At 60.1% G+C, this 57,107-nt stretch carries 55 protein-coding genes, 1 tRNA gene and 1 pseudogene (1 of these 57 running past the window's edge); 23 read left to right on the top strand and 34 right to left on the bottom strand.

Annotated elements, in window-relative coordinates:
- The 3 genes from SOP95_RS17845 to arcD (SOP95_RS17855) all read right to left on the bottom strand — a co-directional run.
- The coding region (locus SOP95_RS17845) for a PAAR domain-containing protein (protein WP_323607796.1) at positions 1–276 on the bottom strand (276 nt) is incomplete at its 3' end.
- Positions 277–962: 686 nt separating this feature from the next.
- Positions 963–1,826, bottom strand: coding sequence for a DNA-3-methyladenine glycosylase family protein (locus tag SOP95_RS17850; protein WP_323607797.1), 864 nt, complete (start codon positions 1,824–1,826; stop codon positions 963–965).
- Positions 1,823–3,250 (bottom strand): arginine-ornithine antiporter, encoded by a 1,428-nt coding sequence (arcD, locus tag SOP95_RS17855; RefSeq protein WP_323607798.1) that lies wholly within the window; start codon positions 3,248–3,250, stop codon positions 1,823–1,825. Before arcD (SOP95_RS17855) ends, SOP95_RS17850 begins: the two co-directional genes overlap by 4 nt.
- 443 nt (positions 3,251–3,693) lie before the next feature.
- Here arcD (SOP95_RS17855) and arcD (SOP95_RS17860) point away from each other — a divergent pair, with 443 nt between their 5' ends.
- The 12 genes from arcD (SOP95_RS17860) (at position 3,694) to SOP95_RS17915 (ending at position 18,343) form a co-directional block, all read left to right on the top strand.
- On the top strand, positions 3,694–5,121 hold the full coding sequence (gene arcD, locus SOP95_RS17860; protein WP_274078119.1) for an arginine-ornithine antiporter: 1,428 nt from the start codon (positions 3,694–3,696) through the stop codon (positions 5,119–5,121).
- A 33-nt stretch (positions 5,122–5,154) separates the two neighbouring features.
- Complete coding sequence (arcA, locus tag SOP95_RS17865; RefSeq protein ID WP_323607799.1) at positions 5,155–6,411, top strand: arginine deiminase; 1,257 nt, start codon at positions 5,155–5,157, stop codon at positions 6,409–6,411.
- A 69-nt stretch (positions 6,412–6,480) separates the two neighbouring features.
- A complete protein-coding gene (locus tag SOP95_RS17870) occupies positions 6,481–7,491 on the top strand; it encodes an ornithine carbamoyltransferase (RefSeq protein WP_274078117.1) in 1,011 nt (336 codons plus the stop codon).
- A 187-nt stretch (positions 7,492–7,678) separates the two neighbouring features.
- Positions 7,679–8,608, top strand: a complete 930-nt coding sequence (arcC, locus tag SOP95_RS17875) for a carbamate kinase (RefSeq protein ID WP_323607800.1) — start codon at positions 7,679–7,681, stop codon at positions 8,606–8,608.
- Between the two features lie 12 nt (positions 8,609–8,620).
- Entirely contained in the window at positions 8,621–8,983 is a 363-nt protein-coding gene (locus tag SOP95_RS17880; RefSeq protein WP_274078115.1) for a DUF5064 family protein, read from the top strand.
- A 202-nt stretch (positions 8,984–9,185) separates the two neighbouring features.
- Complete coding sequence (locus tag SOP95_RS17885; protein ID WP_323607801.1) at positions 9,186–10,694, top strand: sigma-54-dependent transcriptional regulator; 1,509 nt, start codon at positions 9,186–9,188, stop codon at positions 10,692–10,694.
- A gap of 457 nt (positions 10,695–11,151) precedes the next feature.
- Complete coding sequence (gcvH, locus tag SOP95_RS17890) at positions 11,152–11,535, top strand: glycine cleavage system protein GcvH (RefSeq protein ID WP_180204325.1); 384 nt, start codon at positions 11,152–11,154, stop codon at positions 11,533–11,535.
- 10 nt (positions 11,536–11,545) lie between these two features.
- Positions 11,546–14,395, top strand: coding sequence for an aminomethyl-transferring glycine dehydrogenase (gcvP, locus tag SOP95_RS17895; protein ID WP_323607802.1), 2,850 nt, complete (start codon positions 11,546–11,548; stop codon positions 14,393–14,395).
- A 211-nt stretch (positions 14,396–14,606) separates the two neighbouring features.
- Positions 14,607–15,983 carry an L-serine ammonia-lyase gene (locus SOP95_RS17900; protein WP_323607803.1) on the top strand — a complete coding sequence of 459 codons (1,377 nt, stop codon included), beginning with the start codon at positions 14,607–14,609 and terminating at the stop codon, positions 15,981–15,983.
- A gap of 36 nt (positions 15,984–16,019) precedes the next feature.
- Entirely contained in the window at positions 16,020–17,144 is a 1,125-nt protein-coding gene (gene gcvT / locus SOP95_RS17905; RefSeq protein ID WP_274074372.1) for a glycine cleavage system aminomethyltransferase GcvT, read from the top strand.
- 402 nt (positions 17,145–17,546) lie between these two features.
- Positions 17,547–17,759 (top strand): cold-shock protein, encoded by a 213-nt coding sequence (locus SOP95_RS17910; RefSeq protein ID WP_003175786.1) that lies wholly within the window; start codon positions 17,547–17,549, stop codon positions 17,757–17,759.
- A 95-nt stretch (positions 17,760–17,854) separates the two neighbouring features.
- Positions 17,855–18,343, top strand: coding sequence for an RDD family protein (locus tag SOP95_RS17915; RefSeq protein ID WP_323607804.1), 489 nt, complete (start codon positions 17,855–17,857; stop codon positions 18,341–18,343).
- Positions 18,344–18,480: 137 nt separating this feature from the next.
- Here SOP95_RS17915 and nadA read toward each other — a convergent pair whose 3' ends face one another.
- The 19 genes from nadA to SOP95_RS18010 all read right to left on the bottom strand — a co-directional run bounded on the left by nadA (position 18,481) and on the right by SOP95_RS18010 (position 33,632).
- Complete coding sequence (nadA, locus tag SOP95_RS17920) at positions 18,481–19,539, bottom strand: quinolinate synthase NadA (protein ID WP_192410366.1); 1,059 nt, start codon at positions 19,537–19,539, stop codon at positions 18,481–18,483.
- Between the two features lie 264 nt (positions 19,540–19,803).
- A tRNA-Lys gene (locus SOP95_RS17925) sits at positions 19,804–19,879 on the bottom strand.
- Between the two features lie 63 nt (positions 19,880–19,942).
- On the bottom strand, positions 19,943–20,635 hold the full coding sequence (gene queC / locus SOP95_RS17930) for a 7-cyano-7-deazaguanine synthase QueC (protein WP_274074370.1): 693 nt from the start codon (positions 20,633–20,635) through the stop codon (positions 19,943–19,945).
- A gap of 1 nt (position 20,636) precedes the next feature.
- Positions 20,637–21,284, bottom strand: coding sequence for a 7-carboxy-7-deazaguanine synthase QueE (gene queE / locus SOP95_RS17935; RefSeq protein ID WP_056726033.1), 648 nt, complete (start codon positions 21,282–21,284; stop codon positions 20,637–20,639).
- Between the two features lie 167 nt (positions 21,285–21,451).
- A complete protein-coding gene (gene ybgF / locus SOP95_RS17940; protein WP_274074368.1) occupies positions 21,452–22,300 on the bottom strand; it encodes a tol-pal system protein YbgF in 849 nt (282 codons plus the stop codon).
- A gap of 6 nt (positions 22,301–22,306) precedes the next feature.
- The gene (gene pal, locus SOP95_RS17945; protein ID WP_003178634.1) at positions 22,307–22,804 is read right to left on the bottom strand and encodes a peptidoglycan-associated lipoprotein Pal; all 498 of its coding nucleotides are present in this window, start codon (positions 22,802–22,804) and stop codon (positions 22,307–22,309) included.
- Between the two features lie 52 nt (positions 22,805–22,856).
- Positions 22,857–24,137 (bottom strand): Tol-Pal system beta propeller repeat protein TolB, encoded by a 1,281-nt coding sequence (gene tolB, locus SOP95_RS17950; RefSeq protein WP_406592123.1) that lies wholly within the window; start codon positions 24,135–24,137, stop codon positions 22,857–22,859.
- A gap of 17 nt (positions 24,138–24,154) precedes the next feature.
- A complete protein-coding gene (gene tolA / locus SOP95_RS17955; protein WP_274074366.1) occupies positions 24,155–25,252 on the bottom strand; it encodes a cell envelope integrity protein TolA in 1,098 nt (365 codons plus the stop codon).
- Positions 25,252–25,704, bottom strand: a complete 453-nt coding sequence (gene tolR / locus SOP95_RS17960; protein ID WP_162279067.1) for a protein TolR — start codon at positions 25,702–25,704, stop codon at positions 25,252–25,254. The genes tolA and tolR overlap by 1 nt, the downstream gene beginning before the upstream one ends.
- A gap of 24 nt (positions 25,705–25,728) precedes the next feature.
- The gene (gene tolQ, locus SOP95_RS17965; RefSeq protein ID WP_007995636.1) at positions 25,729–26,424 is read right to left on the bottom strand and encodes a protein TolQ; all 696 of its coding nucleotides are present in this window, start codon (positions 26,422–26,424) and stop codon (positions 25,729–25,731) included.
- A complete protein-coding gene (gene ybgC, locus SOP95_RS17970; protein ID WP_274074365.1) occupies positions 26,414–26,881 on the bottom strand; it encodes a tol-pal system-associated acyl-CoA thioesterase in 468 nt (155 codons plus the stop codon). Before ybgC ends, tolQ begins: the two co-directional genes overlap by 11 nt.
- 127 nt (positions 26,882–27,008) lie before the next feature.
- Positions 27,009–28,070, bottom strand: coding sequence for a Holliday junction branch migration DNA helicase RuvB (ruvB, locus tag SOP95_RS17975; protein ID WP_046818807.1), 1,062 nt, complete (start codon positions 28,068–28,070; stop codon positions 27,009–27,011).
- Positions 28,071–28,679, bottom strand: coding sequence for a Holliday junction branch migration protein RuvA (gene ruvA / locus SOP95_RS17980; protein ID WP_046818808.1), 609 nt, complete (start codon positions 28,677–28,679; stop codon positions 28,071–28,073).
- Between the two features lie 114 nt (positions 28,680–28,793).
- Positions 28,794–29,318: a crossover junction endodeoxyribonuclease RuvC gene (gene ruvC / locus SOP95_RS17985; protein ID WP_008015799.1), complete on the bottom strand. Its 525-nt coding sequence runs from the start codon at positions 29,316–29,318 to the stop codon at positions 28,794–28,796.
- Positions 29,319–29,452: 134 nt separating this feature from the next.
- Complete coding sequence (locus SOP95_RS17990; RefSeq protein ID WP_323607805.1) at positions 29,453–30,199, bottom strand: YebC/PmpR family DNA-binding transcriptional regulator; 747 nt, start codon at positions 30,197–30,199, stop codon at positions 29,453–29,455.
- A gap of 125 nt (positions 30,200–30,324) precedes the next feature.
- Positions 30,325–32,100 carry an aspartate--tRNA ligase gene (gene aspS / locus SOP95_RS17995; protein ID WP_274074363.1) on the bottom strand — a complete coding sequence of 592 codons (1,776 nt, stop codon included), beginning with the start codon at positions 32,098–32,100 and terminating at the stop codon, positions 30,325–30,327.
- A 109-nt stretch (positions 32,101–32,209) separates the two neighbouring features.
- Positions 32,210–32,431: an FmdB family zinc ribbon protein gene (locus tag SOP95_RS18000; protein ID WP_007977333.1), complete on the bottom strand. Its 222-nt coding sequence runs from the start codon at positions 32,429–32,431 to the stop codon at positions 32,210–32,212.
- 136 nt (positions 32,432–32,567) lie between these two features.
- Complete coding sequence (locus tag SOP95_RS18005) at positions 32,568–32,906, bottom strand: ribbon-helix-helix domain-containing protein (protein WP_323607806.1); 339 nt, start codon at positions 32,904–32,906, stop codon at positions 32,568–32,570.
- A 255-nt stretch (positions 32,907–33,161) separates the two neighbouring features.
- Positions 33,162–33,632, bottom strand: a complete 471-nt coding sequence (locus SOP95_RS18010) for a Dps family protein (RefSeq protein WP_180205182.1) — start codon at positions 33,630–33,632, stop codon at positions 33,162–33,164.
- Positions 33,633–33,939: 307 nt separating this feature from the next.
- Here SOP95_RS18010 and SOP95_RS18015 point away from each other — a divergent pair, with 307 nt between their 5' ends.
- Positions 33,940–34,542: a cold-shock protein gene (locus SOP95_RS18015; RefSeq protein ID WP_274074361.1), complete on the top strand. Its 603-nt coding sequence runs from the start codon at positions 33,940–33,942 to the stop codon at positions 34,540–34,542.
- 77 nt (positions 34,543–34,619) lie between these two features.
- Here the strand turns inward: SOP95_RS18015 and SOP95_RS18020 are convergent, their stop codons facing one another.
- The 3 genes from SOP95_RS18020 to SOP95_RS18030 all read right to left on the bottom strand — a co-directional run bounded on the left by SOP95_RS18020 (position 34,620) and on the right by SOP95_RS18030 (position 35,710).
- Positions 34,620–34,826, bottom strand: coding sequence for a SlyX family protein (locus SOP95_RS18020; RefSeq protein WP_007977339.1), 207 nt, complete (start codon positions 34,824–34,826; stop codon positions 34,620–34,622).
- A 3-nt stretch (positions 34,827–34,829) separates the two neighbouring features.
- A complete protein-coding gene (locus tag SOP95_RS18025; RefSeq protein ID WP_323607807.1) occupies positions 34,830–35,255 on the bottom strand; it encodes an HIT domain-containing protein in 426 nt (141 codons plus the stop codon).
- Positions 35,256–35,395: 140 nt separating this feature from the next.
- Positions 35,396–35,710 (bottom strand): hypothetical protein, encoded by a 315-nt coding sequence (locus SOP95_RS18030; protein ID WP_323607808.1) that lies wholly within the window; start codon positions 35,708–35,710, stop codon positions 35,396–35,398.
- Positions 35,711–36,162: 452 nt separating this feature from the next.
- On the opposite strand from SOP95_RS18030, the gene SOP95_RS18035 reads away from it, so the two are divergent.
- Entirely contained in the window at positions 36,163–37,491 is a 1,329-nt protein-coding gene (locus SOP95_RS18035) for an OprD family porin (RefSeq protein ID WP_323607810.1), read from the top strand.
- 203 nt (positions 37,492–37,694) lie between these two features.
- Here SOP95_RS18035 and SOP95_RS18040 read toward each other — a convergent pair whose 3' ends face one another.
- On the bottom strand, positions 37,695–38,537 hold the full coding sequence (locus tag SOP95_RS18040) for a mechanosensitive ion channel family protein (protein ID WP_274074357.1): 843 nt from the start codon (positions 38,535–38,537) through the stop codon (positions 37,695–37,697).
- Positions 38,538–38,673: 136 nt separating this feature from the next.
- Positions 38,674–39,159, bottom strand: coding sequence for a YajQ family cyclic di-GMP-binding protein (locus SOP95_RS18045; RefSeq protein WP_007990750.1), 486 nt, complete (start codon positions 39,157–39,159; stop codon positions 38,674–38,676).
- A gap of 142 nt (positions 39,160–39,301) precedes the next feature.
- Here SOP95_RS18045 and SOP95_RS18050 point away from each other — a divergent pair, with 142 nt between their 5' ends.
- From SOP95_RS18050 to SOP95_RS18060, 3 genes are read left to right on the top strand one after another with little or no spacing between them, the layout of a single operon-like run.
- Positions 39,302–40,219, top strand: a complete 918-nt coding sequence (locus SOP95_RS18050; protein ID WP_323607811.1) for a putative 2-dehydropantoate 2-reductase — start codon at positions 39,302–39,304, stop codon at positions 40,217–40,219.
- A 45-nt stretch (positions 40,220–40,264) separates the two neighbouring features.
- Positions 40,265–42,301 (top strand): sensor histidine kinase, encoded by a 2,037-nt coding sequence (locus SOP95_RS18055; protein WP_274074355.1) that lies wholly within the window; start codon positions 40,265–40,267, stop codon positions 42,299–42,301.
- A gap of 2 nt (positions 42,302–42,303) precedes the next feature.
- Positions 42,304–42,885: a cob(I)yrinic acid a,c-diamide adenosyltransferase gene (locus SOP95_RS18060; protein WP_323607812.1), complete on the top strand. Its 582-nt coding sequence runs from the start codon at positions 42,304–42,306 to the stop codon at positions 42,883–42,885.
- A 117-nt stretch (positions 42,886–43,002) separates the two neighbouring features.
- Here the strand turns inward: SOP95_RS18060 and SOP95_RS18065 are convergent, their stop codons facing one another.
- The 4 genes from SOP95_RS18065 to secA all read right to left on the bottom strand — a co-directional run bounded on the left by SOP95_RS18065 (position 43,003) and on the right by secA (position 48,784).
- Positions 43,003–43,947: a Nudix family hydrolase gene (locus tag SOP95_RS18065; protein WP_323607813.1), complete on the bottom strand. Its 945-nt coding sequence runs from the start codon at positions 43,945–43,947 to the stop codon at positions 43,003–43,005.
- Entirely contained in the window at positions 43,944–44,576 is a 633-nt protein-coding gene (locus SOP95_RS18070) for a glutathione S-transferase family protein (RefSeq protein ID WP_323607814.1), read from the bottom strand. Before SOP95_RS18070 ends, SOP95_RS18065 begins: the two co-directional genes overlap by 4 nt.
- A 132-nt stretch (positions 44,577–44,708) precedes the next feature.
- Complete coding sequence (gene argJ / locus SOP95_RS18075; RefSeq protein WP_323607815.1) at positions 44,709–45,926, bottom strand: bifunctional glutamate N-acetyltransferase/amino-acid acetyltransferase ArgJ; 1,218 nt, start codon at positions 45,924–45,926, stop codon at positions 44,709–44,711.
- 122 nt (positions 45,927–46,048) lie between these two features.
- Complete coding sequence (gene secA / locus SOP95_RS18080; RefSeq protein ID WP_274074350.1) at positions 46,049–48,784, bottom strand: preprotein translocase subunit SecA; 2,736 nt, start codon at positions 48,782–48,784, stop codon at positions 46,049–46,051.
- A gap of 307 nt (positions 48,785–49,091) precedes the next feature.
- Here secA and SOP95_RS18085 point away from each other — a divergent pair, with 307 nt between their 5' ends.
- Complete coding sequence (locus SOP95_RS18085) at positions 49,092–49,547, top strand: DUF721 domain-containing protein (protein WP_274074349.1); 456 nt, start codon at positions 49,092–49,094, stop codon at positions 49,545–49,547.
- Between the two features lie 126 nt (positions 49,548–49,673).
- Here SOP95_RS18085 and SOP95_RS18090 read toward each other — a convergent pair whose 3' ends face one another.
- On the bottom strand, positions 49,674–51,161 hold the full coding sequence (locus SOP95_RS18090; RefSeq protein WP_323607816.1) for a helicase HerA-like domain-containing protein: 1,488 nt from the start codon (positions 51,159–51,161) through the stop codon (positions 49,674–49,676).
- 189 nt (positions 51,162–51,350) lie between these two features.
- Here SOP95_RS18090 and SOP95_RS32180 point away from each other — a divergent pair.
- From SOP95_RS32180 to SOP95_RS18110, 5 genes and pseudogenes are all read left to right on the top strand, one after another.
- Positions 51,351–52,382: pseudogene (locus SOP95_RS32180) on the top strand (cache domain-containing protein); the annotation flags it as partial.
- Positions 52,383–52,475: 93 nt separating this feature from the next.
- Positions 52,476–53,240 carry a methyl-accepting chemotaxis protein gene (locus tag SOP95_RS32185; protein WP_406592124.1) on the top strand — a complete coding sequence of 255 codons (765 nt, stop codon included), beginning with the start codon at positions 52,476–52,478 and terminating at the stop codon, positions 53,238–53,240.
- A gap of 187 nt (positions 53,241–53,427) precedes the next feature.
- Positions 53,428–54,549, top strand: coding sequence for a glycosyltransferase family 4 protein (locus SOP95_RS18100; RefSeq protein ID WP_323607818.1), 1,122 nt, complete (start codon positions 53,428–53,430; stop codon positions 54,547–54,549).
- Complete coding sequence (locus SOP95_RS18105) at positions 54,542–55,318, top strand: polysaccharide deacetylase family protein (protein WP_323607819.1); 777 nt, start codon at positions 54,542–54,544, stop codon at positions 55,316–55,318. Before SOP95_RS18100 ends, SOP95_RS18105 begins: the two co-directional genes overlap by 8 nt.
- Positions 55,315–56,310, top strand: coding sequence for a lysylphosphatidylglycerol synthase transmembrane domain-containing protein (locus tag SOP95_RS18110; protein ID WP_323607820.1), 996 nt, complete (start codon positions 55,315–55,317; stop codon positions 56,308–56,310). Before SOP95_RS18105 ends, SOP95_RS18110 begins: the two co-directional genes overlap by 4 nt.
- Positions 56,311–56,388: 78 nt before the next feature.
- Here the strand turns inward: SOP95_RS18110 and SOP95_RS18115 are convergent, their stop codons facing one another.
- Together SOP95_RS18115 and purU are read right to left on the bottom strand one after the other, a co-directional pair.
- Positions 56,389–56,565 (bottom strand): hypothetical protein, encoded by a 177-nt coding sequence (locus SOP95_RS18115; RefSeq protein ID WP_323607821.1) that lies wholly within the window; start codon positions 56,563–56,565, stop codon positions 56,389–56,391.
- Positions 56,566–56,651: 86 nt separating this feature from the next.
- Positions 56,652–57,107: the 3' portion of a formyltetrahydrofolate deformylase gene (purU, locus tag SOP95_RS18120; RefSeq protein WP_323607822.1), read on the bottom strand. It continues 393 nt past the right edge of the window; 456 of the gene's 849 nt are visible here — the last part of the coding sequence; its start codon lies off the right edge, out of view — the gene reads right to left on this strand; the stop codon is at positions 56,652–56,654.

The raw sequence follows: 57,107 nt of genomic DNA on the forward strand, positions 1-57,107 counted from the left end.
CGACTCATAAGTGGCAGTAAAAACCGACGGGATCAACCTGGCTCTGCACGGGCAGGTGCTGTAGCTGTCCAGCGAGCCCGCCACGATCCTGCCATGACTGTTGATGTAGGAGACGCCTCCCACGATCTTGTAGGTTTCGTCGTTTTTCCCGCAGGAAACACGGTCGCCTTCACGCGCATGGGCGATGCCAAACATCATGACGCGTGTGTCGGCTTCCAACACCTTGCCGCCGCAAGTGGTGTCGTCACCCAGGCGAATGAAATGTCCTTTGGCCATTTTTGATCTCCCTCTCTGCTGGCGCCCCAGTTATGAAAAGCGCACCACTGTTAACCATCGATAAGCCGACTCGGGATGAGTGGCTTAACGCAAAGTACGTGGACAGAGAGGAAACTCAAGATGGTCGAGAAAATCAGGAAAGATCCCACAAGCCGTGCAGAAAAAGCCGACGAAAATGGAGAAAGGACAAACACCAATTCGTGCTTGGTTCGTAAAAAAAATCAATAAAATAGACATTAGTAACTTATCGCCCTTCCATCATCTTCTCGCCACCAACGCATTACTCATCGAAGTCAGATAATTGGATACGGTAAGGGGGCTTACTCGGGATCGGGCTTGTTCGCCGGTGTCCGAGCGGGCGGGGAGCGAGGGCTGAGGCTTAGTGTTTGAGGCCTGTGGGGTGTGGGTGGCTTGCGAGGGTGGTAGCTGATTCAGCATTGATGTTGGCTGGGCTGGCGTTTTCGCGAGCAGGCTCGCTTGTATGTTTAGACTTGAAGGGGTGGGTGGGTTTGGGGGCAGCTTCAGCATTTTCGGTGGTCGGGCTGGCGCTATCGCCAGCAGGCTGGCTCCCACAGGGGTTTTGTGTGGTGGCCGGGATTTGGGACTGGCCTCGAGTTTTTCGGGGCTTTTTAGTATTTGGGCCTGGGAATGCCTTCGGTTTACAACGAAAAAAATGGACAGCTCGCTCAATCTGAACGACTCAGTGAGGTCCACAACAACTGCGCCGCATACCCCCGATACGGCCGCCACCCTTCAGCCCGCGCCAACAAATCCCGAGCCGTCACCGCCCCACCCTCCAATGCCGCCAGCGCATTGATCAACCCCACATCCCCATTCGGCAACCCATCCATCTCCCGTAACTGCCGCAGAGCGATGTACTGCGCCGTCCAGTCACCAACCCCATACAACGCCAGCACCCGCTTCACACCACCCTGCCGACCAGGCTCAAACAATAAAGGATCATCAAGCAACGCCTGAGCCACGCCCGACAACGTGCGGCCACGGCTTTTCGGCATTCCCAACGTCGCAAGGTCCGCCGCCGCCAACACCGTCGCCTCGGGAAACACATGGGTCAAGCTGCCATGCGCCGAGGTCAGTGGCGCGCCGTACTGCGCCACTAGTTTCCCAGCCAGCTTGATGGCCGCACCCACAGTAATCTGTTGCCCCAACACCGCACGAATCGCCAGTTCCAGGCCATCCCACGTCCCCGGCACGCGCAGCCCCGGATGGTGTGCAATCAGGCCTGCCAGCAGTGGATCGAGCGCCAGGTGCCGTTGCATGGTGATGAAGTCAGCATCCAGATCAAACATCCGCCGCAGCCGGGCGACGATCTCGGGTATGGCACTCGCATCGGGAAAGTCGAGGGTCAGTTCCAGTGAGTCTGCGGTCGCAGGCTTGATCGAGAGTGTGCCGTGAACCCCGTTCAAGCCGATGCTGCGCGAGTAAGTGCCGTCGACCACCTGTTCCATTCCGGCAATCGCCCGCGCCGACAGAAACCCCAGCATGGCCGGCCAGTCATAGGGCGGCTCGAACGCCAGCAGCAACTTCACAGCCGCAGCACCCCGCTGTACAGCCCATACGCCGCCAACCCGGCACCGCAGATGACGCAGGTAAAGATGCCCTTTTCGATGGTGGTGAACAAAGGCTTGCCCTGTTCATGCCTGGCCTTGGCGAACAGGATCACACCCGGCGCATAGAGCAACGCCGAGAGCAGCAGGTACTTCAAGCCGCCGGCATACAGCAGCCACACCGCGTAGCTCAGGGCGACGCCGCCGATCAGCAGGTCTTTGGTCCGTTCGGCGGAGGCGTGTTCGTAGGTTTCGCCGCGCCCGCTCAACAGCACCGCATAAGCCGCCGACCACAGGTAGGGCACCAGGATCATCGACGAGGCGAGGTAGATCAGGCTGGTGTAGGTGCCGGCGGAGAACAGGGTGATCAGCAAGAACAGCTGGATCATCACGTTGGTCATCCACAGCGCATTGACCGGCACATGGTTGGCGTTTTCCTTGGTCAGGAACGCCGGCATGGTCTTGTCCTTGGCCGTGGCGAAGAGGATTTCGGCGCACAGCAGCGCCCAGGACAGCAATGCGCCCAACAGTGAAATCCCCAGGCCGATGCTGATCAGCAACGCGCCCCACGGGCCGACGATATGCTCCAGCACCGCGGCCAGCGACGGGTTCTGCAAGGTGGCCAGTTCCGGCTGGCTCAGGATGCCCAGTGACAGCACGTTGACCAGCACCAGCAGCGCCAGCACCCCGAGAAAGCCGATGACCGTGGCCCGGCCCACGTCCGCACGTTTCTCGGCGCGCGCCGAGTAGACGCTGGCGCCCTCGATGCCGATGAACACGAACACCGTGACCAGCATCATGTTGCGTACCTGGTCCATCACGCCGCCGAAACTCGGGTTGCTGCGTCCCCAGATGTCGCGGGTAAAGACGTCCGCTTTAAAGGCTACGGCGGCGATCACGATGAACATGATCAGCGGCACGATCTTCGCCACGGTCGTCAGCAGGTTAATGAAGGCTGCTTCCTTGATCCCGCGCATCACCACGAAGTGCACCGTCCACAGCAGCACCGAGGCACAGGCGATGGCGACCGGGGTGTTGCCTTCGCCGAACACCGGAAAGAAAAAACCCAGGGTGCTGAACAGCAAAACGAAGTAACCGACGTTACCCAGCCAGGCGCTGATCCAGTAGCCCCAGGCCGAAGAAAAGCCCATGTAGTCGCCGAAACCGGCCTTGGCGTAGGCGTACACCCCCGAATCCACTTCCGGTTTGCGATTGGCCAGGGTCTGGAACACGAAGGCCAAGGTGAGCATGCCGACAGCAGTAATTCCCCAGCCGATCAATATCGCACCGGCGTCGGCCTTGGCCGCCATGTTCTGCGGCAGGGAAAAGATCCCGCCGCCAATCATCGACCCCACCACCAGCGCGATCAGTGCGCTAAGGCGTAGCTTTTGCGTCGATTGCGACATGCCTGTGTCTCCGTTTCCCAGGGGCGGCAGTCGCCGCGAAATCGTCACATATCCTGCGTTTACTGAATGGATGAAGCGTAATGACGTTTATTGGATAACGCCAACGAACATCCCTTCAACTGCGGAATATGACCGAAAAGGGTCCCATATAATTTTTCGCTTTATAAATACTTTTTAGTAAGGAAATTCAGTTCTAACAACCCATGACGAAAATTTGCGGATTGCAAAAAACGAACTAGCTTCATAAGTCGCAGGGAATGCGAAAAAGTTTCAACAAAAAATCAACGAGGCCTCTGGAACAAGCATTACAGGCTGTGGCCTTGTGCGAGCTAATCATTCAGTTATTAACAATGGAATGTAGACCTGTACTGATCTAAGTCAGCCCACCGTTCGGCTGGCGGACTTAGTCTGCTGTCTCACTTCTCCTGCAATGGAGTCACGGAATGTCTGAAGCTCCCGGAAAACTCAAACTCGGCGCGCTGGTTGCATTGGTCGTCGGTTCGATGATTGGTGGCGGCATCTTTTCCCTGCCGCAGAACATGGCGGCCAGTGCCGATGTCGGCGCCATTCTGATTGGCTGGGCGATCACCGCTGTCGGCATGCTCACCCTCGCCTTTGTGTTCCAGACCCTGGCCAACCGCAAACCCGACCTGGACGGCGGGGTCTACGCCTACGCCAAGGCCGGTTTCGGCGACTACATGGGTTTCTCTTCGGCCTGGGGTTACTGGATCAGTGCCTGGCTGGGCAACGTCGGTTACTTCGTGCTGCTGTTCAGCACCCTCGGTTACTTCTTCCCGGTATTTGGCGAGGGCAATACCGTCGCCGCCGTGATCGGCGCATCCGTGTTGCTGTGGGCCGTGCATTTGCTTGTATTGCGGGGGATCAAGGAAGCGGCGTTCATCAACCTGGTGACCACGGTCGCCAAGATCGTACCGCTGATCCTCTTTGTGCTGATCGCGATTTTCGCCTTCAAGCTGGACATTTTCACCGCCGACATCTGGGGCATGAAGAATCCGGACCTGGGCAGCGTGATGAACCAGGTGCGCAACATGATGCTGGTCACCGTGTGGGTGTTCATCGGCATTGAAGGCGCGAGCATTTTCTCGGCGCGCGCGGAAAAACGCAGCGATGTGGGTAAAGCCACGGTGATCGGCTTTATCACCGTGCTGCTGATCCTGGTGCTGGTGAACGTGCTGTCGCTGGGCATCCTGACCCAGCCGGAACTGGCCAAGCTGCAGAACCCGTCGATGGCCGCCGTGCTGGAACACGTGGTGGGCCAGTGGGGGGCGGTGCTGATCAGCGTCGGCCTGATCATCTCGTTGCTCGGTGCGTTGTTGTCCTGGGTGCTGCTGTGCGCGGAGATCATGTTCGCCGCCGCCAAGGACCACACCATGCCGGCGTTCCTGCGCAAGGAAAACGCCAACCAGGTACCGGTCAACGCCCTGTGGCTGACCAACGCCATGGTGCAGATCTTCCTGGTCATCACGCTGTTTTCCGCCAGTACCTACCTGTCGCTGATCTACCTCGCCACCTCGATGATCCTGGTGCCGTACCTGTGGTCGGCGGCGTACGCCCTGCTGTTGGCCGTGCGCGGCGAAACCTATGAAGGCGCGGCGGGTGAGCGCCAGAAGGACCTGATCATTGGTGCCGTGGCGCTGATCTACGCGGTCTGGCTGCTGTACGCCGGCGGCGTCAAATACCTGCTGCTCTCCGCCCTGCTCTATGCCCCCGGCGTGATCCTGTTCGCCAAGGCCAAGCTGGAACTGAAGAAACCGGTTTTCACCAATGTCGAGAAGCTGATTTTCGCCCTGGTGGTCGTCGGCGCCCTGGTGGCGGCCTACGGTCTCTACGACGGCTTCCTGACCCTGTAACACGACTGTCTTGCCATCTGGAGGTTCACTGAAATGACCACGGAAAAAGTTAAGTACGGCGTCCATTCCGAAGCCGGCAAACTGCGCAAAGTCATGGTTTGCTCACCCGGCCTGGCCCATCAGCGGCTGACCCCGAACAACTGCGACGAACTGCTGTTCGATGACGTGCTGTGGGTGGCCCAGGCCAAGCGCGACCATTTCGATTTCGTCACCAAGATGCGCGAGCGCGGTGTCGATGTGCTGGAAATGCACAACCTGCTGACCGACATCGTCGCCATCCCCGAAGCCCTGGACTGGATTCTTGAGCGCAAGATCACCGCCGACTCGGTGGGCCTGGGCCTGATCAATGAAACGAGTTCGTGGCTGCGCAGCCTGGAGCCGCGACATATCGCCGAGTTCTTGATTGGCGGTGTCTCTGCCGATGATCTGCCGGACAGTTTCGGCGGCAAGACCATCCAGATGTTCCGTGAATTCCTCGGCCACTCCAGCTTCATCCTGCCGCCACTGCCCAACACTCAATTCACCCGCGACACCACCTGCTGGATCTACGGTGGCGTCACGCTCAACCCGATGTACTGGCCGGCGCGTCGCCAGGAAACCCTGCTGACCACCGCCATCTACAAGTTCCATCCGCAGTTCACCAACGCCGAATTCGAAATCTGGTACGGCGACCCGGACAAGGACCACGGCAGCTCCACCCTGGAAGGCGGCGACGTGATGCCGATCGGCAACGGCGTGGTGTTGATCGGCATGGGCGAACGCTCATCGCGCCAGGCCATCGGCCAACTGGCGGTGGAGTTGTTCAAGAAAAAAGCCGTGGAGAAAGTCATAGTCGCCGGCCTGCCGAAATCCCGCGCGGCGATGCACCTGGACACCGTGTTCAGTTTCTGCGACCGCGATGTGGTGACCATCTTCCCGGAAGTGGTGAACCAGATCGTCGCCTTCACCCTGCGTCCCGATGAAAGCAAACCGGGTGGCATCGACATCCGCCGCGAAGAAACCAACTTCCTCGACACCGTGGCCCAGGCCCTCAACCTCAAGGCCCTGCGCGTCGTCGAAACCGGCGGCAACAGTTTCGCGGCCGAGCGCGAGCAGTGGGACGACGGCAACAACGTGGTGGCCGTGGAACCCGGGGTGGTCATCGGCTACGACCGCAACACCTACACCAACACCCTGCTGCGCAAGGCCGGGGTGGAGGTCATCACCATCAGCGCCGGCGAACTCGGTCGCGGTCGTGGCGGCGGTCACTGCATGACCTGCCCGATCATCCGCGATCCGATCGACTACTAACCCATCAGCCTTGGCCCGCACTGACCCAGTGCGGGCCAACGGGATACCCGACACCTTAGGAGATCCAAAATGGCGTTCAATATCCATAACCGCAATCTGCTGAGCCTGGAACACCACACGCCTCGCGAATTGCGTTACCTGCTCGACCTGTCCCGCGATCTCAAGCGCGCCAAGTACACCGGCACCGAACAGCAACACCTCAAGGGCAACAACATCGCGCTGATCTTCGAAAAAACCTCGACCCGCACCCGCTGTGCGTTCGAAGTCGCGGCCTATGACCAGGGTGCCAACGTCACCTACATCGACCCGAACTCCTCGCAGATCGGCCACAAGGAAAGCATGAAGGACACCGCCCGCGTGCTCGGGCGCATGTACGACGCCATCGAGTACCGTGGCTTCAAGCAGGAAATCGTCGAGGAGCTGGCCAAGTTTGCCGGCGTCCCGGTGTTCAACGGCCTGACCGACGAATATCACCCGACGCAAATGATCGCCGACGTGCTGACCATGCGTGAACACGCCGACAAGCCGATCCACGAGATCAGCTACGCCTACCTTGGCGATGCGCGTAACAACATGGGCAACTCGCTGCTGCTGATCGGCGCCAAGCTGGGCATGGACGTGCGCATCTGCGCGCCGAAAGCCCTGTGGCCTCTGGACGACCTGGTGGCCCGCTGCAAGAAGTACGGCGAAGAAAGCGGTGCGCGCATCACCCTCACCGAAGACCCGAAAGCGGCGGTCAAGGGCGTGGATTTCATCCACACCGACGTCTGGGTGTCGATGGGCGAGCCGGTGGAAGCCTGGGCCGAGCGCATCCAGCAACTGCTGCCGTATCAGGTGAATGCCGAACTGATGAAAGCCACCGGCAACCCGCGCACCAAGTTCATGCACTGCCTGCCGGCGTTCCACAACAGCGACACCAAGGTCGGCAAGCAGATTGCCGAGCAGTACCCGAACCTGAAGAACGGCATCGAAGTGACCGATGACGTTTTCGAGTCGCCGGCCTGCATCGCCTTCGAGCAAGCGGAGAATCGCATGCATACGATCAAGGCGATTCTGGTGTCGACCCTGGCTGACCTATAACGGCCCACTCGGCTCCCACTGAAGGACCTGGGTCAATGTGGGAGCTGGCCTGCCGGCGATGGCAGCGCCGCGGTGCATCTGACCGACCGCGGCGATCCCATCGCGAGCAGGCTCGCTCCCACAGGGATCAGGGTTCCATCGACAGACCGAGTCGCCCGCTTACTTCTCTTCTAGAAGGACATGCACCATGCGTATCGTCGTTGCTCTGGGCGGTAACGCCCTGCTCCGCCGGGGTGAACCCATGACCGCGGACAACCAGCGCGCCAATATCCGGATCGCCACCGAGCAGATCGCCAAGATCCATGCCGGCAACCAACTGGTCATCGCCCACGGCAATGGCCCGCAAGTCGGCCTGCTGTCGCTGCAGGCGGCGGCCTACACCTCGGTGTCGCCTTACCCGCTGGACGTGCTCGGCGCCGAAACCGAAGGCATGATCGGCTACATCATTGAACAGGAACTGGGCAACCTGCTGGACTTCGAAGTGCCCTTCGCCACCCTGCTTACCCAGGTCGAAGTCGATGCCAACGACCCGGCCTTCCAGAACCCGACCAAACCCATCGGCCCGGTCTACACCAAGGACGAAGCCGAAAAACTGGCCGCTGAAAAAGGCTGGGCCATTGCCCCCGATGGCGACAAATATCGCCGTGTGGTCGCCAGCCCCAAACCCAAGCGCATCTTCGAAATCCGCCCGATCAAGTGGCTGCTGGAAAAAAACAGCATCGTGATCTGCGCCGGCGGTGGCGGCATCCCCACCATGTACACCGCGCCCGGCAAGCTTGAAGGCGTCGAAGCGGTGATCGACAAGGACCTGTGCTCGGCGCTGCTGGCCGAACAGCTTGAGGCCGATCTGCTGGTGATCGCCACTGACGTCAACGCCGCGTTTGTCGACTTCGGCAAACCGACCCAGAAAAGCATCACCCAGGCGCACCCGGACGAAATGGAAAAACTCGGCTTCGCGGCCGGCTCCATGGGACCGAAAGTGCAGGCAGCCTGCGAATTCGCGCGCCATACTGGAAAGGTCGCGGTGATCGGCTCACTCGCGGATATCGAAGCGATCGTCCAGGGCACCGCCGGCACGCGCATCAGCACGGCAACACCTGGTATTACCTACTCGTAAGGAGAGACGCCCATGGCACAGTTTGAGCCAGGTCACTTGCACATTGAGCGTCATGCGCTGACACCGGACGATGTCAGCTACAACGTGCACCTCGACTATGAAGTCAGCAAGAATGACAAAGGTGAAAAAGGCATCCAGTTCACCATGCATGGCAGCCTTCAGGGCAAGGACATGACAGAGACCTTTTTCCTGCCCAAGGAGGAGGCCTACAACTTCGCCCGGGATGTGACGAGAATTGCCGAGAAGTACGGAATTCCGAAATCACACAGCCAGATCGGCTCGGTGCACAAGCATTACGATCTGATGTTTGAAGACATCCGTGAGCAGTTGAATATGAAATCCGGCGACCCGGTGAACCCCGAGCACTTCGAATAACCCACGTACCCTTGTGGGAGCGGGCTTGCTCGCGAAGGCGGTGTGTCAGTCACAATCAATGTCGAATGTCAGACCGCTTTCGCGAGCGAGCCCGCTCCCACAGGGATCATCGCTGACCTGAAGTCCTGCGCCGGATTTCACCTTACCCCCTGCTCCAAGGCATACTTGCCACCCTCCGCACGCCAGAACCCAAAACCGCCCCATGCGTATCCACGTCAGCTTCATCGATCGAGTCGGCATCACCCAGGAAGTCCTGGCCCTGCTCGGTGGACGCAATCTCAACCTGGATGCGGTGGAAATGGTCCCGCCCAACGTCTACATCGATGCACCGACCCTGAGCCCGCAAGTGCTCGAGGAACTGCGCGATGCGCTGCTGAGCGTGCGTGGCGTGCAAGCGATGACCGTGGTCGACATTCTTCCCGGACAGCGTCGGCACTTGCAGCTCGATGCACTGCTTGCGGCGATGACCGACCCGGTGCTGGCGCTGGACAGTGCCGGCAAGGTGTTGCTGGCCAACCCGGCGTTGATTGCCCTGTACGGCCGCGAGCCGGCCGGTGAAAGTATCGCCGAGCTGTTTGCCGACCCGGCGCTGCTCGATGCGTTGCTCGAACAGGGCTTTCGCCTGCCGCTGCGGGAAATCACCCTCAACGGCCAGACGTTGTTGCTGGACGCCACGCCCATCACTGACGCTGGCGCCCTGCTGACCCTGTATCAACCGAACCGCATCGGCGAACGCCTCTCGGCATTGCACCACGATCACGCCGAAGGTTTCGATGCGCTGCTGGGCGAGTCGCCGGTGATTCGCACGCTCAAGGTGCGCGCGCAACGGGTGGCGGCCCTCGATGCGCCCCTGTTGATCCAGGGCGAAACCGGCACCGGCAAGGAGCTGGTGGCCCGGGCTTGCCATGCTATCAGTGCACGGCACAGTTCACCGTTCCTGGCATTGAATTGCGCGGCATTGCCGGAAAACCTCGCCGAAAGCGAGCTGTTCGGCTACGCCCCCGGCGCTTTCACCGGCGCGCAACGGGGCGGCAAGCCGGGGCTGATGGAACTGGCCAACCAGGGCACGGTGTTTCTTGACGAGATCGGCGAGATGTCACCGTACTTGCAGGCCAAGTTGCTGCGTTTCCTCAACGATGGCAGCTTCCGTCGGGTGGGCGGTGATCGTGAGGTAAAGGTCAATGTGCGGATTCTCAGCGCGACCCACCGCGACCTGGAAAAAATGGTCAGCGAAGGTTTGTTCCGCGAAGACCTGTTTTACCGCCTCAATGTGCTCAATGTCGAAGTCCCGCCCCTGCGCGAACGGGGCCAGGACATTTTGCTGCTGGCCCGTTATTTCATGCAGCAGGCCTGTGCACAGATCCAGCGCCCGGTCTGCCGCCTGGCACCGGGCACTTACCCGGCGTTGCTCGGCAACCGCTGGCCGGGCAACGTGCGGCAACTGCAAAACGTGATCTTCCGTGCCGCGGCCATTTGCGAAAGCAGCCTGGTGGACATTGGCGACCTCGACATCGCCGGCACCTCGGTGGCGCGCCAGAGCGACCACGAAATCGACAGCCTGGAACAGGCCATGGATGAGTTCGAGAGGACCCTGCTGGAAAAGCTTTACGTCAGCTATCCCTCGACGCGGCAACTGGCTAACCGCCTGCAGACCTCGCATACCGCCATCGCCCATCGACTGCGCAAGTACGGCATTCCCAATAAGCCGTAATCCTCGGACCTGAAATAGCTCTCCCTGCCAATACAAACCTATGTGGGAGCCAGCCTGCTGGCGATAGCGGTCTTACAGACAACAGTGATGTTGAATGTGAGGGCCATATCGCCAGCAGGCTGGCTCCCACAGGTTTTGAGTCCGGCATGGAATCTTCTCTCCAAAAGCGACCTCCACCTGTACTGAAAGCGCTACAGCGGAACGATATCGCTACACCCCTCTGCGACCAGCCCTGCGCAAGGCTTTGATCCCCTTCAGCTTTTTTCTTCTGCCGCAGCTGTAGCGATTTCGCTACACTCCACGCATCTGGCCGCACCACAAAATAATCTAACTTATTGTTTTATAACAATAAAACAAGATTGGCCGCGTTCTTGCTTAGTAACCCTCCATAAATCAGGGCATTGCCCCAGCCTTCAATCGCGTCCACCAGACGAGTCTGGCCCCCTTAGGAGTTTCCATGAGCGAGTTGCGTTTTACTGAAGATCACGAATGGCTGCGCACCGAAGCTGACGGCAGCGTCACCGTCGGCATCACCGCTTTCGCGCAGAACGCACTGGGCGACGTGGTTTTCGTACAACTGCCGGAGCTGCAGTCCTACGACAAAGGCGCAGAAGCCGCCACCGTGGAATCGGTAAAAGCCGCCAGCGGCGTGTACATGCCACTGGACGGAGAAGTGCTGGAAGTGAACCCGGCGCTGGACGCCAGCCCTGAGCTGGTCAACGAAGACCCGCTGGGCGAAGGCTGGTTCTTCCGCTTCCAGCCTGCTGACGCTGCCGCTGTCGGCCAACTGCTGGATCAGGACGCCTACGACCGCCTGATCAAAGCCCAAGCCGAAGCCTGAGGAGCCCGCCATGACTATCAATCTCAGCACTGCCAACGAATTCATCGCCCGCCACATCGGCCCCCGCGCCGGTGACGAGCAGGCCATGCTCAACACCCTCGGTTTCGATTCCCTCGAAGCCCTGAGCGCCAGCGTCATCCCCGACAGCATCAAGGGCACCAGCGTGCTCGGCCTGGAAGACGGCCTGAGCGAAGCCGACGCCCTGGCGATGATCAAAGGCATCGCCGGCCAGAACCAACTGTTCAAGACCTTCATCGGCCAGGGTTACTACGGCACCCACACGCCGTCGCCGATCCTGCGCAATCTCCTGGAAAACCCGGCCTGGTACACCGCCTACACCCCGTACCAGCCGGAAATTTCCCAGGGCCGCCTCGAAGCCCTGCTGAACTTCCAGACCCTGATCAGCGACCTCACCGGCCTGCCGATCGCCAACGCCTCCCTGCTCGACGAAGCCACCGCCGCCGCCGAAGCCATGACCTTCTGCAAGCGCCTGAGCAAAAACAAGGGCAGCCACCAGTTCTTCGCCTCCGTGCATTGCCACCCGCAGACCCTCGACGTGCTGCGCACCCGTGCCGAGCCGCTGGGCATCGACGTGGTGGTCGGCGACGAGCGCGAACTGACGGACGTGACGCCGTTCTTCGGCGCCCTGCTGCAGTACCCGGCGAGCAACGGTGACGTGTTCGACTACCGCGAACTGACCGAGCGCCTGCACGCCGCCAACGCCCTGGTGGCCGTGGCCGCCGACCTGCTGGCCCTGACCCTGCTGACCCCGCCGGGCGAATTCGGCGCCGACGTGGCCATCGGCAGCGCGCAACGTTTCGGCGTGCCGCTGGGCTTCGGTGGCCCGCACGCGGCCTACTTCTCCACCAAGGACGCGTTCAAGCGCGACATGCCGGGGCGTCTGGTCGGTGTCTCGGTCGACCGTTTCGGCAAGCCGGCCCTGCGCCTGGCGATGCAGACCCGCGAGCAGCACATCCGCCGCGAGAAGGCCACGTCGAACATCTGCACCGCGCAGGTGCTGCTGGCCAACATCGCCAGCATGTACGCCGTGTATCACGGTCCGAAGGGCCTGACGCAGATTGCCCAGCGTGTGCATCACCTGACTGCGATTCTGGCCCAAGGCCTGAAAGCGATCGGTCTGAACGTCGAGCAAGAAAACTTCTTCGACACCCTGACGGTGAACACCGGCGCGCAAACTGCCGCCCTGCACGACAAGGCCCATGCCCAGCAGATCAACCTGCGCGTGGTCGATGGCGATCGCCTGGGCCTGTCCCTGGATGAAACCAGCACCCAGGCCGATGTGGAAACCCTGTGGGCGCTATTCGCTGCTGGCAAGACCCTACCGGACTTCGCTGCGCTGGCTACTGCTGTTGAAAGCACCATTCCAGCCGCCCTGGTGCGCCAGTCGCCAATCCTCAGCCACCCGGTGTTCAACCGCTACCACTCGGAAACCGAGCTGATGCGCTACCTGCGCAAGCTCGCCGACAAGGACCTGGCCCTCGATCGCACCATGATCCCGCTGGGCTCGTGCACCATGAAACTCAACGCCGCCAGCGAAATGATCCCGGTGACCTGGGCTGAATTCGGCGCCCTGCACCCGTTCGCCCCGGCCGAGCAAAGCGCCGGCTACCAGCAACTGACCGATGAACTGGAAGCGATGCTCTGCGCCGCCACCGGCTACGACTCGATCTCGCTGCAACCGAACGCCGGTTCCCAGGGTGAATACGCCGGCCTGCTGGCCATCCGCGCCTACCACCAGAGCCGTGGCGAAGACCGCCGCGACATCTGCCTGATCCCGTCCTCGGCCCACGGCACCAACCCGGCCACCGCGCAGATGGCCGGCATGCGTGTCGTGGTCACCGCCTGCGACGCCCGCGGCAACGTCGACATCGAAGACCTGCGCGCCAAGGCCATCGAGCACCGCGAACACCTCGCCGCGCTGATGATCACCTACCCGTCGACCCACGGCGTGTTCGAGGAAGGCATCCGCGAAATCTGCGGCATCATCCACGACCACGGCGGCCAGGTGTACATCGACGGCGCCAACATGAACGCCATGGTCGGCCTGTGCGCCCCGGGCAAGTTCGGCGGCGACGTGTCGCACCTGAACCTGCACAAGACCTTCTGCATTCCTCACGGCGGTGGCGGCCCGGGCGTCGGCCCGATCGGCGTCAAGTCGCACCTGACCCCGTTCCTGCCAGGCCATGCGCAAATGGCACGCAAGGAAGGCGCGGTCTGCGCGGCACCGTTCGGCAGCGCGAGCATTCTGCCGATCACCTGGATGTACATCCGCATGATGGGCGGCGCCGGTCTGAAGCGTGCTTCGCAGCTGGCAATCCTCAACGCCAACTACATTTCCCGTCGCCTGGAAGAGCACTACCCAGTGCTGTACACCGGCAGCAACGGCCTGGTCGCGCATGAATGCATCCTCGACCTGCGCCCATTGAAAGACAGCAGCGGCATCAGCGTCGATGACGTGGCCAAGCGCCTGATCGATTTTGGCTTCCACGCCCCGACCATGTCCTTCCCGGTGGCCGGCACCCTGATGATCGAGCCGACCGAAAGCGAATCCAAGGAAGAACTGGACCGCTTCTGCGACGCCATGATCCGCATCCGCGAAGAAATCCGCGCAGTGGAAAACGGCACGCTGGACAAGGACGACAACCCGCTGAAGAACGCTCCGCACACCGCGGCGGAATTGGTCGGCGAGTGGTCGCACCCGTACAGCCGTGAGCAAGCGGTTTACCCGGTAGCGTCGCTGATCGAAGGCAAATACTGGCCGCCGGTCGGTCGTGTGGACAACGTCTTCGGTGATCGCAACCTGGTCTGCGCCTGCCCATCGATCGAAAGCTACGCTTAAACGAATAGGGGGCGGGTTTACCCGCCCCCACTTCCACGAACACCGCTCCCCCCTGTAGGAGCTGGCTTGCCAGCGAAGACGGAATATCAGCCGACACAACTGTTGCCTGACACACCGCCTTCGCTGCGATGCGGCGACCCGACAAGCCAGCTCCTACAGGATCTCCACAAGATTTTCGCCAATTCCTATAACAAGAAACCGGAGAACAACCATGTCGTTAAGCGTGTTCGACCTGTTCAAGATTGGCATCGGCCCCTCCAGCTCCCACACCGTCGGCCCGATGCGCGCAGCTGCGCGTTTCGCCGAAGGTCTGCGCCGTGAAGGGCTGCTGCAAGCCTCCGCCTGCGTCAAGGTCGAGCTGTACGGTTCGCTCGGCGCCACCGGCAAGGGCCACGGCAGTGACAAGGCTGTGCTGCTCGGCCTGGAAGGCGAACACCCGGACACCGTGGATACCGAAACCGTCGCCGCCCGCTTGCAAGCAATTCGCGGCAATGGTCGCTTGAACCTGCTCGGCGAACACAGCATTGCGTTCAATGAGAAAGAACACCTGGCGATGATCCGCAAGCCCTTGGCCTATCACCCCAACGGCATGATCTTTCGCGCCTTCGATGCTGCCGGCCTGCAAATCCGCAGCCGCGAGTACTATTCGGTCGGCGGTGGTTTTGTCGTCGATGAAGACGCCGCTGGCGCCGACCGCATCGTCGAAGACGCCACCCCCCTGACCTTCCCGTTCAAAAGCGCCAAGGACCTGCTCAGCCACTGCACCACCTACGGCCTGTCCATCAGCCAGGTGATGCTGACCAATGAAAGTGCCTGGCGCCCGGAAGCGGAAACCCGCGCCGGCCTGCTGAAAATCTGGCAAGTGATGCAGGACTGCGTCGCCGCCGGTTGCCGCAACGAAGGCATCCTGCCCGGCGGTCTCAAGGTCAAGCGCCGGGCGGCCGCGCTGCATCGGCAACTCTGTAAAAACCCCGAATCGTCACTGCGCGATCCCCTGTCGGTACTGGACTGGGTCAACCTGTACGCCCTGGCGGTCAACGAAGAAAACGCCAACGGCGGGCGCGTGGTGACAGCCCCGACCAACGGCGCAGCCGGAATCATCCCGGCGGTCCTGCATTACTACATGCGTTTCATCCCCGGCGCGAACGACGACGGGGTGGCGCGCTTCCTGCTGACCGCTGCGGCCATCGGCATCCTGTACAAGGAAAACGCCTCGATCTCCGGCGCCGAAGTCGGCTGCCAGGGCGAAGTCGGCGTGGCCTGCTCCATGGCGGCGGGCGCCCTGTGCGAAGTGCTGGGCGGCACCGTGCAGCAAGTGGAAAACGCTGCGGAAATCGGTATGGAACACAACCTCGGGCTGACCTGCGACCCGATCGGCGGGCTGGTGCAAGTCCCTTGCATCGAGCGCAACGCCATGGGTTCGGTCAAGGCCATCAATGCCGTGCGCATGGCCCTGCGCGGCGACGGGCAGCACTTCGTGTCCCTCGACAAGGTCATCCGCACCATGCGCCAGACCGGCGCCGACATGAAAAGCAAATACAAGGAAACCGCCCGTGGCGGTTTGGCGGTCAACATTATCGAGTGCTGATGCGCGCTCATCTGCACACTTCTCCAGGAGTTGAATATGTCCACCGAACAACTGTTGAAAACACCGTTGCACGCCCTGCACATCGAACTGGGCGCGCGCATGGTGCCGTTCGCCGGCTATGACATGCCGGTGCAATACCCGCTGGGTGTGATGAAAGAACACCAGCACACCCGCGAGCAGGCCGGCCTGTTCGATGTCTCGCACATGGGCCAGATCCGCCTGACCGGCGCCAATGCCGCCAAGGCCCTGGAAACCCTGGTGCCCGTGGACATCATCGACCTGCCAGTGGGCATGCAGCGCTACGCGATGTTCACCAACGAGAGCGGTGGCATCCTCGACGACCTGATGGTCGCCAACCTGGGCAACGACGAACTGTTCCTGGTGGTCAATGCCGCGTGCAAGGACCAGGACCTGGCCCACCTGCGCAAGCACATCGGCGACCAGTGCACTATCGAGCCGCTGTTCGAAGAACGCGCCCTGCTCGCCCTGCAAGGTCCGGCCGCCGTGACCGTGCTGGCACGTCTGGCGCCAGAAGTGGCAAAGATGACCTTCATGCAGTTCGCCCGCGTGAACCTGCTGGGCGTGGACTGCTTTGTCAGCCGCTCGGGTTACACCGGTGAAGACGGTTTTGAAATCTCGGTTCCTGCCGCCAGCGCCGAAGCCCTGGCCCGAGCCCTGTTGGCCGAGCCTGAAGTGGCGGCCATCGGCCTCGGCGCGCGTGACTCGCTGCGCCTGGAAGCCGGCCTGTGCCTGTACGGCCACGACATGAATACCGAGACCACCCCGATCGAAGCCAGCCTGTTGTGGGCCATCTCCAAGCCACGTCGTGCCGACGGTGCGCGCGCCGGTGGCTTCCCTGGCGCTGAAAATGTATTCGCCCAGCAACAAGGCGGTGTTACCCGCAAGCGCGTTGGCCTGCTACCGCAGGAACGCACCCCGGTGCGCGAAGGCGCGGAAATCGTCAACGAAGCCGGCGAGATCATCGGCAGCGTGTGCAGCGGCGGCTTCGGACCGACCCTGGGCGGCCCGTTGGCCATGGGTTACGTCGACAGCGCCTACATCGCCCTCGACACACCGGTATGGGCAATCGTCCGTGGGAAAAAGGTGGCTTTGCTTGTAAGCAAAATGCCATTTGTTCCACAACGCTACTATCGCGGCTGATTGACTGTTCCTATAAGTAACGCGGTTGCGCTTACACTGCACTAATGTGTAACGCAACCGCCATAAAATAGTGCATCGTTTGGCTCTAAGCTTCGATTATGAACTTTGCTTATAACGATCGAAAACATTTGAACGCCGCCAGTGCATAAGCCCGGGCTAGTTGTCAGGGGTGGCAGGAACCTGAGCAAATCCGGGGCTTCCAGAGGGCTTGTTTTTTCTCCCGTAGTTGGCGTAGAGTTTGTTCACTGTGTTTGCATGGGTCGCTTGGAATCGTGACCTGGGCAGTAGCCTACAAGTTAGCTACATCCCGTTCGACGTCTTCTTACTCTCCTGCAACCAGCCCCAGTACTCTTTCATGAGAAAGAGACTGTCATTAATTTTTTGCGTCAAAGGAAATAAGAAATGTCCCAACGTCAGAGCGGTACCGTCAAGTGGTTTAACGACGAGAAAGGTTTTGGTTTTATCACTCCTGAAAGCGGTCCGGATCTGTTCGTGCATTTCCGCGCCATCCAGGGCAACGGCTTCAAGAGCCTGAAAGAAGGCCAGAAAGTGACTTTCGTCGCCGTGCAGGGCCAGAAAGGCATGCAGGCTGACGAAGTACAAGCAGAAGCCTAATCTTCTGTAACGAAAAAGCCCCTGATGGTGACATCAGGGGCTTTTTTGTGCGCGTAAATCCGTAAAATGGCTTCTTTTTGTGCCCAGAGGCTGCCATGTCGAAACACCTGCTCAAACCCCAGGGCAACTTCCCCGCCGTCGGCCTGGGTCGTCGCCTGGCAGCGATGTTCTATGACTTCCTGCTGTGCACCGCCCTGCTGATCGTCACCAGCGGTGTCTACAAGATGATCCAGATGGCGATCATCGGCGAAGAGAAAATGCGCACCCTCACCGAAGCGGGCGCGCTGGATGGCGATCCTCTGCTGTCGACGGTGCTGTTGTTCGTGCTGTTCGGCTTCTTCGCCAAGTTCTGGACTTACTCAGGCCAGACCCTGGGCATGCAGGTGTGGGGCGTGCGCGTACAGAATGCCGATGGCTCGTCCATCAGCCTGTGGCAGGCGCTGTTGCGCTTTGTGGTGTCGATCGCATCGTTGCTGTGCGTGGGCCTGGGGTTCTTCTGGTCGCTGTTCGACAAGCAGAAACGCAGCTGGCATGACATGTATTCCAATACCCAGCTGGTGCGGATCCCGAAGAAGACCAAATAATTTTCGGTAAGCACAAACCAATGTGGGAGCGGGCTTGCTCGCGAAGAGGGCGTGTCAGGCAACATCAATGTCGACTGATACGCCCTCTTCGCGAGCAAGCCCGCTCCCACAGTTTTATGCGACCAGCCTGATAGATATCAGGCGTTCCCGGCCAGCTTCATCCGCGCCGCCTGGGTGAAGTCGAGCATCCGCTTCAACGGCCGAATCGCCTGCGGAATCAACGCCGGATCGACAAAGATCTCGTTCGTCCCCTCCTTCAAGCTCTTGAGCGTGCGCTCAAGGGTGTTCATCGCCATCCAGGGGCAATGCGCGCAACTGCGGCATGCCGCGCCGTTACCGGCCGTTGGCGCCTCGATAAAGACCTTGTCCGGGCACAACTGCTGCATCTTGTAGAAGATACCGCGGTCGGTGGCGACAATCAGCGTCTTGTTCGGCAGGCTCTGTGCCGCTGCAATCAACTGACTGGTGGAGCCGACGGCATCCGCCAGCTCGATCACCGAGGTCGGCGACTCCGGGTGCACCAGGATCGCCGCATCTGGATACAGCGCCTTCATGTCTTCGAGCTGCTTGGACTTGAACTCTTCGTGAACGATGCAGGCACCGTCCCACAGCAGCATGTCGGCACCGGTCTGACGCTGAATGTAGGTGCCCAGGTGCTTGTCCGGCCCCCAGATGATGGTTTCGCCGTTATCCATCAGGCTTTCGACGATTTCCAGCGCACAGCTCGACGTCACCACCCAGTCCGCGCGGGCTTTGACCGCCGCCGAGGTATTGGCGTAAACCACCACCGTACGCTCCGGATGCTGGTCGCAGAACGCGGAAAACTCATCGACCGGGCAGCCTAGGTCCAGCGAGCACGTCGCTTCCAGGGTCGGCATCAGGATGCGTTTTTCGGGATTGAGGATCTTGGCCGTCTCGCCCATGAATTTTACCCCGGCGACCACCACGGTCTTGGCCGGGTGGGCGTTGCCGAAGCGAGCCATCTCAAGCGAGTCGGAGACACAGCCACCGGTTTCTTCGGCCAGGGCCTGAATAACCGGATCGCAATAGAAGTGAGCCACCAGCACCGCGTCCTGAGCCTTGAGCTCGGCGGCGATGGCAGCACGGTAATAGGCCTCCTCTTCGGCGGTCAGCGGCTTGGGCTGCTTGGCGTCGAGGTGGGCCTGGACCAGAAGGCGTTCGGAAATCTGCGTCATGTTCGCAAGACCTGCAGGCGCTTAAGCGCGAAAGTCGAGTATACACCCCAGCTCTGGACCCTTGAGGGTACCGCCGGGAGAGTGAGTAATCATCAGAGCTTTGAAGAGGCGCAAGGCTACAGAATATCCGCGGGATGCAAAAGATGATTCTGACCTGAGCCACGCAGTGCTGGCCGGGATCGGCGAACGCACAAATTGCAGGCAAAAAAAAACCCGGAAATCCTCACTTGCGTGGGCCTTCCGGATTTTCTAAACCGCCAAAAATGGTGGGTCGTGTGGGATTCGAACCTACGACCAATTGGTTAAAAGCCAACTGCTCTACCAACTGAGCTAACGACCCGCTGTGTGGTGGCGCGTATAATACTGATTTTTAAGGACTATTCAACACCTATTTTAAAAAAAATCAAAAATAACGTGTTGGGTCGCTGATTCCGGCCGCCGCGAAGCCTTCCGCTCGCTGGCGGCAGCTGCTGCACTTGCCGCAGGCACGGCCGTCATCGTCGGCCTGATAGCAGGAAACGGTCAGGCCATAATTCACCCCAAGCCTGGTACCCGCCTGAACGATCTGTGCCTTGCTGAGATGTTGCAGCGGCGCCTGAATGCGAAAACCCATCCCTTCTACACCGGCCTTGGTCGCCAGATTGGCCATGCGCTCGAAAGCCTCGATGAACTCGGGACGGCAGTCCGGATAACCGGAGTAATCCACCGCGTTGACACCGCTGAAGATGTCCCGTGCACCAAGCACTTCCGCCCAGCCCAGCGCCAGGGACAAGAACACCGTGTTACGCGCAGGCACGTAAGTCACCGGAATACCTTCAGCCGCGACTTCCGGGACGTCAATGCTGGTATCGGTCAGTGCCGAGCCGCCCATGCCGTTCAGGTTCAGCCCGATCACCTTGTGTTCGACAACACCCAGGTCTTTGGCCACACGTTCAGCGGCGTGTAACTCAGCGTGAGACCGTTGGCCGTAGTCGAAGCTCATGGTGTAGCAGCTGTAGCCTTCGGCACGCGCCATGGCCACGACGGTTGCCGAGTCCAGGCCACCGGACAAGAGGATCACCGCGCGTTTTTCAGCAGTATTGAGTGGTTCAGTCATTTCAGCGCCCCGGCTCGTCATTCCAAAGATATTTATGCAGCTGCAGTTGCAAACGCACTGGCAGGTTGTCCGCCACCACCCAGTCGGCCAGGTCTCGCGCATTGAGATCATGGTGGCTTGGCGAGAACAGGACTTCACCGGCGCGCTTGTCCAGACCGTACTGGATCAGCTTGGACACGGACCAGTCATAGTCTTCCCGCGAGCAGATGACAAACTTCACCTGATCGTTGGGCGTCAGCAGCTCGATGTTTTCGTAGCGGTTGCGATGCGCTTCCTTCGACCCCGGGGTCTTCAGGTCGACGACGCGACTGACCCGGGAATCTACCGCCGAGATATCGATCGAGCCACTGGTTTCCAGTGACACTTCGTAACCGGCATCGCACAGGCGCTTGAGCAATGGAATGGCATTGGGCTGGGCCAGGGGCTCGCCGCCCGTGACACAGACGTAGCGCGGGCGAAAGCCGGCGACCTGCTCGAGGATATCGTCGAGGGTGCGGATGGTTCCGCCGGTGAAGGCGTAGGCGCTGTCGCAGTATTGGCAACGCAGCGGGCAACCGGTCAGGCGCACAAAAACAGTGGGCAGGCCAGCAGTCCGCGTTTCACCCTGCAACGAGTAGAAAACTTCGGTAATTCTCAATGTGTCTTGCATAGTCGCCACGGGCGTAACAGCTAAACAGGCTGTCCGCCTCCGTCAGGCACTTCAAGGAACCCCGGCAATGCGCAGGCCCCAAAAAGCGTGTTTCATAAAAAGGGCGTGAATTCTAACGAAAAAACCCGCGACAAGCGCGGGTTTCTTCGAAAGGGGTCAAGCAGCCCTTACATTTTTTGCAGATCACGCTGGGCCAGCTGAGCGGCAGACGTGCCCGGATACTGGGACACAACCTGTTGCAGAATGCCTTTTACCTTGTCGGGATGACCCAGGCGGCGCTCTACGTCAGCGAGCTTGTACAGCGAGTCAGGCACTTTGGCGTGCTTGGGGTACAGCTGCGAAACCTTGGCAAAGGCCTGACCTGCACCTTGCAGATCGCCTTTGGCCAGGTTCACTTCGCCCAACCAGTACTGGGCATTGCCTGAGTACTGGCTGTTCGGGTACTTGCGCAGGAATGCGGCAAAAGCCTGGCTGGCCTTGTCGAAATCCTTAGCCTTGATCAGGTCGAAGGCAGCATCGTAATAGAGCTTTTCCTTCGCCGGATCCGCCGGCTCGCTACCCGCGGCGGGTGCTTGAGCGGCTGCCGCTCCTGCACCCGCAGCTGCGCCAGCCGCTGCTGCACCGGGGGCGTTCAAGTCGCCACCGGCAGGAGAATTCTCAGGAGTCGCGGCAGGTGCAACGCCGCTTCCTATGCGCCGATCAAGATCCTGGTATCGCTCCAGGCTTTCCTGCTTCATGCGCGCTACATCATTTTGCAGTTCTTCGATCACACCCTGTTGGCGCGAGATCTGATCCTGCATTTGTTGCAGTTGGTTGAACAGCTGGCCCTGTGCCGAGACAGGGGTCGAAACCCCTCCCCCGGCATAGGCGCCGTTCGTACCGTAACCTGCAGGCGGATTACTGCTCCCGCTATTGTTATAGCCGGAGTCGTTGTCGACCACAGGAACCGCAGCCCACGCCGCAAGCGGCGCGAGACTGAGAGCCAGGACAGTTACAGCACGACGGCACGTTCGCATGACGAATTACTTACGCAGTTCGACGCGACGGTTTTGAGCCCAGGACTGCTCGTCGTTGCCGGTAGCAACTGGACGCTCTTCGCCGTAGGAAACCAGTTCCAGCTGAGCTGGGGAAACACCCTGCAGTACCAGGTAGCGCTGAACGGCTTTCGCACGACGCTCGCCCAGTGCCATGTTGTACTCACGAGTACCACGTTCGTCGGTGTTGCCTTCCAGAACAACGCGAGCGCCGTTTGCTTTCAGGTCCTTGGCGTGAACGTCCAGAGCGCGCATGGCTTCTGGCTTCAGGTCCGAACTGTCGTATTCGAAGTAGAAAGTGGTGATAGCGCGCAGTGCAGCTTCTTCGCTCAGGGAGCCGTCAACTGCACCAGTGTTTGCGCCGTAACCAGCGTTTGGATCTACCGCGCCTTCACCGGCATTGTCGCCGCCTTTGGACGAGCAACCTACAGCTACAGCCATGGCCAGTGCCAGCGCAGCAAATTTACCAAACTTCAGCATTTCCATCGTGAAACTCCTAATGAACCCCAGTGTGTTAAGTACAACGTATAGCGCCGCGTCAGTTCAGGTAAGGGGACCAGGAAGGTTCTCTGACTTCGCCTTGAGCGGTAGGAAGCGGGAGCCTTACGCGTCCATTGATAGACACGAGCATCAAGACTCCCCGGCCCTGCTGGCGGGTGGCGTAGATTACCATGGTGCCGTTGGGCGCGACAGTAGGCGACTCGTCCAGAGTGCTATCAGTGAGGATTTTTACACTACCGCGCTGCAAATCCTGGGCCGCCACCTTGAAATTGGTGAAGCCATCCTGACGGTGAATCATGACAAGCGTCTTTTCATCAGCCGACAGTTTAGGGTTGGCGTTGTAGTTACCGACGAAAGTCACGCGCTCGGCACCGCCCCCACCCACACTGGTCTTGTAGATCTGCGGCTTGCCGCCACGATCGGACGTGAAGTAGATGGTCGAGCCATCCTTGCCCCAGAACGGTTCGGTGTTGATGCCAGGACCGTTGGTGACGCGGGTGATCTGACGCGAGCCCAGGTTCATCACATAGATGTCCGGGTTGCCGTCCTTGGACAGTACGAACGCCAGGCGATTGCCATCCGGCGACCAGGCTGGCGCGCCGTTCAGGCCTTCGAAGTTGGTGATCTGCTCACGGCGACCGGTGTCGATGTTCTGCATGAAAATGCGCGGACGCTTCTGCTCGAACGAGACGTAGGCGATACGCTTGCCATCGGGCGCGAAACGCGGCGACAGGATTGGCTCACGCGACTGCAGCAGGGTCACGGCACGGGCACCGTCATAGTCCGAACGCTGCAGCGTGTAACGGGTGTTCTTTTCGGAGAAGCGCTCGGCCGTCACGTACAGCAGGCGAGTCGAGAACGCACCCTTGATGCCGGTGAGTTTTTCGAACGACTGGTCGGCGATGTAGTGCGACATGTCGCGCAACTGATCGACGCTGCCCGACACGCTGCCGGTCAGCACTTGCTGCTCGGTGGCGACGTTGAACAGGGCGTATTGCACCTGCAGGCGACCGCCCGCCGGGGCAATGCTGCCGACCATCACGTACTGGGCGCCCAGCGCCTTGAAGTCACGGAAGATGATTTCGCTGGCCTGGCTAGGCTGGCTGATCATGTTCTGCTTTGGAATCGGCGAGTAGTAACCCGAGTTGCGCAGGTCGTTACCGATGATTTCCGCCATGTCGTCCGGCAGCACGCTGCCGCCCTGGTTGCCGAACGGCACGACCGCGATCGGGGTGGCCCGATCGCTGCCGCTGGTGACCAGAATGTTTTTCTCATCTGCCATCGCCATTCCTGCCATGCAGCAGATAGCGACAAGCATTCCTCGTAGAAGGTTTCTCACGGGGCTAAATCCTCAGGCGTGAATGTCATCTTGAATGAACGATACGGAGCAAAATCGCTCGGCTTCATTCCCTGCATTTCTGTCAAACGTCCAATATTCTTGACCGCCGCTACAGCAGACGCATCAAACGGACCGTCACCACTGGACTTGGCCACGCTGGCCGAAGTCACCGTACCGTCCGGCAACATGCCGATTTGCAGCACGACCGTCATGCCTTTGCGGGCCGAAGGTGGACGAGCCCAGCCTTCCGCTGCACGAAGACGAATCAAATCATCAAAACTGCCGGCGACTTCGTCACCGCGCTCATCGGCCAAGGCCTGCTGACGCTGCGGCGTATCGGAAAGCAAATCTGCCAGGGCCTGGGCCTTTTTGTCTTCGGCGGATTTACGCGCCGCGTCCTGCGATTTTTTCTTCGCAGCATCGGCAGCAGCTTTCTTCTTCGCTTCCTCGGCGACTTTCTTCTTCGCCTCTTCAGCTTCAGCTTTCTTCTTGGCGTCTTCGGCGGCTTTCTTCTTCGCGTCTTCGACGATCTTTTTCTTCGCTTCTTCAGCAGCCGCTTTCTTGGCCTCTTCTTCAGCAGCCTTCTTGGCTTCTTCTTCCGCTTTCTTCTTGGCTATATCAGCCAATTGTTTCTCTTCTGCCTTCTTGGCTTCGGCGGTCTTCTTCGCTTCGTCGGCTTTCTTGGCTTCATCGGCCTTCTTGGCCTCATCAGCCTTTTTCGCCTCTTCCGCTTTCTTCGACTCGTCGGCCTTCTTGGCTTCCTCGGCCTTTTGAGCCGCGTCTTCTTTCTTTTGTTCCGCAGCCTTTATCGCTTCCTGCTCGACCTTCTTCTGTTCCAACTGCTCGACTTCGGTCTGGCGTGCGGCGGATTTCTTCGCCTCACCCGCAATCTTCTGATTGGTCTGGGTGGTTGCCTGACTTTTCGATTTCAGCTGGTACAGGGTCGCCTGGACAATCGGCTTGGCCGGCGGCAACTCCGGAGTAAAGGCAAAACTGACAAACAGCATGCCGAACACCAGCACGTGCAAGCCAATCGCCCAGACACTAGGCCAGAAGTAGCTTTCCGAGGCGGACGGCTCTCGCTGTTGCTGCATCAGGGCGCCTCGGTAATCAAGCCAACATTACCGACGCCGGCTTTCTGCAACCCGCCCATGGCGCCCATGACGGAGCCGTAGTCGACAGTCTTGTCGCCGCGAATGAAGACCTGGGTGCGCTTGCCGTTATCGTTACCGGCGGCAATGATCTTGGTTACTGCACTGGTCATTTGCGGCAGGGTCATGGCCCTGTCCTGTTGCTTCTCGGTGTCGACTTCGCTGCCAAGGTTCCAGTAATAGGTCTTGTCAGCCTTGATCGAAATGGTCAGGACCTGGGTGTTGTTGTCCTGCGGCAAGGCTTCGCTGGAAACCTTGGGCAGATCAACTTTCACGCCCTGATTGAGCATCGGCGCGGTCACCATGAAGATGACCAGCAGTACCAGCATCACGTCGATGTAAGGCACTACGTTCATCTCGGCAACCGGCTTGCGCTTTTTGCGAGCTCGAGCGATTAAAGCCATCTGGAAATTACCTGCTTATTCTTCGCTGGTGTGCACTTTGCGGTGCAGGATCGCCTGGAATTCATCGGCGAAGGTGTAGTAACGGCCCAGCAAGGTTTCACTGCGAGCAGCAAAACGGTTGTAAGCGATAACGGCTGGAATGGCCGCGAACAGGCCGATCGCGGTGGCGATCAGGGCTTCGGCGATACCCGGGGCAACGGTGGCCAGGGTCGCTTGCTGGGCAGTTGCCAGGCCACGGAAGGAGTTCATGATGCCCCAGACCGTACCGAACAGACCGATATACGGGCTCACGGAACCGACAGTGGCGAGGAACGGCAGGCTCTGCTCGAGCTTTTCTTCTTCACGGGAAATGGCCACGCGCATGGCACGGGCCACGCCTTCCATGACCGCCTCGGGATCGACCCCAGGCTGCTGGCGCAGACGGGAGAATTCCTTGAAGCCGGCGCGGAAGATCTGCTCGACACCGGAATCCGGGTCCGGGTTGCTACCCGCCTGACGGTAGAGTTTGGACAGGTCGATACCCGACCAGAAGCGCTCTTCGAAGCTCTCCAGGGCGCGTCGACCGGCGCGCAGCAGATTGCTGCGCTGAAAGATCATGATCCATGAGGTCACCGATGCGGCTACCAGGGTCAGCATTACCAGTTGCACCACGATACTGGCATTGCTGACCAGGCTCCACATGGAGGAATGGTCGACGACGTTAGCTTCCACGCTTTATCTCCTGCTTTGAGTGTGTACCCGCGCCGCTCACGGCGGCAAAGGCCGCTCGTAGAGCTTCGGGAATGGCCCGGGGTTTCAAACTTTCAGTGCGCACACAGGCCACCAGAAACTGCCCTTCGCAGAGCAGTGCATCATCCGTGGCCCGCCTGACCTGCTGCTTGAAGCGCAGGCTGGCACGGTTCAATTCGATTACTTCAGCGCTTACCAGCAGCTCGTCGTCCAGTCGCGCCGGCGCGTGGTAGCGCGCTTCGCTGGAATGCACGACGAACAACAGGTCCTCACCGGCAAGCTTGGATTGGGCAAAGCCCAGCTCTCGTAGCCGCTCGGTTCGAGCCCGTTCCATAAACTTGAGGTAATTGACGTAATACACGATGCCGCCCGCATCGGTGTCCTCGTAATAAACGCGACAACGATGTGCGAAAGGCTCAAGCCCGTTTTGCGCGCGCATACTCTAGTGCTTACTCCTCGGGTTGCCAATCCGGCCAGGCAACTGTTTTTCAATGTTCTGCGGCTTTCGCGCAAAAGTACGGTCCTGGGACCACACATTGCCCGAAAAAATCAGCCCGCAAAGTTAATTAATCGTCCACGGCATCAAGGAACTCGTCTACCACGGGCATTTCGCCCAATCGTGACGGAATGTTTAATCCGAAATGCAGGTACGCATGCCGGGTCACTACCCGCCCCCGCGGCGTACGCATGATGTAGCCCTGCTGGATCAGGTACGGCTCCAGCACGTCTTCAATGGTGTGACGTTCTTCGCTGATCGCCGCGGCCAGACTATCCACCCCCACCGGCCCACCATCGAACTTCTCGATCATGGTCAGCAGCAGACGTCGGTCCTGGTGATCGAAGCCACGCTCGTCGACATCCAGCAGGTTCAGGGCCAGGTCGGCAATCGGCTTGGTGATGTGGCCTTTGGCGCGCACTTCGGCGAAATCCCTTACCCGGCGCAGCAGACGGTTGGCGATCCGCGGCGTGCCACGGGCGCGGCGAGCGATTTCGAAGGCGCCCTCCGGGTCGAGCGGCAGGCCGAGGATGTTCGCCGAACGACTGACAATCGTCGAGAGGTCGGCGGTGCTGTAGAACTCCAGGCGCTGGACGATACCGAAACGGTCACGCAACGGGTTCGTCAGCATCCCCGCCCGGGTGGTCGCACCGACCAGGGTGAACGGTGGCAGATCGAGCTTGATCGACCGCGCGGCCGGCCCTTCGCCGATCATGATGTCGAGTTGGAAATCCTCCATGGCCGGGTACAGCACTTCCTCGACAATCGGCGACAGGCGATGGATTTCATCGATGAACAGCACGTCGTGGGGCTCAAGGTTGGTCAGCAGTGCCGCCAGGTCACCTGGACGCTCGAGGACCGGGCCTGAGGTGCTCTTGATCGACACGCCCATTTCCTGGGCGATGATATTGGCCAGGGTGGTCTTGCCCAGGCCCGGCGGGCCGAAGATCAACGTGTGGTCCAGGGACTCGTTACGCCCGCGGGCAGCCTGGATGAACAACTCCATTTGCTCGCGAACGGTCGGCTGGCCAATGTACTCGGCCAGGCTGACGGGGCGTATCGCCCGGTCCTGGACTTCCTCGCGATCACGGGGGGCACCCGTGGCGGCGATCAGACGGTCAGCTTCAATCACTTAGATCATTCCCTTCAGGGCACGACGAATCAGGTCTTCGCTGCTCAAGCCTTTCTCCTTGATCGCGGAAATCGCCTTGCTGGCTTCCTGTGGCTTGTAGCCCAGGGAGATCAGCGCGCTGACCGCGTCGTTTTCGGCGCTGTTGACGGGCGCTGGCCCGTCCGGCTGGTTCGGCACCAGGGCAAACATGGCCGGCACGGTTTCCCAGGCCTTGAAGCGATCCTTGAGCTCAACCAGCAGGCGCTCGGCGGTTTTCTTGCCCACGCCCGGCACCTTGGTCAGCGCCGAGGTATCCTGGGACTGCACGCAACGCACCAGCTCGTCGACTTCCAGGCTCGACATCAGGGCCAGGGCCAGTTTCGGTCCTACACCATTGAGACGGATCAGTTCGCGAAAAAAGTCTCGCTCCCGCTTGCCGACGAAGCCATAGAGTAACTGCGCGTCTTCGCGTACGACCAGATGGGTGTGCAGCGTCAGCGGTTCACCGACCGACGGCAGGCGATAAAGCGTGGTCATGGGCACTTCAAGCTCATACCCCAGGCCATTTACATCCAGAATCAGGTGCGGCGGCTGTTTCTCAGCCAGTGTGCCGCGTAAGCGTCCAATCACGTTACAGATCCTTGAGCGTTGGCCAGCCCTGGGCCAGCGACTGAGAGAACAAGGGTTTTGCGCCGACAACCCAGGCGCATCACCCTCATTCCAGAAAAATGATTGCTGATGCTATCAGAGACGCAGGCGCCCGCCACGACTGCGTGCGGCGCCCAGGCCATGGGGCAACAGGCTGGAGCGGGTGTGCGCATGGCAAATGGCAATGGCCAGGGCGTCGGAGGCATCGATTTGCGGTTTGCTGGTCAGCTTGAGCATGTGCATGACCATCATTTGTACCTGCTCTTTGTTGGCCGCGCCGGTGCCGACGACCGCCTGCTTGACCTGGGTGGCCGTGTACTCGGCGATCTCCAGGCTTTCTTCCGCGCCAGCCACTATGGCCGCGCCACGGGCCTGCCCCAGCTTCAGGGCGGAGTCGGCATTGCGCGCCATGAACACCTTCTCGATGCCCATGGTGACAGGATGGTAGGTCTGAATGATCTCACGCACGCCGCGGTAGACAATCTGCAGGCGCTCATGCAACTCGCCGGCACCGGTACGGATGCAGCCGGAGGCCACGTACTCGCAGCCACGTCCGGTATCGCGTACCACGCCATAACCGGTAATGCGCGAACCGGGGTCGATACCAAGAATTAAAGTCATAACGCCTATAACGCTGATGCGAGTATCCGAGGAAATTGTAGGAGCTGGCTTGCCAGCGAAGGCGGCCTCAAGACTTGCAAAAGTTCAAGGGCCTCTTCGCTGGCAAGCCAGCTCCTACAATGAGGGCGTAGCATTCAGCTTAGTTGTGCGGCGACCGACTCTGGAATGTCCGCATTGGAGTAGACGTTCTGCACATCATCCAGGTCTTCGAGCATGTCGATCAGCTTGAGAACTTTCTCGGCGCCTTCCAGGTCCAGCTCGGCGCTGGTGGTCGGCAGCATGACGATTTCCGCGTCATCGCCCTTGAACCCAGCCGCTTCCAGCGCGTTGCGCACCGCGTAGAATCCGGTGAACGAGGTGAACACGTCGATAGAGCCGTCTTCGTGGCTGACCACGTCATCGGCGTCGGCTTCCAGGGCCGCTTCGGTCAAGGCATCTTCATCGACGCCTGGCGCAAAGCTGATTTGCCCCTTGCGTTCGAAAAGATAGGCCACAGAACCGTCGGTGCCGAGGTTGCCGCCACACTTGCTGAACGCATGGCGAACTGCCGCCGCGGTACGGTTGCGGTTGTCGGTCATGCACTCGACCATCACCGCCACGCCGCCGGGGCCGTAACCTTCGTAGGTCAGCTCTTCGACGTTGTCGGCTTCGGTCGCACCGGCGCCACGGGCAATGGCGCGATCGATGATGTCGCGGCTCATGTTCGCCCCAAGGGCCTTGTCCAGCGCCAGGCGCAGACGCGGATTCGAGCCCGGCTCGCCACCACCCTGACGGGCCGCGACGGTCAGCTCACGAATCCACTTGGTGAAGATCTTGCCTCTCTTGGCATCCTGACGTTCTTTGCGGTGCTTGATGTTCGCCCACTTGGAATGACCTGCCATAACTCGCTCCGAATTCTCTTTGAAACATTGCCCGCCACGCTGCATCGCGCCGGCCGGCAAACAAAAATCTTGAACTGCTTTATGTATGAAGAAAGGGCGCATCCGCAGATGCGCCCTTCTGAGCCTTACTCAGCCTTGGGCGTTTCGCGCAAACGAATGTGCAGTTCGCGCAATGCCTTGGCATCGACCTGGCCCGGCGCCTGAGTCATGACGTCCGCCGCGCTCTGGGTTTTCGGGAAGGCGATCACTTCACGGATCGACTGGGCGCCGGTCATCAGCATCACCAGACGGTCGAGACCGAAAGCCAGGCCACCGTGCGGCGGCGCACCGTATTTCAGGGCGTCGAGCAGGAAGCCGAATTTCTCTTCCTGTTCCGCTTCGTTGATGCCCAACAGACGGAACACCGACTGCTGCATCTCTTTACGGTGGATACGGATCGAACCGCCACCCAGCTCGGTACCGTTCAAGACCATGTCGTAGGCGCGGGACAGAGCGCCAGCCGGGTTGGCTTCCAGCTCTGCCGGGGTGCACTTCGGCGCGGTGAACGGGTGGTGCAAGGCGGTGAAGCTGCCGTCGTCGTTTTCTTCGAACATCGGGAAGTCGACGACCCACATTGGCGCCCACTTGCAGGTCAGCAGCTCCAGGTCGTGGCCCAGCTTGATCCGCAGCGCGCCCAGGGCTTCGCTGACGATCTTGGCTTTGTCGGCACCGAAGAACACGATATCGCCGTCGACCGCACCGACGCGATCGAGGATCACGTTGAGGTTGGCCTCAGGAATGTTCTTCACGATTGGCGACTGCAGGCCCTCGACGCCTTTGGCGCGCTCGTTGACCTTGATGTACGCCAGGCCCTTGGCACCGTAGATGCCGACGAACTTGGTGTAATCGTCGATCTGCTTGCGCGGCATGCTCGCCCCGCCTGGAACGCGCAGGGCGGCAATGCGGCATTTAGGGTCGTTGGCCGGGCCGCTGAACACCTTGAAGTCGACTTCCTTGAGCTGGTCGGCAACGTCGACCAGTTCCAGCGGGTTACGCAGGTCCGGCTTGTCGGAACCGTAGCGGCGCATGGCCTCTTCGAAGGTCATGTGCGGGAACTCGCCGAATTCCAGGCCCAGCACTTCCTTGAACAGGTTGCGGATCATTTGCTCGGTCAGGCCCATGATCTCTTTTTCATCGAGGAAGCTGGTCTCGATGTCGATCTGGGTGAATTCCGGCTGGCGATCGGCACGCAGGTCTTCGTCGCGGAAGCACTTGGCGATCTGGTAGTAACGGTCGAAACCGGCGACCATCAGCAGTTGCTTGAACAGCTGCGGCGATTGCGGCAAGGCGAAGAACGAGCCGGCGTGGGTACGGCTAGGGACCAGGTAGTCGCGAGCACCTTCAGGGGTGGCACGGGTCAGGATCGGCGTTTCGACGTCGAGGAAGCCGTTCTCGTCGAGGAAGCGACGGATGCTGGTGGTCATGCGCGAACGCAGGCGCAGCTTTTCGGCCATTTCCGGACGACGCAGGTCGAGGAAGCGATAGCGCAGGCGGGTTTCTTCGCCGACGTCGGAGAACTCGTTCAGCGGGAACGGCGGGGTTTCCGACTCATTCAGCACTTCCAGTTCATAGCCCAGGACTTCGATCATGCCAGACGCCATGTTGGCGTTGGTGGCACCGGCCGGACGCAGGCGAACCTTGCCGGTGATCTTCACGACGTACTCGCTGCGCACGCGATCGGCGGCGGCAAAGGATTCAGCGCGGTCCGGATCGAACACCACTTGGGCCAGACCGTCACGATCACGGATATCGAGGAAAATCACCCCACCGTGGTCACGACGACGGTGGACCCATCCGCAAAGGGTAATTTCCTGGCCTTCCAGGCTTTCGTTCAGTTGGCCGCAATAATGGCTGCGCATCATGGTAGTGGTTTCACTTCTCGTAATTCGACATTCGGTTGGAGAGCTCGCGTCGATCCGCTGACGGAAGACGCAAGAACTCGCGCGTGTGGTTCAACTCAGGTCCGCAACCCTAGTCAGCTTTGTCGCCGCCGGCCAGGTTCTTCTTGGAACCGGTCTTGAAATCGGTCTCGTACCAGCCGGTGCCGCTGAGGCGGAAACCTGGCATGGACAGCATCTTCTTAAGCTCTGGCGCCTGGCACGCAGGGCAGTCGACCAACGGTGCATCGCTGATCTTTTGAATGGCTTCCAACTGATGACCACAGGAAGCACATTGGTAATCGTACATCGGCATGGGGGTTGTCTCGGCGATCAGATTGCTACCGCGCACGCTGGGTTTTGCGGCAAAGAGCGGGATTATATCCATTAAATGCAGCCTGTGCAGCCGTAAGACTGCACAGATCGACACGTTGCTCCTTCATTCATCCGGTTCAAGCCATGACCGGGTAACGCCCTTCCTTGCGGCTGTGGACAACACAGACCACCCGCACCAGCCCGCTGAAATTTCTCACCCCACCATGACGCAAATGCACTTCGCGATCGACATGGGACAGCAGCGCGCTGACCGAACAGCAATTGACCCTGGCCATGTCGCCCAAGATATCCCAATACACCTGTTCAAGCCGCAAACAGGTGGCAAAGCCATTCAATCGCACCGATCGCGATTGCGGCCGGGCCAGTCCCATATCGAACTCACTGACAAATGGGTCGATTCTTATATCCCTGGCCGAACCGATCCGCCCATCGTCTCTTGCGCCTTCATATTGCATATCGCTGACACTCCTTTGCCATGTGCGGTTTCCATAAAAGCAATTGCATGCCTATAAAAACGTGAGGGCAAAGTTATAGCCAGATGACTTTAGGACCGTCCGCGTAGGATAAGCCAACAACTGAAGGCGGATAAGGGAGAGGGTCCTAGTCGAGCGCTTTTCCCACAGCTACAAGCGAAAAATCGCTCAATCGACAGGGCGTCTATCCGAAGAAAGGCAGCGCGCGAACAACAGTGCCATCCACGCGCTGGCGTATCACTGATCCAGCAGTGCGCGGAGCATCCACGCGGTTTTCTCGTGGACCTGCATGCGCTGGGTCAGCAGGTCAGCCGTAGGTTCGTCGCTGACCTTATCCAGCAGCGGGAAGATCCCCCGGGCGGTACGCGTGACAGCCTCCTGGCCCGCCACCAGTTGCCTGATCATGTCTTCGGCAGCAGGCACACCCTCTTCTTCCTTGATTGAGGACAGGCGCGCATAAACGGAATAGGCACCCGGCGCCGGAAATCCGAGCGCGCGAATGCGCTCGGCAATCGAATCGACCGCCAAAGCCAACTCGTTGTATTGCTCCTCGAACATCAAATGCAGGGTGCGGAACATGGGACCCGTCACGTTCCAATGGAAGTTATGGGTCTTCAGGTAAAGCACATAGGTGTCCGACAGCAGCCGCGAAAGTCCGTCGACGATGGACTTGCGGTCCTCTTCACTGATACCGATATCGATTGCCATGTTTTTCCCCTAAAGGTGATGAAGTTCATCCAACAGGTGCAGGACCACTCTAGCAAGCCTGTCGCCAGGCTGCAGCCCGGAGGTCCTGCCATGCGCCGGCAAGAGGCCCCGATGCACCGCTGGACTCCTTGATTTGAGTAGGCTGCAGCTTTGCTGTTAAATAGGCAGCGTGTCGTCAGTGCCTATTTTTTCGGGCGCGGCGCATAGGCTGATACCGGGTACGTGTCCACCGCCTCTTATTTATTCCGAAGCGAACCGTGCGCCATCAGCTCTTCCTTGTGAGCTGTCTTAACGTGAGTTAATCAAAATGTTGAAAATCGTCCACCTGCTGATAGGCGCAGCGGCTTTGCTGCTGTCCTTCATCCCTAGCCTGCGATCCGAAGCCTTACCGTACCTGCAACAACCCGAAGCGCTTTACCTGGCCTTTTTCGGCCTGCTCAACCTGACGCTTGCCCCGGTTATCCCTTACTGGAACAAAGGCCCGCGCCATCAACTGCAGAATCTGGTCAGCGCCCTGCTGGTGCTGGCTGTCGCACTGCAAACCGTGACACTGATCGCGGAGATGCCGGTCATTGCCGGTCAGCCTGCCGTGCTGTTCAGCCTGGTCGCAGCCTTTATCGCTGTTGCCCTGCACCTGGCCATCAGCTTCTACAAATCGTCACCGGCCGCCGCTTCGCCAAGCTATGACATGAGCAACCGCGATACCGGGACCGTCAAGTGGTTCAACACCTCCAAAGGCTTCGGCTTTATTTCCCGCGACTCCGGCGATGATATTTTCGTGCACTTCCGGGCCATTCGCGGTGAAGGCCATCGCGTTCTGGTCGAAGGTCAGCGCGTCGAGTTCTCCGTCATGAATCGTGACAAAGGCCTGCAAGCCGAAGACGTCATCGCCGCCCTGCCGCGTCGCTGATAGAAAGGCAATAAAAAAACCGCGAACATGTTCGCGGTTTTTTATTGCCTGCACTTTCAGTTAAAGGGCCGCGGCGCTCAATAATGCGGTGGCGGCGCTTCTTCTTCAAAAGACTCGAACTGGCCGACCATTTCCTCTTGCCGCTTGAGCAGCGCGGCCATCTGCAGCTGCAGGCGTTCGACCACCCGCTGCTGCGCCACCAGGACATCATTCAATGCCTGGATGGTGTCATCCTGAAACGCCAGTCGGCTTTCAAGGTCGGTTACGCGCTCTTCGAGGCTCATGGCTCAACCCTCCAAAAACTTGAAATCATCGGTCAACACCAGGCGCAGCCGTTCGCGAATCGCCGCGACCTGCTCTGCACTGTAGGGCCTGGCCGGATGCTTGCCCCAGACCGGCGCCGGCCAGGCCGCGTCTTCACGCTTGCGCACGATCACATGCATGTGCAACTGGCTGACCACGTTGCCCAGGGCAGCGACGTTCAGCTTGTCCGCGTCGAACGAGTCCTTGAGCAGCTCTGACAACGCGGTCGTTTCCTGCCACAGCTGCTGCTGATCGGCGACACTCAACTGAAATATCTCACTGATATCGTCCCTGCGTGGCACCAGGATGAACCAGGGGTAGTTCGAGTCATTGGACAACAGCAACCGACAAAGCGGGAAATCACCGATCGGTAGTGTGTCTTGTTGAAGTCGTGGATCTAAAGCGAACACTGCGCGTACTCCCGTCAGGTCATCATTTTTCAGCTTAGCGCCCATCCAGAGAGATCGTACGCCAGGCCACCGGACGGCAGCATACCCTGCCGGCTTCACGGCGAACCACTGCCTGGACCACTCGAGGACCTACAAAGGGCTCAAGCCCGCCCCGAGATGAGACATTTTCTGCGAAAACGCACCAACACCGAACCAGACAGCTGATAAAAAACGCCGAAATGACCAGAAAACCAAGGCCTGTTCACGCCACGCAAATTGCCCGACTGTGTGAATTCAGCACAGTCATAAAAATTTTTTGCACCAAAACCGCACAGCGCGTCTACGCTGAGTGCTTCGCATATCCGCCAATTACTCACTGGCGGGGTGAACCGGTAACGCTTTTGCATGTCAGGCGACTCAACAGGAGGCTGAAACACGATGCCAACCATGGCGTCAAGCCCGAAGAAAAGAAGCATGAACCCCCCGGTTTCATGAGGTTTTTACCGCATCAGGCAGCCTGTCAGAAAAAAACATCGGTGGAGTTCTGATTTGTGCACGCTTGTTGCATTGTTACCCACATCGTCTATAAGGCACCGCGGGAAGCGGGCAGCCTGAAGACCAAAAAAACAGTGGCAGGGTAGCCCGATGGAGATTCAAACGTTTCACCAGGGACTCTTTTTATCGATGCGCCAGCCCAGAAAAACAGCATTAAAAGTTGTCAGTCCGGTTGCATCGGGGCTGTAAATTTGCGACATCTAGCTAGCCGTTTACGACAGGGTCGTAAAGAAGCTGAAAGGTTAGATGCGCAAGTATCGCCAACATTGTCGGCGTGATATAAGTTTGCGCCGACACAAAAAGAAAGAGCCGCCCAGATAATAAAACAGGTGGAGCGGCAGTACTCTTCTAAAAACCAAAGGAGCAAATCACGATGCGCGTGATGAAGTGGAGCATGATCGCACTGGCTGTTGCAGCAGGCACCTCGCAGTTCGCAATGGCGTCCTCCCAGGACGAATCCAAGGGTTTCCTGGAAGATTCGAGCCTGAAACTCAAAACCCGTTTTGAGTACATGAACCGCGACTACAAGAATGGTGCAAGCAACCCTAGTTCCGGTACTGCCGGCTACCGTCAGGATTCCGGTCTGAGCCAATTGCTCACCTACGAATCGGGCTTCACTCAAGGTATTGTTGGTTTCGGCCTCGACGCCATGGCCATGGGTTCGGTCAAAACGGACGGCGGCTCGGGCAAGCGCGGTAACGGCCTGTTCGCCAACGACAGCGAAGGCAACCCGGAAAAATCCCAGGGCAAGGTAGGCGGTGCAGTGAAACTGCGTCTGTCCGACACCACCCTGAAATATGGCCAGCAATTCGTTGCCAGCCCTGTATTCGCTACTGACGACAGCCGTCTGCTGCCAGAAGTCGCTACCGGTACCCTGCTGACTTCCAAGGAAATCAAAGGCCTGGAAGTGAGCGCTGGTCGCTTCACCGCGCTGAGCAAGCAAACCGGTATGGCCCGTGACAGCATCGGCGGCCTGCCAGATGAAGACGGTTTCCACTCCAAAGGCCTGAGCGACGGCATCAACATCTTCGGTGCCAGCTACGCCTTCACCGACAACTTCACCGCTGCCGTGGCTGCGTCGGATGCTGAAGAGTACTTCAAGAAGTACTACGTCAACATGAACCTGACCGTGCCGATCAACGACGACCAGTCGCTGAACTTCGACCTCAACGGTTACAAAACCAAGGGCGACAAGCGCGGCGACCTGGTTGACGCCATTGGCGACGGCACCCTGGGCGTGGACAACAACCTGTGGTCCCTGGCAGCTGCCTACAGCCTGGGCGCTCACAAGTTCACCCTGGCCTACCAGCAGTCCAGCGGCGACAACGCTTACTACTACGGCGTTGACGGCAACAGCACCATCTTCGTATCCAACTCCATTCAGATCTCCGACTTCGTGGGCCGCGAGGAGAAATCCTACCAAGCTCGCTACGACCTGAACATGGCGACCTACGGCGTTCCTGGCCTGAGCTTCATGACCCGTTACGTAATGGGTGACAACATCAAGACCAACGGTCTGGGTGAAGGTAAGGAAAACGAGTGGAACCTGGAGTCCAAGTACGTCGTACAGGAAGGTCCAGCAAAAGACCTGTCGTTCCGTGCGCGTTTCGCCAACTACCGTTCGAACGGTGCGTACAGTGGCTACTCGTCTGACGTCTACGACACCCGTCTGATCATCGAGTACCCGCTGAGCATCCTGTAATCAGGGTGTAACACCGCAACTCTGTAGATCAAAAACCGCTCACCTCTTCCGGTGGGCGGTTTTTTTATGCCTGCCACATAACAAACACTGCAGCAAGCAACTTGCGAGCATAACGTTAATACTTTTTTCAATGAACCGATCAATAGTCACAAAAAAACCCAAGAGACTATAAGCCTCTTGGGTTTACGCAGTAACAAATAGACTTACTGTACCGACGCTTCCTGAACCACGCGAACTACACGCTGGGGAAATGGAATGTCAATACCCGCCGTCTTCAAACGATCACGGGACTGTTCGTTAAACATGAACATCACGTCCCAGTAATCCGCTGTTTTCACCCAGACCCGCAGGGAAACAGTGATCGAACTGTCACCCAGGGTCGAAATCACTGCCTGAGGCTCCGGATCGGCCAACACTCGCGGATCCTTGGCCAGCTCGAGCAAGACTTCACGGGCCTTTTGCAAATCCGCTTCGTAATCGACACCCACATCAAACACCACCTTGCGGGTCGGTTGACGGTTGGTGTTGGTGATGATGCCGTTAGACAGGTTGCCGTTAGGCACGATGATGGTCTTGTTGTCGCCGGTGCGCAGCACGGTATGGAAGATCTGGATGCTGTCGACGGTGCCGGCAACCCCCTGGGCTTCGATCCAGTCACCGATACGGAACGGACGGAACAGCAAGATCAGCACACCGCCGGCGAAGTTCGCCAGGCTGCCCTGCAACGCCAGGCCGATGGCCAGGCCTGCCGCACCGATCGCCGCCACGAACGAGGTGGTTTCCACACCGATCATCGACGCCACGCTGACAACCAGCAGGATCTTGAGAATGATGTTCGCCAGGCTGCTGATAAACCCTTGCAGGGCAAGGTCAGCATTACGCAGGGCGATCAGGCCGCCGAGCTTTTGCGTGACCTTGTTGATCAGCCACCAGCCGATAGCCAGGGTGATCACCGCCAAGAGCACACGGCTGCCGTATTCCATGATCATCGGGATCCAGGACTGCGACACCCTGACCAGGTTGTCTACTTCAGCATTCAAATCCATCTTGGTTCTCCTGATGTGCGGCTACGCGGCACACGAAAAATAAAGCGGCAGAAAGACCGAACCCTATCCGGATCAATCGTTTCTGCCGTTGCTTGGGCCTCGGACGCCGAAAACGCCAAGAGGTTCCCGCCCAAAGTCAGTCGCGGAAGTTGTTGAACTGCAGCGGCATGCCGAATTCCTTGGCGCGCAACACAGCGATGGCTTCCTGCAGGTCGTCACGCTTCTTGCCGGTGATGCGCACTTGCTCGCCCTGGATGGCCGCCTGGACCTTGAGCTTGGCGTCCTTGACGTGAGCGACGATTTTCTTCGCCAGCTCCTTGTCGATGCCTTCCTTGAGCACAGCGTCCTGCTTCATCAACTTGCCCGATGCGAACGCGTCCTTGACCTCAAGGCACTGCACATCGATCTTGCGCTTGACCAGGGCCAGCTTGAGGATCTCAATCATCGCTTCGAGCTGGAAATCCGCTTCGGCGGTCAGGTTGACGGTCAGGTCCTTTTCCTTGAACTCGAAGCTGCCTTTGCCTTTCAGGTCATAACGACGATCGAGTTCCTTGACGGCGTTCTCGACCGCGTTGGTGACTTCGTGTTTGTCCAGTTCGGATACCACGTCGAACGACGGCATGTAATCTCTCCAATAAATAGGGCACGCTCAATCAAGAGGGAGCACGCCTGGCTTGCGGTTAAAATCCGCGCTGATTATAACGGGTCTTTCCCATCATTCACTGCGAGCCTCCCATGCGCGCCTCAAACAGAGCAAAAAGCTGATGTCCACCACCTGGCATGTTCTAGGCGCCGGTAGCCTCGGTACGTTGTGGGCCACCCGTCTGGCGCGGGCCGCAGTACCGGTGCGACTGATCCTGCGTGACGCGGCGCGGTTGCAGGCGTACGAGGCGGCAGGCGGCTTGACCCTGGTCGAACAGGGCCAGGCACAGCTCTACCCGGTGAGCGCCGAAACGGCGGACAGTACCACCCCGATCCATCGCCTGCTGGTCGCCTGCAAGGCCTATGACGCGGACCAGGCCGTGGCACAACTGGCGCCCCGCCTGGCGCCCGGCGCCGAGCTGATCCTGTTGCAGAACGGCCTCGGCAGCCAGGACGCCGTGGCGGCGCAAGTGCCGCAGGCGCGCTGCATTTACGCCTCAAGCACGGAAGGCGCCTTTCGCGACGGTGACTGGCGCGTGGTCTTCGCCGGGCACGGGTTCACCTGGCTGGGCGATGCCGGGCATCCCGTCGCACCGATCTGGCTGGACGACCTCGACGCCGCGGGCATTCCCCATGAGTGGAGCACCGAAATCCTCACCCGGTTGTGGCGCAAACTGGCACTCAACTGCGCGATCAATCCGTTGACGGTCCTGCACGATTGCCGCAATGGCGGATTGCAGGAGCACCACTGTGAGGTCGCCACCCTGTGTGGCGAACTGATCGAGCTGCTTGAGCGTTGCGGCCAGCCGGCAGCTGCGGAAAACCTGCAACAGGAGGTTGAACGGGTGATTCACGCGACCGCCGCCAACTACTCCTCGATGTACCAGGACGTCAGCAACCGGCGCCGCACTGAAATCAGTTACCTGCTGGGGCATGCCTGTAAAGTCGCCGCCCGGCATCAACTGAACCTGCCGCACCTCAATCAGCTTGAGTCGAGGTTGATCGCACGCCTGCACAGCCTTGGATTGCCCAGCGACTGAGCAGCGGCTACGCTGGCCACTTGTTCCTTTGCAGCGATAAACCTGATGCCATTGCGCCAGCGTCTTGAAAACCTCCCTGTCGGCCAGAAACTGCTGGCCGCCCTGTTGGTGCTGTTGACCACCGTCCTGCTGGTTGCCAACCTGACCTTTATCAGCGCCGCGTACTACATCTCCCAGGAAAGCATGGCGCCCCAGGCTCTGCAGACCATCGGCCGGCTGGTCTCCAACCCGAGCCTGGTGTCCGAAGCGCTGCAGTCACCAGAAAGCGCCCAGCGCCTGCTCGATGAGCTCGACAGCTATTCCCCGCTGCGGGCTGCGGCCCTGTATGACGGCAAGGGCGAGCGCCTGGCGCAGTTGCAACACGGCGATCACCTGAGCCTGCCCAAGCGTTACCGGCACATCGAATCCTGGCAGGTCACCGAGTTTCGCAGCAACCAGGTCATCACCCTACCCCGCCCCGGCAGCGCACCCGGCCACCTTTTGCTGGTGGCCAGCAGCGAACTGCCCATGGCGTTCTATACCGGCACCCTGACCGCCAGCCTGGGCATCCTGATTTTCAGCGTGCTGCTGTGGCTGATCATCGCGCGGCAGATCAAACGCCTGATTACCCAGCCGATTCATCAGCTGGAAGAACTGTCACGACAAGTGACCCGGGAAGAGAACTACGCCCTGCGAGCCTCCCGGGGCAACCACGATGAAATCGGCAGCCTGGCCGAAGCGTTCAACACCATGCTCTCGCGGATCGAGGCGCGGGAGCAGCAACTCAAGCGCGCCCGTGACGACTCCCAGGCCGCCTATGACCAGGCCCAGGGCCTGGCGGAAGAAACCCGTCACACCAATCGCAAGCTGGAACTGGAGGTCCAGGTACGCAGCAAGATCGAGAAAAAACTCACGGGGTTCCAGAATTACCTCAACAGCATCATCGACTCCATGCCTTCGGCGCTGATCGCCCTCGACGAACAGCTCTACGTGACGCAGTGGAACCAGGAAGCCAGCGCCCTTTCCGGCACGCGACTGGACGAAGCCTTGAACCAGCCTATCTTCCTCGCCTTCGAACCGCTCAAGCCTTTCCTGCCGCAGCTCAAGCAAACCGTCGAGCAGCACACGGTGGCCAAGATCGAGCGCGTGACCTGGGTCAAGGACGATGAACCGCGCCACTACGCCCTGACCTTTTATCCGCTGATGGGGGGTGCCGGGCGAGGCGTGGTGATCCGCATCGACGACATCACCCAGCGCCTGTCCCTTGAGGAAATGATGGTGCAGTCGGAGAAAATGCTTTCCGTCGGTGGCCTCGCCGCCGGCATGGCCCACGAAATCAACAACCCGCTCGGCGCGATTCTGCACAACGTACAGAATATCCGTCGCCGCCTGTCCCCCGAACTGCCGAAGAACCTGGAACAGGCCGAGCAAGTCGGCATCGAGCTGTCGACCGTCAACCAGTACCTGCAAGCGCGGGAAGTACCGCAGCTGCTCGACGGCATCCAGCAGGCCGGTGCACGGGCGGCGAAAATCGTCACGCACATGCTCAGTTTCAGTCGCCGCAGCACCCGACAAATGGCCCCGTGCGACCTGCCGGCGCTGATCGATCAGGCGGTGGAAATCGCCGGAAACGACTTCGACCTGGCCATCGGTTTCGACTTCAAGGGCCAGGCGATCATTCGCCAGTTCGACCCGGCGCTGGGGCCTGTACCCGGTACCGCCAACGAATTGGAACAGGTGCTGCTCAACCTGCTGAAAAACGCCGCGCAAGCCATCCACTTGCGTGAAGATGACCGTGAACCGGGGCGAATCATCCTGCGCACCCGGCTCAATCCACCCTGGGCGGAAATCCAGGTCGAGGACAACGGCATCGGCATGAGCGAAAGCGTGCGCAAGCGCACCTTCGAACCGTTTTTCACCACCAAGGAAATCGGCCAGGGCACCGGCCTTGGCTTGTCGGTCTCGTACTTCATCATCACCAACAACCACAAGGGCCAGATGGAAGTGCAATCGACCCTGGGCCAAGGCACCTGCTTTACCCTGCGCCTGCCATTGGCGAGCACCCCGCTCGTCTCTCATGAACTCAACCAGCTATCGAGGTAACCATGGGCTTTCGCCTGTCGAAGATTTACACCCGCACCGGCGACAAAGGCGAAACCGGCCTGGGCGACGGTCGCCGCGTGCCCAAGGACCACCCACGGATCGAGGCCATTGGCGAGGTGGATACGCTGAACAGTCAGGTCGGCGTATTACTGGCCGGACTGGCGGCAGAAAGTGCCCGGTATCCGGGGTTGCAGGAAGTAATCGAGGTATTGGCGCCTTGTCAGCACCGGTTGTTTGACCTCGGCGGTGAGCTGGCGATGCCGGAGTATCAGGCGTTGAACGCCGGTGAAATCGAGCGCCTGGAGGCGGCGATTGATGTGTGGAATGAAGAGCTGGGGCCGCTGGAGAATTTCATTTTGCCCGGCGGTTCGATGCTGATTGCTCAAGCTCATGTCTGTCGCAGCCTGGCGCGCGGTGCCGAGCGCCGCTGTCAGCATTTGAATGCGCTTGAGCCGTTGGCCGGGGTGGGTTTGGCGTATATCAATCGGTTGTCGGATTTGTTGTTTGTGGTGGCGCGGGTGATTGCCCGGCGGCAGGGGGTTGCGGAGATTTTGTGGCAGCCGGCGGCGAAACCTGAAGTTTAGTCGGCGCCTGTCAGACCCTCATCGCCAGCAGGCTGGCTCCCACAGTGGATTTGTGGCGTACACAAAACCTGTGGGAGCTAGCCTGCTGGCGATGAGGCCCTCTGCACCAGAGGCAAATCAGGCTTCAGGCCAAAACGCCCGAATCCCCGCCACACCCTGGGCACCGGCAGCCCATGCCTTCTGAACTTCCGCCGGACCAACGCCGCCCAGCAGAAACACCGGCTTGCTGAAGCCTTCGATCAAGCTCGAAGCCTGCTCCCAGCCCAGCGGCTGCGCGCCTGGATGAGTCTGGGTCGGCTGCACCGGCGACAAGGTCACGAAGTCGACGCCCATCTCCTCGGCCAATGCCAGCTCTTCAGCGTTGTGGCACGATGCCGCCAGCCAGCGCGACGCGGGCAATGGACGACCGGCAGCGGCATACTTGCGCAACTGCGCCGAGGTGATGTGCCAACCGGCGGAAGGAAAATCCCCCAACCACTCGAACGGCCCCTTGATCATCAACTGCGCCTTGCCAGCACACAGCCCTGCCGCATCCACGGCCAGGTCGCGGTACTTGGGGTCATAACCATTCGGCGCGCGCAACTGGATCAGCTTGATACCACCCGCGATGGCTTTCTGGATACCCCGCAGCAAGGCCGGGGTTTCCAGGTCTTCCGGGGTAATCAGGTATTGCTCGGGCAAGCGGGCAGCCGCCACGATTGGCCGGTTGGCTTCAGGGAATTCGTAACCCGACAGGTCACGCGCCGACACCCAGGCCAATGGCTGACCTTCGGCGCCGTGCGGCTCGCCGGTGAACGCCGAGACTTCCCAGACATCCAGCAACACCTGTTTGTCCGGGTAATCATGGCGGACCTTGATCAGCGGGCGCGCCGCGCCGACCACAATACCCAGTTCTTCCTGCAGCTCACGGGCCAAGGCGCTTTCAACCGACTCGTCGGCCTCGACCTTGCCACCGGGAAACTCCCACAGGCCGCCTTGGTGCTGAGTGTCGGCACGCCGGGCGATAAGGATCTTGCCGCTGTCATCACGGATGACGGCGGCCGCTACGTGTACTCGTTTCACCGCTCGATTTCCTCCAGTCCGGCCTTCTGCCAGGCCTTGAAGGCTGGCCATTGGTAGATGGTTTGAACATAGGCTTCGTCAGCCTCGGGCAGCTTCACCTGATAGGTGCGCAGGCGCACGGCAATCGGTGCGAAGAATGCATCGGCCAGGGTTACGCGGCCAAACAGGTACGGACCACTTTCGGTCGCGGCGGCGCGGCACTCGGCCCACAGGGCGGACATGCGCTCGATGTCGGCCTGGACATCCGCCGGTGTCGGTGTCAGCGGTGCATCATGGCTCAAATCAAACGGCATGTTGCCGCGCATCGCGAAGAAACCGCTGTGCATCTGCGCACACGCCGAACGCGCCTGGGCGCGAGCGCCAACGTCCTTGGGCCAGAGGCCAGCGTCGGGAAACTGTTCCGCCAGGTATTCGGCAATCGCCAGGGAATCGGCGATGGTGCCATGCTCGGTCTTCAACAGCGGGACCTTGCCGGTCGGCGAGTGTTTGAGCAGGCGTTCGCGGGTGTCCGGCTGGTTCAGCTTGATCAGTTCTTCGGTGTAGGGGGCGCCGGCCAGATCAAGGGCCAGGGCGCCGCGCAGGGACCAGGAGGAAAGCAGTTTGTCGCCGATGATCAGGTGCAGGCTCATGTTCAAGCGTCCTTAAGCTAAAGGGATGCCTGTAGGAGCTGGCTTGCCAGCGATAACGGTAGCGGCCTCAACACATCTATCGGGGCAGAGGACGCCTTCGCCGGCAAGCCGGCTCCTACAGTTTCTGCAACGTTACGTACGGTACTCGGCGTTGATCTTCACGTATTCGTGGGACAGGTCGGTGGTCCAGATGGTTTCGCTGCAATCACCGCGACCCAGCTCGATACGGATGGTGATTTCTTCCTGTTGCATCACCGCCGCGCCCTGGGCTTCGGTGTAGGTCGCAGCGCGGGCGCCACGGCTGGCGATGCACACTTCACCGAGGAACACATCGATCTTGCTCACGTCCAGGTTCGGCACGCCGGCACGACCGACAGCCGCGAGGATACGACCCCAGTTCGGGTCGGACGCGAACAGTGCGGTCTTGATCAATGGCGAGTGGGCCACGGTGTAGCCAACATCCAGGCATTCCTGGTGATTGCCGCCGCCGTTGACTTCAACGGTAACGAATTTGGTCGCGCCTTCGCCATCGCGAACGATCGCCTGGGCCACTTCCATGCACACCTCGAACACCGCTTGCTTGAGCTTGGCGAACAACTCGCCTTCGGCACGGGTGATTTCCGGCAGTGCCGCCTGACCGGTGGCGATCAGCATGCAGCAGTCGTTGGTCGAGGTATCGCCGTCGATGGTGATGCGGTTGAACGACTTGTTGGCGCCGTCCAGCATAAGGTTCTGCAACACATCGCGGGCGACCTTGGCGTCGGTAGCGATGTAACCGAGCATGGTTGCCATGTTGGGACGAATCATGCCCGCGCCCTTGCTGATGCCGGTGACGGTGATGGTCACGCCGTCATGCTGGAACTGGCGGCTGGCACCCTTTGGCAGGGTGTCGGTGGTCATGATGCCGGTGGCGGCAGCTTCCCAGTTGTTCTCCGACAGATCGTCGAGGGCGGCTTGCAGTGCGCCTTCGATTTTCTCGACCGGCAGTGGTTCGCCGATTACCCCGGTGGAGTACGGCAGCACCAGGCTGGCATCGACACCGGTCAGCTCGGCCAGTTTGGCGCAAGTACGCTCGGCCGCGGCCAGGCCCGGCTCACCGGTACCGGCGTTGGCATTGCCGGTATTGGTCAACAGGTAACGCACCGGGCCTTGCACGCGCTGCTTCGCCAGGATCACCGGGGCTGCGCAGAAGGCGTTCAGGGTGAATACGCCCGCCACCGTGGAGCCTTCGGCACAACGCATGACCACAACATCCTTGCGCCCCGGGCGCTTGATACCGGCCGAGGCGATACCGAGTTCAAAACCGGCAACCGGGTGCAACGTTGGCAAAGGACCAAGACCAACAGCCATGAATGCGTTCCTCTATAGATGATGTCTGCACCGCTTCAGCAAAAGCGGGGGGGTGAAATGGCAAAACGCCGCGACGGCATGAGCCGGTCGCGGCGCGGGTATTTCAGCGTATGAAACGGGGGTTACTGGATCTGCCCGTGGCAATGCTTGAATTTCTTGCCCGAACCGCAGTAGCACAGCTCGTTACGGCCCAGCTTCTGCTCGTTGCGAACCGGGGCGGTGGCCAGAGCCACATCGACCTCTTCACCCACCTGCTCCGGCTGCTCCAGGCCAGGGGCCTCTTCATGCAGGAACTGCATGCGAGCGGCCAGTGCTTCGGCTTCCTGACGCAGGCGCTGCTCTTCTTCGATCGGATCTTCGCGACGAACCTGAACGTGCGACAGCACACGGATCGAGTCGCGCTTGATCGAATCCAGCAGCTCGGAGAACAGCGTGAACGACTCGCGCTTGTACTCCTGCTTCGGGTTCTTCTGCGCATAACCACGCAGGTGGATGCCGTGGCGCAGGTGATCCATGGTCGACAGGTGGTCTTTCCACAGGTCGTCCAGCACGCGCAGAACGATTTGCTTCTCGAAGGTGCGCAGCGCTTCGGCGCCTGCCTGGTCTTCTTTCTCGTTGTACGCGGCGATCAGCTCCTGCATCAGTTTCTCGCGCAGGGTTTCCTCGTACAGGTGATCGTCTTCGTCGAGCCACTGCTGGATCGGCAGTTTCACGCCGAAATCGCTTTCCAGGGCCGCTTCCAGACCCGCCACGTCCCACTGCTCTGGCAGCGATTGCGGTGGAATGTGTGCGCTGACGGTAGCGTTGAGCACGTCCTGACGGAAGTCGGCAATGGTTTCACCGATGTTGTCAGCGGCCAGCAACGTGTTACGCATGTGATAGATCACTTTACGCTGTTCGTTGTTGACGTCGTCGAACTCGAGCAGTTGCTTGCGAATGTCGAAGTTGCGGCCTTCGACCTTGCGCTGGGCCTTTTCGATGGCGTTCGTCACCATGCGGTGCTCGATCGCTTCGCCAGGCTGCATGCCCAGGGCCTTCATGAAGTTCTTCACCCGGTCAGAGGCGAAGATGCGCATCAGGCTGTCTTCCAGCGACAGGTAGAAACGGCTGGAACCGGCGTCGCCCTGACGACCGGCACGACCACGCAACTGGTTGTCGATACGGCGCGATTCGTGACGCTCGGACGCGATCACCTGCAAACCACCCGATTCGAGCACCTGCTGGTGACGTTTCTGCCAGTCGGCCTTGATCTGGGCAATCTGCTCAGGGGTCGGGTTTTCCAGGGTCGCGACTTCCACTTCCCAGTTGCCGCCCAACAGGATGTCGGTACCGCGACCGGCCATGTTGGTGGCGATGGTCAGCGCACCCGGGCGACCGGCCTGGGCAATGATCTCGGCTTCCTTTTCGTGGAACTTGGCGTTCAGGACCTTGTGTTCGATGCCTTCCTTGTTGAGCAGGTCGGACATGCGCTCGGAGGTTTCGATGGTCGCGGTACCCACCAGCACCGGACGGCCCGCGGCCATGCTTTCCTTGATGTCAGTGACGATGGCCGCGTATTTCTCGTCGGCGGTCAGGAACACCAGGTCATTGTAGTCTTTACGGGCCAGCGGCTTGTTCGTCGGAATGACGATGACCTGCAGGCCATAGATCTGATGGAACTCGAACGCTTCGGTGTCGGCCGTACCGGTCATGCCGGACAGTTTGTTGTACAGACGGAAGTAGTTCTGGAACGTGGTCGATGCCAGGGTCTGGCTTTCGGCCTGGATGTTCAGGTTTTCCTTGGCTTCGATGGCCTGGTGCAGGCCTTCGGACAAACGACGGCCCGGCATGGTACGACCGGTGTGTTCGTCGACCAGTACGACCTGGCCGTCCTGCACGATGTATTCGACGTTGCGATGGAACAGCTTGTGCGCGCGCAGGCCGGCATACACGTGAGTCAGCAGGCTCAGGTTGTGCGCCGAGTACAGGCTCTCGCCTTCGGCCAGCAGGCCAAGGCGGGTCAGCGAATCTTCGACGAACTGGTGACCGGCTTCGTTGAGTTCGACCTGACGGGTCTTCTCGTCCACGGTGTAGTGGCCAGCCTTGGTGACTTCGCCCTCGACTTCTTCGACGTGCAACTCCAGCTGCGGGATCAGTTTGTTGATCTCGATGTACAGCTTGGAGCTGTCCTCGGCCTGACCGGAAATGATCAGCGGGGTACGGGCTTCGTCGATGAGGATGGAGTCAACTTCGTCGATCACGGCAAAATTGAGTTCGCGCTGGAATTTTTCTTCCATGCTGAACGCCATGTTGTCGCGCAGGTAGTCGAAACCGAATTCGTTGTTGGTGCCGTAGGTGATATCGGCGGCATAGGCCACGCGCTTCTCTTCCGGCGGCTGGAACGGCGTGACCACGCCGACCGTCAGGCCGAGGAATTCGTAGAGCGGACGCATCCAGTTGGCGTCACGACGGGCCAGGTAGTCGTTCACCGTCACAACGTGCACGCCCTTGCCGGACAGTGCGTTGAGGTAAACGCCCAGCGTTGCCACCAGGGTCTTGCCTTCACCGGTACGCATCTCGGCGATCTTGCCTTCATGCAAGGTCATGCCGCCGATCAGCTGGACATCGAAGTGGCGCATGCCCATGACGCGCTTGCCGGCTTCACGGGCGACCGCGAAGGCTTCCGGCAGCAGCTTGTCGAGGGTTTCCCCTTTGGCGAAGCGGGCCTTGAACTCATCTGTCTTGGCACGCAATTGATCGTCCGAAAGGGCCACCATTTGCTCTTCGAAGGCATTGACGAATTGCACCGTCTTGAGCATGCGCTTGACTTCACGCTCGTTCTTGCTTCCAAAAAGTTTCTTTAACAAAGGCGCAAACATATCGGCAGGATCTTCCACACTAAAGGGATGGAGGGCGGCCCCGTGAGTCGCCCGAGCAGCCCTCATGGCCGCATGCGAACGAGCATTCTACCCGGAAACGGTGGTGAGGAAAGTGGCGTTGTTCCACGATGCTGGCACAGCGTTGTAACGGGGCTCACTTAAAATAAGGGCAAATCGCTGAACTTCAAGTCATTCACGGCAGAAGTTACTTGTTGATTTAATGGGTAAAGCGCGCGCAAAGCAATGGGTCGGGCGCATCCGCTGCTTTCTGCTACCATGGCGGCTCTGTTACTTCAGGTGTCTGATCATGGCATTTCGCCCTCTTACGGCCAGAGCACCCGCCGTCCTGCTTCGCGAAGCCAAGCCTCTGAAGGCCATTCTCGGCCACGCTCAACGCCTGGGTCATTTGCAACGTTTGCTCGAAAGCCAGCTGCAACCCGCCGCGCGCGCCCATTGCCACGTGGCGTCCTGGCGTGAAGGCAGTTTGTTGCTGATTGTCACCGACGGTCATTGGGCCACTCGTCTGCGCTACCAGCAAAAGCGCCTGCAACGGCAACTGCAGATGTTCGACGAGTTCGCCAATCTCACGCGAATCCTGTTCAAGGTCCAGCCGCCCACCGTTCAGCAAGGTGCAGCGGGGCATACCATGGATTTGTCCTTTGATGCGGCCGCGACCATCCAGGCCACGGCTGACGGGATCAGCGATCCGAACCTGCGGGCGGCGCTGGAGCGCCTGGCGGCGCACGCCAAGTCCAAGGAATGACATAGAACATATGTGGGAGCGGGCTTGCTCGCGAATGCGGTGTGTCATTCGACGAAAATGTTGACTGGTGCACCGTATTCGCGAGCAAGCCCGCTCCCACATTGATCGTGCCCACTCAAGATGGATTTATCGGCTTTTTTTGCCGCCTAATAATGAACCCATCAGTCCGCGCACCAATTGCCGGCCCAACTGGTTGGCCGCCTGGCGCATCGCCGATTTCAGTGCCTGCCCCGCCGCCGTGCCGAGGAACTCTCCGGCCTGTTCGGTGAAACTCGGTTCTTCTGCCGCCGGTTTACCCGGCGCCACCTCAGGTTCCGGCGCCAGGCCCTTGCGCCCCATCAACACTTCATAAGCCGATTCGCGATCGATCGGTTTGTCATACCGCCCTTTGAACGGCGAACCGCCGATCAGCACGGTGCGTTCGGTGTCACCCAATGGCCCGATCCGCGATTGCGGTGGCGCCACCAGCACGCGCTGGACCATCTCCGGTGTGCCCTTGTCCTGCAAGGTGCCCACCAGTGCCTCGCCGATGCCCAGCTCGGTGAGCACCGACAGGGCGTCGAACGCCGGATTGGGTCGGAAGCCGTCGGCCACCGCCCGCAGGGATTTCTGCTCCTTGGCAGTGAACGCGCGCAGGCCGTGCTGGATGCGCAGGCCCAGCTGTGCCAGCACGTCGTCCGGCAAGTCACCGGGTGACTGGGTGACGAAATACACCCCCACGCCTTTGGAGCGAATCAGCCGCACCACTTGCTCCAGACGCTCCTGCAACGCCTTGGGCGTGCCGGCGAACAACAGGTGCGCCTCGTCGAAAAACAGCGCCAGCAGCGGTTTTTCGGCATCGCCGCGCTCCGGCAGTTGCTCGAACAGTTCGGCCAACAGCCACAGCAGGAAGGTCGCGTAGACCTTCGGTGCTTCATGCACCAGGCGACTGGCATCGAGCAAGTGAATGCGTCCGCGGCCATCGGCGGTCGGTTGCAGGATGTCCTCGAGTTGCAGGGCCGGCTCACCGAACAGCGCTTCAGCGCCCTGCTGCTCCAGGGTTGCCAGGCGCCGTAACAGGGCCTGGCTGGAGCCGGTGGTCATCAGCGCCGCGTCATCACCGAGCAGTTCGGGGTTGTCCTTGAGGTGATTGAGCAGCGCCTTGAGGTCCTTCAGGTCCAGCAGCAACAGGCCTTCACGGTCGGCAACCTTGAACGCGGCATACAGCGCCGACTGCTGGCTGTCGGTCAGTTCCAGCAGGCTGCCCAACAGCAGCGGCCCCATTTCGCTCAATGTCGTGCGCAATGGATGACCGGACTGACCATGAATGTCCCACAGGGTCACCGGATACGCCGCAGGCTTGTAGTTCAGCCATGGCATGCCGGTTATCCGCTCGGCGATCTTGCCCTGGGGGTTGCCGGCCGCGCCCAGGCCGCACAGGTCACCCTTGATGTCGGCGGCAAACACCGCCACGCCGGCATCGCTGAAGGCTTCGGCCATACGTTGCAAGGTGACGGTCTTGCCGGTCCCGGTCGCGCCTGCGATCAAACCGTGGCGGTTCGCCAGGCGCATGGCCTGCGCGATCGGCTGCCCCGCGAGGTCGGCGCCGATAACAAGTTGCAATGAATCAGGCATTTGGTCACCCATGGTTAATCTTTGGTCCTACACGGCCGATAGAAATAACGACAAAGCAGACAGACACAAATTTGTCGGACATTTCCCTTAAGGAGCGACGGAAATATCTCTTGCTTTCAACATTGCCCATCGTGCGTCCCTTTATAAAAGCACGCGCAGGACATTAAGACCTTAGCGGAACCCCAAGCCATGAACAAAAATCTACGCTTCAGCCATAAAATCCTGCTTGCCGCCGCCCTCATCGTCATTGCCACTTTCGCCTCATTCACCCTGTATAACGACTATTTACAGCGCAATGCCATCCGCGAAGACCTGGACAACTATCTCAACGAGATGGGCGACGTCACCGCCAGCAACATCCAGACCTGGCTGACCGGTCGTATCCTGCTGATCGAGAACCTCGCGCAAAACATTGCCATCAATCCGGAACCCGCCAACGTTGCCACCCTGCTGGAACAGAAAGCACTGACATCGACGTTCATGGCGTCCTACCTGGGTGACGCCACCGGACACTTCACCATCCGTCCGGACGCGAAGATGCCGGACGGCTTCGACCCACGGGTTCGCCCTTGGTACAAGGGGGCGCAAAACAGCAGCACGCCGACCCTGACCGAACCCTATGTCGACGCGGCGACCGGTCAGACCATCATTTCCCTGGCCATGCCCTCGACCAAAGCCGGGCAAGGCGTCGGCGTGGTGGGCGGCGACCTGAGCCTGCAAACCTTGATCGACACCCTCAGCGCCCGGGATTTCGACGGCATGGGCTACGCCTTCCTGATCAGTGCCGACGGCAAGATCCTGGTCCACCCGGACAAGGCCCTGGTCATGAAGTCCCTGGGCGAGGCGTACCCGCAAAACACCCCGCGCATCAGCCGCGACTTCAGTGAAATCGTGGTCGACGGCAAGACCCGCATCGTCACCTTTACCCCGATCAAGGGCCTGCCGTCGGTCAACTGGTACATCGGCCTGTCGGTGGACAAGGACAAGGCCTTCTCGATGCTCAGCGAGTTCCGCGCCTCGGCGGTGGTTGCCACGGTGATCGCCGTCGCCATCATCATTGCCCTGCTGGGCATGTTGATTCGCCTGCTCATTCAGCCGCTGCACGTCATGACCCGGGCCATGGCCGACATCGCCGACGGCGAAGGCGACCTGACCAAGCGCCTGGTGATCCAGAACAACGACGAGTTCGGCAGCCTCGGCACCGCGTTCAACCGTTTCGTGGAACGTATCCACGGTTCGATCCGTGAAGTGTCCTCGGCCACCGGCCAGGTCAACGAAGTGGCGTTGCGCGTGGTCGCCGCCTCGAACTCCTCGATGTACAACTCCGATCAGCAAGCCTCGCGCACCAGCAGCGTGGCCGCGGCGATCAACCAGCTCGGTGCCGCCACCCAGGAGATCGCCCGCAATGCCGCGCACGCGTCGAGCCAGGCCAGCGATGCCCGTAACCTGGCCGAAGATGGCCAGCAAGTGGTGGACCGCAGTATTGCCGCGATGAATAAACTGTCGAACATGCTCAGCGCCTCGAGCAGCAACATCGAATCGCTCAACAGCAAAACCGTGAACATCGGGCAGATTCTCGAAGTGATCACCAGCATTTCCCAGCAGACCAACCTGCTGGCGCTCAACGCCGCCATCGAAGCGGCGCGTGCCGGTGAAGCCGGGCGTGGGTTTGCCGTGGTGGCCGATGAAGTGCGTAACCTGGCGCATCGCACCCAGGAATCGGCGCAGCAGGTGCAGACCATGATCGAAGAACTGCAGGTCGGCGCTCGCGAGTCGGTCAGCACCATGAGCGACAGCCAGCGCCACAGTCAGGACAGCGTGGAAATTGCCAACCTGGCCGGCGAGCGCCTGAGCAGCGTGACCCAACGCATCGGCGAAATCGATGGCATGAACCAGTCGGTGGCAACCGCGACCGAGGAACAGACCGCGGTGGTCGAGTCGATCAACGTCGACATCACCGAAATCAACACGCTGAACCAGGAAGGCGTGGAAAACCTGCAATCGACGCTGCGCGCCTGTTCGGACCTTGAGCAACAGGCGGCGCGGTTGAAGCAGTTGGTGGGCAGCTTCCGAATCTAGCGTCTGAAAGGGCCTTTTCGCGGGCAAGCCCGCTCCTACAAGATCGCGTGATTCTGTAGGAGCGGGCTTGCCCGCGAAGGCAATCGCCCAAACTCCGCGAATCCTCGCTGACACCCCACCTGCTGAACACCAACCGAACATCTATTCTTCAATAAGGTCAACCAAGGGAGAACAACGGACCGGAGGGATGTTCATCGTGCATATCGCTGACATAACCATGTTCTACGCCCCTGCCAGCGGTGGCGTGCGCACTTATCTGGATGCCAAGCATCATCGCCTGTGCATCCGGCCAGGCATTCGCCACAGCGTGCTGATACCGGGGGCTGTCCTCAGCGAAAAGGATGGCATCTACACGGTTCCGGCACCCGCCCTGCCCTTCGGCAAAGGTTACCGCTTCCCGCTGCGTCTCGCGCCCTGGCGCAATGTCCTGCAGGATCTGCAACCCGAGCTGATTGAAGTCGGCGACCCTTACCTCACCGCATGGGCGGCCTTGGACGCGCGCCGCCAACTGGACGTGCCGGTAATCGGCTTTTATCACTCCGACCTGCCGCTGCTGGCCAGCAATCGCATGGGCAACTGGGTCACGCCAAACGTCGAGGCCTATGTCAGCAAGCTCTACGGCAACTTCGACCGGGTGCTGGCGCCGAGTCAGGTCATGGCCAACAAACTGATCGGGCTGGGGGTGAAGAATGTTTTCGTGCAGCCCCTGGGGGTCGATCTCCAGATGTTTCATCCCAATGCACGGGATACCGGTCTTCGGGCCGAGCTGGGCCTGGACGAAAACACTCATCTTTTGATCTTTGCCGGGCGTGGTTCCAAGGAGAAGAACCTGCCGGTGCTGCTCGAATGCATGAAACGCCTGGGCCGACATTACCACCTGCTGCTGGTCGGTTCGTCGATGCCGACCTCGGTGCCGGGCAACGTCACGGTTGTCGACGAATTCTGCCCGGCTGCGCAAGTCGCTCGCCTGATGGCCAGTGCCGATGCACTGCTACATGCCGGCGATCAGGAAACCTTTGGCCTGGTGATCCTCGAAGCCATGGCCTGCGGCATCCCGGTGGTGGCGGTGGCAGCCGGCGCGTTCGAGGAAATCATCAACGATCAATGTGGCCTGTTGTGTGCCCCCAACGATCCGTTGGCCATGGCCAACGCGGTGCGCGAGCTGTTCAGCCAGGGTAGCGCAGCCCTCGGCCAGCAAGCCCGTCGCCATGTCGAGCGGCATTACGCATGGGACGCCGTAGTCAAGAGTCTGCTCGGTCACTATCACGCCGTCCTCGGCAGCCAATGGCCGCGAGCCGCCAATGCTTGAACCCACGGAGGCACCCGGCTTGCTGTTGGTACTGCACGATGTCGCGCCACCGACCTGGGCCGATTACCAACCCTTTGTCGAAGCCGTCGATGCACTCGGCGACGTACCAATCACCTGGCTGGTGGTGCCGGATTTCCACAAACACAACGACCTGCAAGCCCACCCGGCATTTCGTCGTCAGCTCGGCGCACGGCTCGAGCGCGGCGATGAACTGGTGCTGCACGGTTACTTTCACTGCGATGACGGTCCGAAGGCGAGCAATCCCCGCGACTGGTTCATGCGCCGGATCTACACCCACGAAGGCGAGTTCTACAGTTTGTCTCGCGAGGCCGCCCTCACCCGCCTGCACGCCGGCATTGAAATGTTCCAGCGATACGATTGGCCACTGCAGGGTTTCGTCGCGCCGGCCTGGCTGATGAGCGAAGGCACGCGCCAGGCCTTGGGTCAATTACCACTGAAGTACACCAGCGACGCGCAGCACCTTTATCGCTTGCCGGAATTCGCTGCGATCGATGCCCCCGGTCTGGTCTGGAGTGCGCGCAGCGCCTGGCGTCGTGGCGTGTCGAAACTGCTCAGCCAGCAACTCGAACAACGCTGGCGAACCGCGCCGGTGATTCGCCTGGGCCTGCACCCGGTGGACATGCGTCACGAGTTCTCACGCACGTACTGGTTGCAAACCCTCAAGCGCCTGCTCGATGAGGGCCGCGTGCCCATGACCAAGGCCCGTTGGCTGGCCTTGCACAGCCAGCGCATGGGGCGCGCGGCATGAGTCGCTCGATTCTGCTGTGCATCGGCCTGCTCGCCGCGGTGCTGATTCCCTGGCTGCTGGGCGGCAGCGAAACCTGGTCGCGGCTCAATGACTTTCCGCTGAGCAGCTTGCTGGTCATGTTCGGCATGATCCTGCTGTGTTGGCTGGTCAATACGATGCGCCTGCGCCTGTTGCTGGGGGATCAGCGCAACAGGGTCGGCACGCTAAAAAGCCTCGGCGTGGTGATGGCCGCCGAATTCGCCTATTGCGCCACGCCGGGTGGCAGCGGCGGGCCACTGACCATCATGGCGTTGCTGGCGCGCAACGGCGTGCGACCGGCCAGGGGCAGCGCGGTATTTGCCATGGATCAACTGAGCGATCTGTTGTTTTTCCTCTGCGCATTGAGCGCAATCCTGATTTACGCCCTGTTCCAGCATCTCAGCCAGCACATGGCGTGGTTGCTGACCGTCAGTGCCCTGTCGATGTTCGGTGGCCTGGTCAGTTGCGTGGTGGTGGCGCGCTATCATCGCCTACTGATTCGTTTGGGCGGCCGACTGCTGGCGCGCCTCAACGTCGAGCCCTCGAGCCGTATGCGCTGGGCACGAAAACTCCTGCACTTCCTGGCGGCGTTCACCGACACCCTGAAGCTGCCCCTGCAGACGCTGGTCATTGTGTTTGGCTTGACGTGCGTGCATTGGATCCTGCGTTACAGCGTGTTGTACCTGGCACTGCGCGGGCTCGGCGCTGAATTGCAGTGGGCCTGGAGTTTTCTGATCCAGATGGTTTCATTGAGTGCAGGGCAGTTCAGCCTGTTGCCAGGCGGTGCGGGGGCTGCTGAATTGACGTCGGCGGCACTGTTGGCGCCCATGGTCGGCAAATCCACGGCGGCGGCGGCCATTCTGATCTGGCGGGCGGTGACGTTTTACTTCTATCTGCTGGCCGGCGGGCCGGTATTTCTGTTGATGCTCGGACGCCCGCTGCTCAAGAAGCTGATGAAGTTCAAGCAGGCCTGAAAGCAAAAGATCGCAGCCTTCGGCAGCTCCTACAAGGATGGTATTCCCCTGTAGGAGCTGCCGAAGGCTGCGATCTTTTCAGGCGTCCCCGGGTTTATCGTCGGGCTCTTCCTGCAACTGCTCCCACAACTCGGCTGCACCAGGAAACGCCGTGCCATTTTCAGAGCTCATCTCATCAGGGTCGTAACGGCTCAAACAACCCTCGCCCAAAGTGGCGGGTGCCTTGGAAGTGGCTTTGTCCAGTGGATCGGCCATGGTCATGTCCTCGGTTCAAAAACGGCGAAGGGCCTGCAGCGATTGAACGCCCAGGCCCTTCGAATTTCAACCGTGACGAGCGCTGATCAGAACACCACGGTTTTGTTGCCGTGTACCAGCACCCGGTCTTCCAGGTGGTAGCGAAGGCCACGGGCCAGCACCATTTTCTCGACGTCACGGCCGAAACGCACCATGTCTTCGATGCTGTCGCTGTGGCTGACGCGCACCACGTCCTGCTCGATGATCGGGCCGGCGTCCAGTTCTTCCGTCACATAGTGGCAGGTAGCACCGATCAGCTTCACCCCGCGCAGGGAAGCCTGGTGGTACGGCTTGGCACCGACGAACGACGGCAGGAAGCTGTGGTGGATGTTGATGACCTTGTGCGCATATTCACGGCACAGCTCAGGCGGCAGGATTTGCATGTAGCGGGCCAGTACGACCACTTCGGCATCATGCTGCTTGACCAGGCGCGAGACCTCGGCGAATGCCGGCTCCTTGTCCTGGGGATTGACCGGTACGTGGTAGTAAGGAATGCCGTGCCA

The organism is Pseudomonas sp. YuFO8 (assembly GCF_035065025.1).
Taxonomy (GTDB): Bacteria; Pseudomonadota; Gammaproteobacteria; order Pseudomonadales; family Pseudomonadaceae; genus Aquipseudomonas; species Aquipseudomonas putida_AE.

Coding starts and splice junctions, on each gene's coding strand:
- arcD (WP_323607798.1), bottom strand. CDS start 3,250: ATGTCGCAATCGACGCAAAAGCTACGCCTTAGCGCACTGATCGCGCTG.
- arcD (WP_274078119.1), top strand. CDS start 3,694: ATGTCTGAAGCTCCCGGAAAACTCAAACTCGGCGCGCTGGTTGCATTG.
- arcA (WP_323607799.1), top strand. CDS start 5,155: ATGACCACGGAAAAAGTTAAGTACGGCGTCCATTCCGAAGCCGGCAAA.
- SOP95_RS17870 (WP_274078117.1), top strand. CDS start 6,481: ATGGCGTTCAATATCCATAACCGCAATCTGCTGAGCCTGGAACACCAC.
- arcC (WP_323607800.1), top strand. CDS start 7,679: ATGCGTATCGTCGTTGCTCTGGGCGGTAACGCCCTGCTCCGCCGGGGT.
- SOP95_RS17880 (WP_274078115.1), top strand. CDS start 8,621: ATGGCACAGTTTGAGCCAGGTCACTTGCACATTGAGCGTCATGCGCTG.
- SOP95_RS17885 (WP_323607801.1), top strand. CDS start 9,186: ATGCGTATCCACGTCAGCTTCATCGATCGAGTCGGCATCACCCAGGAA.
- gcvH (WP_180204325.1), top strand. CDS start 11,152: ATGAGCGAGTTGCGTTTTACTGAAGATCACGAATGGCTGCGCACCGAA.
- gcvP (WP_323607802.1), top strand. CDS start 11,546: ATGACTATCAATCTCAGCACTGCCAACGAATTCATCGCCCGCCACATC.
- SOP95_RS17900 (WP_323607803.1), top strand. CDS start 14,607: ATGTCGTTAAGCGTGTTCGACCTGTTCAAGATTGGCATCGGCCCCTCC.
- gcvT (WP_274074372.1), top strand. CDS start 16,020: ATGTCCACCGAACAACTGTTGAAAACACCGTTGCACGCCCTGCACATC.
- SOP95_RS17910 (WP_003175786.1), top strand. CDS start 17,547: ATGTCCCAACGTCAGAGCGGTACCGTCAAGTGGTTTAACGACGAGAAA.
- SOP95_RS17915 (WP_323607804.1), top strand. CDS start 17,855: ATGTCGAAACACCTGCTCAAACCCCAGGGCAACTTCCCCGCCGTCGGC.
- nadA (WP_192410366.1), bottom strand. CDS start 19,539: ATGACGCAGATTTCCGAACGCCTTCTGGTCCAGGCCCACCTCGACGCC.
- queC (WP_274074370.1), bottom strand. CDS start 20,635: ATGACTGAACCACTCAATACTGCTGAAAAACGCGCGGTGATCCTCTTG.
- queE (WP_056726033.1), bottom strand. CDS start 21,284: ATGCAAGACACATTGAGAATTACCGAAGTTTTCTACTCGTTGCAGGGT.
- ybgF (WP_274074368.1), bottom strand. CDS start 22,300: ATGCGAACGTGCCGTCGTGCTGTAACTGTCCTGGCTCTCAGTCTCGCG.
- pal (WP_003178634.1), bottom strand. CDS start 22,804: ATGGAAATGCTGAAGTTTGGTAAATTTGCTGCGCTGGCACTGGCCATG.
- tolB (WP_406592123.1), bottom strand. CDS start 24,137: ATGCTTGTCGCTATCTGCTGCATGGCAGGAATGGCGATGGCAGATGAG.
- tolA (WP_274074366.1), bottom strand. CDS start 25,252: ATGCAGCAACAGCGAGAGCCGTCCGCCTCGGAAAGCTACTTCTGGCCT.
- ybgC (WP_274074365.1), bottom strand. CDS start 26,881: ATGCGCGCGCAAAACGGGCTTGAGCCTTTCGCACATCGTTGTCGCGTT.
- ruvC (WP_008015799.1), bottom strand. CDS start 29,318: ATGACTTTAATTCTTGGTATCGACCCCGGTTCGCGCATTACCGGTTAT.
- SOP95_RS17990 (WP_323607805.1), bottom strand. CDS start 30,199: ATGGCAGGTCATTCCAAGTGGGCGAACATCAAGCACCGCAAAGAACGT.
- aspS (WP_274074363.1), bottom strand. CDS start 32,100: ATGATGCGCAGCCATTATTGCGGCCAACTGAACGAAAGCCTGGAAGGC.
- SOP95_RS18000 (WP_007977333.1), bottom strand. CDS start 32,431: ATGCCGATGTACGATTACCAATGTGCTTCCTGTGGTCATCAGTTGGAA.
- SOP95_RS18005 (WP_323607806.1), bottom strand. CDS start 32,906: ATGCAATATGAAGGCGCAAGAGACGATGGGCGGATCGGTTCGGCCAGG.
- SOP95_RS18010 (WP_180205182.1), bottom strand. CDS start 33,632: ATGGCAATCGATATCGGTATCAGTGAAGAGGACCGCAAGTCCATCGTC.
- SOP95_RS18015 (WP_274074361.1), top strand. CDS start 33,940: ATGTTGAAAATCGTCCACCTGCTGATAGGCGCAGCGGCTTTGCTGCTG.
- SOP95_RS18020 (WP_007977339.1), bottom strand. CDS start 34,826: ATGAGCCTCGAAGAGCGCGTAACCGACCTTGAAAGCCGACTGGCGTTT.
- SOP95_RS18030 (WP_323607808.1), bottom strand. CDS start 35,710: ATGCTTCTTTTCTTCGGGCTTGACGCCATGGTTGGCATCGTGTTTCAG.
- SOP95_RS18035 (WP_323607810.1), top strand. CDS start 36,163: ATGCGCGTGATGAAGTGGAGCATGATCGCACTGGCTGTTGCAGCAGGC.
- SOP95_RS18040 (WP_274074357.1), bottom strand. CDS start 38,537: ATGGATTTGAATGCTGAAGTAGACAACCTGGTCAGGGTGTCGCAGTCC.
- SOP95_RS18045 (WP_007990750.1), bottom strand. CDS start 39,159: ATGCCGTCGTTCGACGTGGTATCCGAACTGGACAAACACGAAGTCACC.
- SOP95_RS18050 (WP_323607811.1), top strand. CDS start 39,302: ATGTCCACCACCTGGCATGTTCTAGGCGCCGGTAGCCTCGGTACGTTG.
- SOP95_RS18055 (WP_274074355.1), top strand. CDS start 40,265: ATGCCATTGCGCCAGCGTCTTGAAAACCTCCCTGTCGGCCAGAAACTG.
- SOP95_RS18060 (WP_323607812.1), top strand. CDS start 42,304: ATGGGCTTTCGCCTGTCGAAGATTTACACCCGCACCGGCGACAAAGGC.
- SOP95_RS18070 (WP_323607814.1), bottom strand. CDS start 44,576: ATGAGCCTGCACCTGATCATCGGCGACAAACTGCTTTCCTCCTGGTCC.
- argJ (WP_323607815.1), bottom strand. CDS start 45,926: ATGGCTGTTGGTCTTGGTCCTTTGCCAACGTTGCACCCGGTTGCCGGT.
- secA (WP_274074350.1), bottom strand. CDS start 48,784: ATGTTTGCGCCTTTGTTAAAGAAACTTTTTGGAAGCAAGAACGAGCGT.
- SOP95_RS18085 (WP_274074349.1), top strand. CDS start 49,092: ATGGCATTTCGCCCTCTTACGGCCAGAGCACCCGCCGTCCTGCTTCGC.
- SOP95_RS18090 (WP_323607816.1), bottom strand. CDS start 51,161: ATGCCTGATTCATTGCAACTTGTTATCGGCGCCGACCTCGCGGGGCAG.
- SOP95_RS32185 (WP_406592124.1), top strand. CDS start 52,476: ATGTACAACTCCGATCAGCAAGCCTCGCGCACCAGCAGCGTGGCCGCG.
- SOP95_RS18100 (WP_323607818.1), top strand. CDS start 53,428: ATGTTCATCGTGCATATCGCTGACATAACCATGTTCTACGCCCCTGCC.
- SOP95_RS18105 (WP_323607819.1), top strand. CDS start 54,542: ATGCTTGAACCCACGGAGGCACCCGGCTTGCTGTTGGTACTGCACGAT.
- SOP95_RS18110 (WP_323607820.1), top strand. CDS start 55,315: ATGAGTCGCTCGATTCTGCTGTGCATCGGCCTGCTCGCCGCGGTGCTG.
- SOP95_RS18115 (WP_323607821.1), bottom strand. CDS start 56,565: ATGGCCGATCCACTGGACAAAGCCACTTCCAAGGCACCCGCCACTTTG.